The sequence below is a fragment of the Microbispora sitophila genome (assembly GCF_014892245.1).
Classification (GTDB): Bacteria; Actinomycetota; Actinomycetes; order Streptosporangiales; family Streptosporangiaceae; genus Microbispora; species Microbispora siamensis.
Window position 1 is genome coordinate 222,683 of the sequence record NZ_JADBGC010000002.1, and the last position, 56,491, is coordinate 279,173.

The following is a 56,491-nucleotide window of genomic DNA, read 5'->3' on the forward strand; positions in this document are numbered from 1 at the left end:
GTGGTCGGGCCGCGCAACCGGGTGGACAAGATCGTGGGAAAGCTGCCCCTGATGCCGTGACCCGGCTTCCCGGGACGGTCAGGAGTCGGGGGAGCGCAGATGGCGGGTGTCCACCCGGTGTCCCGCCTCCTCCAGGACGGTGATCGCCTCCTTGATCCTCGGCTCGGGCACGAGGACCAGGTCGGCATGGAAGGTGGAGGCGACGAACACCGAGATGGCCGCCTCGGCCAACGGGTTCACGATGGCCGCCAGCATGCCCGGGACGTCCAGTTCGTGTCCGGTGCCCCCGCCGTACAGGCCGATCCACCGGTCGCCGGACCCCGTCGGCCAGGCCTCGCGGACCACGGTGAGGCCCTCCGGGGCGCGGACGAGCGCGATCCAGTCGTCGTCTTCGGGGAATGTCGCCTGCGGCAGGTGCTGGACGGCGAACACGGACGGCACGATGCCGAGCTGCTGGGCGGCGGGTGAGGTCATGGAACGTGTGTAGCAGAGCCCCCCGACAAGACGCCTAGACCTGGGACCACTCGGTGATGGAGGCGACAAGCAGCGGCCCGTCGAAGGAGTCGGGGGTGAGGGGCACTCCGGTGATCCTGGCGGCGAGCGCGAACGCCTTCGGGAGCGCGTCGTCCCACCGTGTGTCCCAGGCCGCCTTGCCGGTCGTGGCGGTCCACGGGAGCCCGACCCTGCGCATCGGCTCCTTCAGCCGATCGGGGTCGCTGCCCCAGCGGTTGACCGACGCGTGCGGCGTGAAGGCGGTGACGATCTCGCCGTCCACGGCGTACAGGAAGCTGTGCTCTGCGTAGTCGTGGCGTCCGACGGCCACCGCCTCGCATCCCTGCGCGAGGCGCGCCAGGTTCTCACCCAGCGCCGTGTGCCAGCCACACGGTTCGACCACCACGCTCCACTCGCCGATCCGGGTGATGCCGACGTATCCGCCCCCGTCGCCGCCGTCGGTCTCCTCGATGAACTCCGCGACCTCGTCGTCGAGTTCGCCGAGGGTCATCGAGCGGACCGCCGCTCCACCGGGCTCGAAACGGGCCGCGACGTCTGCGGGCTCCAGACCGTGGAAGAACGACACGCTGAAGATGTCGCCCAGCGGATTGCGCACGTTTCCTGTCGTCGGGGCCGCCAGCCACCTGAAGGGGGCGAGAGGGTCGGGCACCTGGGCTCCCTTTGTCGTTTCGCGACATCGTGGCAGCCGCCGCCGACAAAACCGGGAGCCGAGGCCGTCCGTCGCGTTCCTGTCCTCCGACGGCGGACGCCGCCGATGTCAGGAGGATCGCGAAACGCTCCTGGAACCGACTTGGATCTTGCTGAAACCCGCGTCACGGGGTGGGCACGACGGCCTTCGAGACGAGCCGGTCGCGGGCGAAGCACAGCCGGTAGGCGCGGGCGGAATCGGTCTTCATCGTGTAATAGACGCAGTCCTGGCCCGGTGGTGGAGCCGGAGCGCCGTCCGGCGGGCTGTCCCTGGTGAACGCGGGAAGCCGGGACCGCACGTCGTCGCGTGGTTCGCCCACCTTCAGCCCCCCGTACGCCGCCGGGTCGAGGACCGAGAACGACGAGCTGACGAAGCTCAACGGGATCAGGAGCGCGAAGATCCCGGTCAGCACGGCCACGGGAATCCCGACCGCCTGCGCCAGCCGCCGCCGCACCCGCCGCCGGGCGAGGTCCAGCTCCCTGACCGCAGCGGTCACCGGCGCATCGAGGCCGGCTGTGGTCCGCACATGCTCGTGAGCCGCCTGGACGCCGGTGACGGGCAGTTCGGCGGCGACCTCGAAACCCCCGCCGGTAGCCGGGCCGGCCCGCAGGACGCCGCCCGCCAGGCGCACCCGTTCGGCCAGCCCGACGAGCCCGGACCCGCCAGACGCCACGCCCGGCGGGGCCGCCGCCGGTGCGCGGCCGTTGACCACGCGGAGCGTGACGGTGTCGTCGTCGGACGCGAGCCGCACGCGTACGGTCGCGCCGGGAGCGTGTTTGGCGGCGTTCGTCAGGGCCTCCTGGAGCACGCGGCGCACGGCGAGCGCGGTCATCGGGGGCAGGCCGTCCGTGTCGCCCAGGTGGCCGTCCAGGTGGCCGTCCACGTGCTCGACGACGATCGGCACGCCGGAGTCGCGGGCGCGCTCGACGAGCGTCTCGACGCTCTCCTCACGCGGCGGCACGGCGGCCCCTTCATCGTCGCCGCGCAGGACGCCGATGATCTCGCGCAGCCGTTCGGTCGCGGCCGCGGCGGCCTCGCGCAGTTCGCGCACGGCCGCCTGCTGCCTCGCGTCCAGGCCGGGGTCGAGTTCGAGGGCGCCGGCACGCACCGCGAGGAGCGTCAGGTCGTGGCCGAGCGAGTCGTGCATGTCGCCCGCGATGCGTGCCCTCTCCCGCAGGCGGGCGCGGTCGGCGACGGCCCGCTGCTCGCGCTCCAGCCGGTCGGCGAGCAGCCAGCCCGTTCGGACCAGTTCGGCGTACTGGCGGCGCCAGCGGCCGAGCAGCCAGGGCACCACCACGGCGAGCAGCAGCGTGACGAGCTGCGTGGGCCAGCCCCACAGGTCGCGCAGGACGAGCGCGGACAGCGGCAGCCCGGCGAGGGCGACGGCCGCGAAGAACCACAGCGCCGGCCGGGCGCTCGCCATCCGGTGCCCGGCCAGGTAGCCGAAGACCACCAGCGCCGCCCACGTCCAGGCCAGGGGGCCGAACATCTGCACGTCCAGGGCCAGGCTCACCGCCACCGGTACGGCGAGCGCCACCAGCGGCCACCTCCGGCTCACCGCCGTGGCGGCCCCGAACAGCGGCACGGCCACGGCCGCCGCCGCAACCCGCCGGGCGTCGCCGTCATCGATGGCCAGCGCGACCGGCGGCGCGCACACCGCCAGCCACAGCCCGAGGTCGAGCAGACGGGACGGCCGCACCACCTCACACCCCCCGGTCGAGCGGAGCCTCGGGCACGAGACCCGCCTCGTACGCCAGGATCGCGGCCTGGACGCGGTTGCGGAGGCCGAGACGGGTGAGGATCTGGCTGACGTATCCCTTGACCGTGCCCTCGACGAGATGCAGGCGCCGTGCGATCTCGGCGTTGGACAGGGCGGCCCCGACCAGCGCGAGCACCTCGCGCTCGCGGTCGCCGAGCTGGTCCACGCGGGCGCGGGCGGCGGCCTCCGTGCCGAGCGGGCGTGCCCTGAGGCGGGTGATGACCCGCCGGGTGACGGCGGGGGAGAGATAGGCGCCGCCGGCGGCGACGGCGCGGACCCCCGCGATCAGTTCGCGTGGGTCGCCCGATTTGAGGAGGAATCCGGACGCGCCGGAGCCGAGCGCGCTCGTCACGTAGTCGTCCTCGTTGAACGTCGTGAGCATCACGACGGAGACCTCGGGGAGGACCCGGCGCAGCTCGGCGGCGGCCCCGAGCCCGTCGAACCGCGGCATCCGGATGTCGAGCAGGCAGATGCCGGGACGGTGCCGCAGGGCGAGGTCGACCGCCTCGTGCCCGTCGGCCGCCTCGGCGACGACCTCGATGTCGCCGGCCGTGGCCAGGATGCTCGCGATGCCGGCGCGGATCAGCGCCTCGTCGTCCGCCAGCAGGACGCGGATCATCGCATTCTGTCCGGAATCCGGCTTATCGCGCTGTGCCTACCGATTCGCTCGCTCATGCCGGGACGCTATCAACGGTCCGTCGCCGGGAGCGTACGGCGTGGACGAGCCGGGCGGCCACGACGGCCATGGCGGCCAGCGCTCCGGTGGCCGCCCAGACATACAGCGCGAGCCAGACGTAGGTGAGCTGGTCCAGCGTGCCCACCCGGTTCAGCAGCACCCCGGCCAGCTCCGCCAGCCCGAAGTAGAAGGCGACCGGCAGCGCGTACGGGACCAGGCGGGCGATCACCCGCCAGGCGGGCCGGTGCGCGCGACGCCGGGCCCAGCGGCGGGAGCGCAGCACCCCGGCCACGCCGAGGCCCAGGGTGAGCAGCGACATGCCGCCCAGCCAGGGGTCCGCCTTCGTGGTGAAGGGCATGGCACCCGCGGCGGGCCGTCCCTCGATCATGTCGACCAGGCCGTCGCTGATGATCAGCGCATCGTCGCCGGAGATCATCCCGGTGTTGGTGACGACCGCGATGCCGTACCCGCCGGCGGGTAGCAGGGTCTGGGCGGAGTTGTGCGTGAGGAGCCAGCCGGTGTGCCGCAGCATCGGCGCCCCTCCGGCCGTGCGCTCGGCCGACCATCCCATGCCGTACGTGCTGCCGCCCACGCCGGACGGGGTCTGGGTGGCTTTGACGAGGCCTCGGGGGAGGGCGTCGCCGTGGCCGTTCTGCGTGATCAGCCATTCGGCCAGGTCGTGGGCGGTGCTGACGACCCCGTAGGAGCCGTTGACGAACCACTTCGGGTGCGCGCGCTCGATCACCCGGCCGTACGCGCGGATGTATCCGGCGCCCGCGCCGGGCAGTTCCTCCGTGGTGTCCACCGTCCGGGTGGACGTCATGCCGAGCGGCGTGAACACCGTGGCGGCCATCAGGTCGGCGAACGGCGTCCCCGACACGACCTCGGCCAGCCGCGCCGCGACCGCGTAGTTGGGGTTGTGATAGATCATCCTGGTGCCCGGCGCGGCGGCGAGCGGCGCGGTCCCGAGCATCGCGACGGCGCCCTTGAGGTCGTCCGGCGCGGGGAGCGTCAGCTCGGGGAAGGTCCGGTCGCTCATGCCCGAGGTCTGCTGGAGAAGCTGCCGCACGGTGATCTTCTCGGCCCGGGGATCGGCCATGGTGAACTCCGGCAGGTAACGCCGGACCGGCACGTCGAGGTCGATCCTGCCCTCGTCGGCCAGGCGCAGCACCGCCAGGGCCGTGAACGACTTCGACAGCGAGGCGAGCGGCATGGGGGTGTCCGCGGTGATCGCCTCGCCGCCGGCCGTGTGACCGTGCCCGGCGGCGTACACGACCCGGTCGCCCTTGACGACCGTCACCAGGGCGCCGGGCAGGTCCGTGCGCCGGATGTAGTCGCGTACGTACCGGTCGACGGACTCCGTGGTCAGGCCGGGCCGTCCGTCCGGGGGCGCCGCCCGCGTCGCGGCGTCCACCGCCGCGGTTCCCGTTGCGAGCAGCAACACACCGGCCAGACCGGCGATCGCGGCGATCCTGCGCATGCGCACCGTGTTTCCCCTCCGAGCTCTTTCCGTTCGCAGGTCACGTACGGTAGGAGCGGCCGGAGGGGCGGCACAGCGGGCGATCGGAAGGTCCTCACCTGACTTTCGTCAGGCCGGGGACCGGGCGGGTCAGCGGCGCCCGAACTGCCGGAGGAAGGAGCGCTTCGGGCGCTTCGGGGGAGGAGCCGCGGGAGCGGGCGTCTTCTCCGGGACCGGATGAAGTGCCCGCCACTCGGCGGCGACCTCGTCCACGTCGATGAGCGGCTGCACGACGGGCGGGCCGGACAGGGGCTTGCGGTAGCTGTCGCGGATCTTGACGTTCATCTCCTCGACGATCCTGCGCGCCTCGGCCTCCGTGCGCGCGCCCAGCGCCTCCGTCCTCGCCTCCTCGGCCTCCTTGCGCAGCGCCAGCGTCCCCGGCAGCGGGAACGACAGGTTCTCCGCGCGCATCTTCTGCTTGATCCACCACATCTCGTCGTACGGCTTGCCCTGGCCGGGGATGGGCTTGCCCGCACCCGGCAGGTCGTCGAACTCGCCACGCTCGGTGGCTTCGCGGATCTGCCGGTCGATCCACGACTCGAAGCTCACTCCGAGGGGCTTGCGTTCGGTCACGGCCTCACCTCGCAACGACGCGGTCGGCATCCTCCTGCGAGGATAACTTTCCGGCGCGCGCGGCCCGGGTCAGGGGACCCGGAGCAGGTCGATCACCCCCGTGGTGCCCTCGTCGGCGTGGCCGTCCGCGAGCCGCCGCTCCATCAGGGTCATGAACGGCGTGAGCAGCTCCGGGCTGACCTTCTGCTCCTCGGCCGTACGCAGCAGGGTCGCGTTGCCCCGGACCATCATCGCGAGGTTGGACGTGACGTTCCTCGTGTAGTCGCCGCTGTCCAGATGCTCCGCGATCCCGTAGGCGTACGGGGCCATCGCCCTCAGCCAGCCCACGACGAGGTCGGCGAAGCCCTTCGGGGGAATCTCCTCGCGGACGAGCGCGAAGGCGTGCGCCACCCCCGCGAACATGCCCGTCATCGCGCTCAGCAGCGCCACGTCGTGGAGGGCGGCGAGCCCGGGGTCCTCGCCGGTGTAGGCGGTGCCGGCGGGTACGGCCAGCGTGCCCGCGTGGGCCTCGAACACCGCGCGGGAGCCGCTGTAGAAGACGTACGCCCCGGAGTCCGGCACCCCGATCATGGGTGGGACCGCCATGATGCCGCCGTCGAGGAACCGGGCGCCGCGCTCCTCGACCCATCGGGCGCGGGCGCGGGCCTCCTCCGGGGTGCCGGTGGTGAGGTCGACCAGGTCCTTGCCGGACAGGTCGGCGTCGGCGAGGGCGTCGTCCACCGAGGCGTGGTCAAGCAGGCAGACGACCACCAGGTCGCTCGCGGCCACGGCCTCGGCGGCGGTCGTGGCGACGTGCGCGCCCTCGCGGGCGAGGGCCTCGGCCCGGTCGGCGGTGCGGTTCCAGACGGTCAGCGGATGCCCGGCGGCGAGCCAGGCACGGGCGAGCGCGCCGCCCATCGCGCCCAGCCCGAGAAGGGACAGTGGAGACTTCTCAGCGTTGTCGGTCATGCCGATTAGGCTGGTCACGAGCCCCGAGCCGATCAAGTACGCACTTCGAAGTGGGTGCTTACCCAGGGGTAAGCGAGCAGCCAGGAGGGGTGGACCATGCGGACCGCACGACGTCCGGGAGCGGTCGAATGCGGGATCGACGCGGCGATGGAGGTGATCGGCGGCAAGTGGAAGAGCTCGATCCTCTGGGTGCTGAACGAACGCCCATGCCGCTTCGGCGAGCTGCGCAGGATGCTCCCGGGCGTGACCGAGAAGGTGCTCGCCTCGCACCTGCGCGAGATGGAGGCCGACGGCATCGTGCACCGCGAGGTGTACGACGAGGTGCCGCCGCGCGTCGAATACTCGCTGACCCCGCTCGGCGTCACGCTGAACGAGGCGCTGGCGCCCCTCGGCGTCTGGGGACGGGAACACCTCCTCGGCGGACGGGACGATCACTGACCAGTGGAGTGTCCACGGATCTTGGCTGGGTCGGTCACTGCGCCGGAAGGAACCTCCGGTCCTCGCGAAGCCCGCTCCGCTCCACCCACGAAAATTCCTTCGCAAGCTCGGAATTTCCGCGGGGCCCGGGGTAGGCCTTCGCTCCGGTCCTCGCTCCCTTCCACTCCGCTCCCTCGCGCCCGCTGAACGTTCGTGGACTGCTGGACGACAATCCAGGCCTCAGGGGGTGGTCTCGTGGCCGGGCTGCCCGGGCGTGCGTCGCTGCTGCTTCAGTTCGGCCTCGTAGAGGTGGCGGCGCCCTCCGGCCAGCTCGTGGCGGGCCTGGCGTTCCAGCTCTTGGAAGGTCGCGTAGTAGCCGTCGTCGTACTCCTCGACGATCTGGAAAGTCCAGCGGCCCTGGATGACGTTGCGGCCGATCAGCTCGCGTTCGATGCGGTCGGCCCACTTGTCGTGCCCGGCCTCCCGCAGCAGCCGTACGGCGTTGTCCAGCTCGAAGTCGGCCGTACCGGTGAGCTGGTGGAAGGCGTACAGGTGGCCTCTGACCCGGTGGATCGTCTCCAGCGCCTTGCTCAGCCTGCCCAGCGCGTCGACGGTGACGTCGTCCAGCCCCTCGGGGCGGCGGTGCGCGGGATCGGGCAGGCCGACGGGTTCCTCGCGTTCGGTCATGTCCCACCGCTTACCCCTCGCGGCGGCACCTCTATCGGTGTGGGCAGCCGTGAGGACGCTCGACCGTGGGGTGCTCAACCCGCCGGCGTACCGGAGACGGACGGTTCGTCGGACGAGCGGATCGCGGCCAGCGCGCGGTTCAGGTCCCGCGACGACAGCAGGAGCTTGTACATGATGAGGGCCTCGAAGAGGAGCAGCAGGGCGGCCGCACCGATCGTGACCGGGATGACCGCGCCGAGCAGCGGGCCGACGACGAACACCGCCATCTGGAACTCGATGCCGCTGACCAGGTGCGTCCGGATCCGGTGCTCGCGCAGCCACTCGCGCATGCCGGGGTACCAGGAGAAGCGGCTGCGGAACTCCTTCTGCAGGTCCACGGCTTGCGTCAGGCGGACCCTGATCTCGTCGGGGTCGTTGTCGAGGTCCTCGTGTAACAGGGACGCCGGCAATGCGGCTGAACCAGCGGACACCGACTGCTCGTAGGCCTGCCGCAGCGTGCGGCGCATCTGGCGGCGGACCTTCGCGATCTGCAGGGCGTCGACGTAGCGCAGCATGTCGAGGAACACCACTCCGATGCCGAGGAACAGGTAGATGTCCTGTCCCGTCGCGCGGTATTGCCCCCACATGAGAGCGACGGTGCAGGCCAGCACCCGGATCCGGTCGAAGACGTAGTCGAGCCAGCCACCGAGGACCGTCCCCGTCCCCTTGAGCCGCGCGATCTTCCCGTCCATGCAGTCAAGGACGAAGCTCACGTGGTAGACGGCGGCCCCGGCGACCAGCCACGGCCACTCGGCCCGTAGGAAGCACCAGGCCGAGCCCAGGCCGAGCACGAAGGCGCCCCAGGTGATCTGGTTCGGGGTGATGGACGTGCGGTTGGCGGTGGTCACGACCAACCGGCCCGCCAGGGGATCCACCAGGAAAACGGTCCACCAGGCGTCGCGCGCCTTATATGTCCGAGAGCGTACGTCATGCAGCGTGAACGTCATTTGGGGGCTTTCTGAATTGTGGAGGGATTTCGGGGGAAACGTCAGAAATCGTCGTCCAGATCTTCCATTTCGTCCGCGTCGTCGTCCTGGTCGAGTGCATGCGTGTCATCGCCCAGGTGCAGGTCGTCGTCGGCGTCGAGCAGTGCCACCATTTGCTGGAGAAGCATCTTAAGCATCTTTGGCCTTCGGTCGGCGTTTCTTTCCCATCGCCCCTCATGAAAGCATCGGCCGGGGGTGTCTGCGAACTTTTTCCACAGGGCGCGCTCGATGCTTGGAATGACGGCGAGAAATCAAATCAGACTTTTTCCGTCTATATGTGCGCACTTCGCGTCGCCGTCCGCGATGTCGTCCACAGCCGCCCGAGGCCGTCCTCGCGAGGCCCCCTGTGCGTCAGTCGTGCCGATCGGGAAGGGCCGGCTTCTCGTCGGTCCAGTCGATTTCCCCGTACGCGGTGAAGGTGTCGACGGTCACCTTCCGGCCGTCGGCGCGCACGCCGTCAATCGGCGCCCGCTGGAACGCCTCCAGCCTCCGGCTCTCCCTTCTACCGTGCTGGGGCGACGGGGTTGGTGGCGATGCCGCCCTCACCGGCGGCGGGGTGGGGCGGCTCAGGCGGCGGCGTGGGCGAGATCCGAGAGCCACCGCTCGTGGTTGGCCCGGAGCATGGGCTCCCGGTAGAAGAGCGGCAGCAGTGGACCGGCGAGCGACTCTTCCACGGTGATCCTCGTACGCCCGCCCTCCAGCGGTTCCAGGACGTGCCGGTCCACGGCCCGGTAGCGGCCGAGGAAGGTGCCCGTCCAGGTGAGTTCCCGCTCAGGTTCGACCACGGCGAACCGCGACCGGAGGGGCACGCCGTTCAGTCGCCACCGGAAGGACGCGCCGGGACGTACGTCGCCGAGTTCGAGGATCCGGATGCGGGAGGCCCATGACGGCCACGTCCGCAGGTCGGCCATGACCGCCCAGACCCGGTCCACGGGCACGTCCACGACCAGCCGGGACGCGGAGATCAGCTGGGCGTCGGGATCCACGCGTCCCCGTGCGGCGTACTCCTCGTGCAGGACGGCCAGGGACGGACCCGAATAGAGCAGTGACATGGACATCTCCCAGCGAGAACGTTGCTCATCGTCGAGAGCGATGCTCTCGGCATGAGAGAGGCGTGTCAAGAGCAGTGCTCTCTCGATAGGGCTGTCGCCGGCCGCCTGCCTGGACAGGGGCCTCGACGCGCTGCTCCGCGTGGCGGCGCATCAGGCGGCACGAAACAAGCGCGGACAGGCGCGGACAGGCGCGGGGCGCGGCCGGGCTACGACATGGCGCCGCCGGCGGAGTACGCGGCGCTTCCGCGGGGCGTGATCCTCCGGGCTCTTCCGGGCCGGCTGGGTAGGGGACGACGGAAGCTTCGTGTCCGACGGGCATCCGGCAGCCGCGCTGGAGACCATCGCCGGCGCGACCGTGGAGTCCTGGAGTGACTCACGAAGAGAGGCTCCGGAAAGCAGAAGGCGCTCCCCGCCCGGGTCGTACGGACCGGGGCGGGAGCGCCGTGAAGAGCAGGCGGCCTATCCCTGCAGGGCGTCCTCGTCCGCGGACGGGGAGGCCGAGGCCGAGGGCGATGCGGAGGCCGAGCCTGCGGGCAGCGCGCTGCCGCGCTTCCACTGGTTCCAGCTCAGCTGCCAGTAGCTCCAGCCGTTGCGCCAGTCGAGCTTGCGCTTGGTCCCGGTGACCTCGATGACGTCACCGCGCTGGCTGATGCCGTAGAACCACTTGGCCCCCGCGGGCGTGGCGCGCACACATCCGTGACTCTGGTTCGACTTGCCCAGGAACTGGTAGTCGCCCGCGCTCTGGTGGACGTACTCGCCGCTGTCGGAGATCCGGACCGCCCAGGGGATCTCCAGCTTGTAGTAGAGCGGGTCCTTGGGGTCGGTGACGCCGAGCCAGGACGAGGTCATCGTCTCGACCCGCTTCTTGCCCATCGCGAGGTGCACGCCGGTGGTCGTGAGGTAGACGTCGACGCCGTTGCGCGGCAGGCCGCCGCGGCCCGCGCTGATGGGGATGGTCTTGGTGAGCTTCCCGTCGCGGCGCACCTTCATCACGTGCTTCTTGGTGTCGACCACCGAGATGTTGGCGGTGCCGACGGCGAAGCGGCGCGAGACGTCCTTGGCGGCCTCGTTGCCGGGGATCTGGCTCAGCCTGGCGGTGAACAGGACCTTCTGGTGCGGCTTCCAGTAGGTCTTGGTGCGGTAAATGACCTTGCGGTCGGAGACCCAGCGCCAGGCGCCCTCGACGGGCTTTTCCGCCTGGACCTGCAGCACCGCTTCCGCGGCCGCCCTGTCGCGTACCGTGCGGTCGAAGGTGACGATGATCGGGAAACCGACGCCGACCCGCTCGACCTTCTCGCCCATGGGCGTGATGTCGGCGATGCCGAGCTTCGGCTTTCCTGCCTTGCGTGCCGTCTTGGACGCCGCGCGCGGGGCGAGTGCCGCCGCCGCCTTGGCGTCCGGGGCCTGAGTGGCCGGAGCCTGAGTGGCCGTACCGGCCGCACCAGTGACTGATGCGGCGGGAGTCGTTGTGCCTCCCGCCGAGCAGGCCGTAGCGACGGCGATGGCGGCGACGGTGAGTGTGACGTGGGCCGCCCGCCGGAGGGTATTCACGGTCTACTCCTCATAGGGGGTGTTTCACAGCGATTTGCACTGACTTGGAACGTGCGAAACCGCTGTTTTGTGCGGCCCATTCCGTAACGATCAAGTAACGCTGGTTCGGGGGTACTGCCGGTGCATGCGTCCCCATCGAGGCAACCGTGGCTGACCGTGCGTACGGCAGGCCGGCCGGGTGCAAGCTCGTCGGCAGTATGTTCGACGGCTGCTCCTGCGACCTGATGAAGGTGGAGGGCGGCGACTGGTCGTTCACCGGGCTGCCGGGGGCCGACCTGCGCCGCGCCGCGTTCGCGGACGTGCGCATGCGGGAGGCCGACCTGACCGGCGCGCGGTGCGCGGGAGCGACGATGCGCGGGGTGGACCTGTCCGGCGCCTGGCTGCACCGCACCGACTTCTCCCGCTGTGACCTGCGCGGAAGCGACCTGTCCGCGCTCGACCCGCATACGGCCGAGGTCGCGGGCGCGATCATCGGCATGCGGCAGGCCGTCACGATCGCCACCGCGCTCGGCCTCGACGTGCGGTAACGGCCCCGCCGGGCCCGCGGACCCCGACGCGCCGCCCTGCCGTACGATCGGCCGGGTGCTGCTGATGACGCTCGACGCCCACCCCGGCGGCCCCGGGCTGTCCGCTCGCGACGACGAGGAGGCGCTGCGGATCGCCGCCGCGGCCTTCTCCGGCACGGACCCCGTCGTGGCGGTGGACGAGGACGACCCCGGCGCGCCCCTCCGCTTCCTGCGCCGCGATGTCACCGGCGCGTTCGTGGCGATCCAGGCGCGTCCCCCGGTCGCCGAGGCTCTCGGCCTGCTGCCGCACCCCGAGGGCGGGTGGTATCGCGAGACGTGGCGGGCGCCGGTCTCCGTCGAGCCTCCCGGGTACGGCGGCACGCGGGCGACGGCGACGGGCATCTACTTCCTGCTCGAGCCGGGCGAGGAGTCGGTCTGGCACGCCGTGCGGTCCGACGAGGTGTGGCTGTGGCATCGGGGCGGGCCGCTGACGCTCGTGCTCGGCGGCGCCGGCGAGCGGCCCGGCCGGGAGGACGTCGTCGTCCTCGGCCCGGACGTGGAGAACGGCCAGGTCCCGCAGGCGGTGGTGCCGGCGGGCACCTGGCAGGCGGCCCGACCGGCGGGGGCCGAGGGCGTGCTGGTGAGCTGCGTCGTCTCACCCGGCTTCGACTTCGCCGACTTCACCGCCCTCTGACCGGCCGCGCTTCACCGCGCTCTGAACCGGCCGCGCGGCTCTCCCGCCGGGCTCGGGCCGACGCCGAGACCTCAGGCGGTGACGCCGGGGAGGCCGACCCGGTCGGGCACCTGACGGGGCAGGTCGCGCAGCCATGCCTCCAGGTCGGCGGGCCACCAGCGGCCCGCGGACAGCCCGCGCAGCGTTTCCGCGACGGCGCCGGCCGAGGCGGGGCTCGGCACCACCCGGGTCGGCGCGGCCCCGGCAAGCACGCCGAGCCACCAGTGGCGCCGTGTGGGCGTCAGGCCGTCGGGGTCGAGGACGACGTAGTAGTCGGGCAGCAGCAGCCGTTCGGCGCGCAGCGCGCCGAGCGCGGCCTCGACGGCGACCTCCAGGCCGCCCACCGGCGTCGTCCCGTCGAAGAAGCCGGTCCACGCCTCGCCGACCTCGGCCAGCGGATCGGCGTCGTGCAGCACGTACGTCGCGCTCGCCCGCGTGACCACGTCGGTCATCTCGGCGGGGGTCCGCTCTCCCCGGGTGATCGCCCGCACGTTGTGCAGACCGTCGAGCCCCGAGATCACCTCGGCGGCCCGCTCCCCGGCCACCACGACCACTGTGCTGATCAGCCGTCGCATACGGGAAGTCTAAGAAGCCGGGTGATAACCGTACGCGCCGGGGGGTAGAGCGAGCACGGGTAGAGCGAGCACGGCTGTGTAGTAGCGGGAGGAGAACCGGGGTGCGGGACAGGGATCGCTGGGTGCTGACCGACGGCGAGTGGACGGCGAGCGCGAGCGAGCGGGACCGTACGGTCGCCGACCCGGCGACCGGGGAGCCGGTGGGCGACTTCCCCTCCGGGTGCACGGAGGACGTGGAGCGGGCGGTCGACTCGGCCCGCCGCGCCCAGCCCGGCTGGGCCCGTACGGCTCCCGCCGAGCGGGCCGCGTGCCTGCACCGGATGGCCGACCGGATCGAGGCCCGCGCGGACGAACTGGCCGAGCTGGTGACCAGGGAGATGGGCAAGCCGATCGGCGACAGCCGCGGCGGCGTGGCGGCGGGCGTGGGCACGCTCCGGCAGTACGCCGAGCTGGGGCCGCTGCACCGGGGCCGGAGCCTGCAGGGCGGCTGGGACGCCACCGACCTGATGGTGCACGAGCCGCGCGGTGTGGTCGCGGTGATCACGCCGTGGAACGACCCGGTCGCCATCGCCTGCGGGCTCGTCGGCGCGGCCGTGGTGACCGGCAACACGGTCGTGCACAAGCCGTCGGAGCGCACGCCGCACACCGGGGCGCTGCTCGCCGAGTTGATGGCGGCGGAGCTGCCGCCGGGCGTGCTGACCATGGTGCCGGGCGACCGGCACCCGGGCGAGGCCCTGGCCGCGCACCCGGGCGTCGATCTCGTGGCGCACGTCGGCTCGACCGCCGCGGGCCGGGCCATCGCCGCCGTGGCCGCGCGCAGCGGCGCCACGACCCTGCTGGAGAACGGCGGCAAGGACCCGCTGATCGTGGACGCGGGCGTGGACGTGAAGTGGGCCGCGGGACAGGCGGCGACCGGTTGCTTCGCCAACGCCGGGCAGATCTGCACCTCCGCCGAGCGCGTCTACGTCCACCGCGACCTCGCCGAGGAGTTCCTCGCCGCGCTCGTGCAGCGGGCCGAGGAACTGCGCATGGGGCCCGGCATGGACGAGGAGACGACGCTCGGGCCGCTCGTCGACCGGGCCCAGCGCGACGTCGTGGACCGGCACGTACGCGGCGCGATCGAGGCGGGGGCGCGGCTGCTGACCGGCGGACACGTGCCCGAGGGGCCGGGGGCGTTCTACCCGCCGACCGTCCTTGCCGACTGCACGGAGAACATGGACGTCATGCGCGAGGAGACGTTCGGTCCTGTCGCGGCGGTGCGGGTGGTCGACTCGTTCGACGAGGCGCTGGAGCTGGCCCGCGAGTCGCGGTACGGCCTGGCGGCCACCGTCCTCACCCCGTCGATGGCCAACGCCCAGCGCGCCTGGCGCGAGCTGCCGGTGGGCACGGTGAAGATCAACGCCGTCTTCGGCGGAGCGCCCGGCGGCGCGGCCCAGCCGTTGCGCGCGAGCGGGCACGGGTTCGGGTACGGCCCCGAGCTTCTCGACGAGATGACCCACACGAAGGTCGTCCACCTGGCCCCGCTGCCCTGAGGGATGCAGCCTTGACCCGACACTGGGCGCGAGGCGCGTGATTGGAGCTGACGCGCTGCCTACCGTCTTCCTCGTACGATCCGTGACCTCGGGGGAGACTCATGATCATCTGCTCGGCCGCCGCCGCCCTCGCCGCGACCCTGATCGCCGGACCGGTCGCGTCCGCGGACCCCGCGCCGCCCGCGGGCCCTTCCGCGGGCGCCGCGGCGCCGATCGCGGCGCCGCCCGACACGGCGGTCTACAACCCCTACTACGGTCCTTCCGGCCCCGACGACGGCTCGGCATACACGCCCGTGGCCATGCCGGTCGCCGCCGGCCCCGCGCCCCTCATGGGGCAGGCCAGCGAGCCGAAGCAGGCCGTCTACCACACGAAGGGCAAGGACGGCGTGCGGCACGACGTGTTCGTCGTCCCGATCTCGGACGACCCCTCGAAGCCGATCACGCTGCCCGACTTCGGCTTCCAGAAGTTCCAGGTGACGGACAAGCCGCGCGCCCACACCCCGCGCACGCACAAGTCGCACGACCAGGCAACGCGGCAGCATCGGGGGAAGAAGCACCGCCACGGCGGCAAGGGCCTGCGCCGCCACCGCTGACGATCAGGCCGGGACGGGCAGGTGGGCCGCGGTCCTGCGGCGTTCGGCCTCGGCGCGGGTCGTCGCCTCCCTGACCGGGCGCTGCACGAGCATCCCCACCAGAGTGGCGGCGGCCGCGCTGCCCAGCCCGATGACCCAGCCCGCGGGGCCGAGCGGGCGGCAGCCGAAGACCGCGCTGACCCCCGGCACCGTGACGATGAGCCACAGGACGGCCAGCGACGACAGCGACGCGAGCACGACGATCCTGTCCCGGCCGCCGCCCGCGAGCGTCTGCAGGAGCTGCGCGGACACGAGCGCGACCAGGCCGATGGTGTTGGCCCGCACGCGAGTGCCGGTCATGCGTCCCAGGATCCACGCGGCCGTCGCCGCCGCCGTCGTGACCGCCGCGCGCAGGTAGATGTCGCGGGTCAGCGACGCGCCCAGCGACGCCTCGGGGCCCTCGGCGAGCAGCTTGTCCGGATCGGTCGAGGCGGGCGGCCGTACGGCGACCGCCATGGCCGGCACCATGTCGGTGAGGAGGTTGACCAGCAGGAGCTGCCGGGCGTTGAGCGCGCTGCCGCCGGCCAGCAGGTTGGTCCCCACGGTGAACGCGATCTCGCCGACGTTGCCGCCGAGGAGGATGCTCAGCGAGTCGCGCACCGAGGTCCACATCGCCCTGCCCTCGACGATGGCGTCCACGATCGTCTCGATGCGGTCGTCGGTGACGACGAGGTCGGCGGCGGCCCGCGCGGCGGGCGTCGCGCGGGATCCCAGGGCGATGCCCACGTCGGCGGTGCGGATGGCGGGCGCGTCGTTGGCGCCGTCGCCGGTGACGGCGACGACCTCCCCGGCCCGGCGCAGGCACGTGACGATCCTGGCCTTGTGCGCGGGCGTGGTGCGGGCGAAGACCGCCACGTCGGGCAGCACCTTGGTCAGCGTCTCGTCGTCGAGCTCGTCAAGCTCGGGACCGGTCATGACGCGCTGGCCGTTCAGCGCGTTCAGCTCTACCGCGATCGCCTCGGCGGTGCTGGGGTGGTCGCCGGTGACCATGACGATCCGCACCCCGGCCCGGACGAGGCGCCTGACGCTCTCCGCCGCCGTCGACCTGACCGGGTCGGCCAGGCCGAGGAAGCCGAGGAAGCACAACTCCTCGATGCGCGACTCGTCGAGGTCGCGCCGGTCGGAGGCGGGCCGCTGCGCGACGGCGAGCACGCGGTAGCCCTGCCGGGCCAGCCGCTCCACCTCGCGCTCCAGCTCCATGCGTACGGTCTCGTCGCAGGCGACCGGGCCGGTGTCGCGGTGCACGGTGGTGCAGTGGGTGAGCACGATCTCGGGGGCGCCCTTCACGCTGAGCAGGTGCCCGTGCTCGGTGCGGCCGAGCACGGCGTGGTAGCCCCGGCCCGGCTCGAACGGCATCTCGTCCACACGCTCCCAGCTCTCGAACCCTTCCTGAGGCGTGACGCCCAGCCGGTGCGCGCCGTCCAGCACGGCGCGGTCGGTCGGGTGGGCGATCACCCGTCCCCCGCCGGACATGGGGCTGGCCCGGACGGCCGCGGCGAGGACGCGCCGCAGCGCGGTGTCCGCCTCCTCGACCGGGCGTCCCGCCCGCCCGTCCGACAGGTGCCGCAGGCTGATGCGGCCCTCGGTCAGCGTGCCCGTCTTGTCGAAGCACAGCACGTTGACCCGGCCCAGGGCCTCGATGGTGGACGGGTTGCGCACCAGGGCGGCGCGCCTGGACAGTCGCCGTGCGGCGGCCAGCTCCGCCACGGTGGCGACGAACGGAAGCCCCTCGGGCACGGCGGCGACCGTCAGGCTGACGGCGGGCGTGAGCGCCGCGGCCAGCGGCCGTCCGCGCAGGAGGTCGGTGAGGAGCAGCACGACACCCGAGGCGATCGACAGCGGCAGGATGCGGCGGCTCAGCTCGCGCAGGCGCAGCTCGACGCCGGTCGGCGGGCTCGGCTCGCCCGCGAGCCTGGCGCTGCGCCCCGACTCGGTCATGTCGCCGGTCGCGACGACCACCGCCCGGCCGCTGCCCGCCGCGATCGAGGTGCCCTGGTAGACCATCGAGCTGCGGTCGGCGATGGCCGCCGCCACGGTCGGCGCGGCCGTCTTGGCGACGAGCTGGGACTCGCCGGTGAGCGTGGACTCGTCCACCTCCAGCCCCACGGCCTTGATGACGCGGGCGTCCGCGGGCACGGCGTCCCCGGCGCGCAGCTCGATGACGTCGCCGGGCGCGAGCTCGTCCTTCGTCGTCTCGACGACGCCCTCGGGGCGGCGCAGCCGTACGAGGACCTCGGTGGACTCGGTAAGGCGGTGCAGTGCCCGGTCGGCCTTGAACCGCTGCACGCCGCCGAGGAACGCGTTGATGACCATGACACCGCTGATCAGCACGGCGTCGAGGGCCGAACCGACGAGGGCCGAGATGCCCGCGCCGGTGGCGAGGGCGGGCGTGAGCGGGTTGGCCAGTTCCTCCAGCGTGGCCCGGGCCAGTGAGTGCGGCCCCTCCGCCTCCTCGGGCACGGCCTCCGCGCGGCGCCTGCCCGCCTCCTGCTCGGCGATGCCCTCCGAGGAGGAGCGGAGCCGGGAGAGCACCTCGCGCGCGGACATGGCGTGCCACGGCGTGGTGTCGGCGCGGGGCGGGGTGGGGATGCGGCCGGCGTTCTGCCCGTCCCACTCGCCCAGCACGATGGCGGCCAGCGAGACGGCGGCGCTGGCGAGCTGCCCCCGGCGCAGGGCGGTGGCGCCCGGGCCCGCGACGGCCAGCAGGGTGCCGACGCACGCGCCTGCCGCGCCGAGCTTCACGCCGTTGCGGCTGTTGCCGCGCGCCCGGGGCAGGCAGCGCAGGAACAGGTGGACGCCGTGCAGCTCGCCGACGATGTCGGCGTCCCACGGCACCATGCGTCCGGGCTCGACGGCCTCGGGATCGACCACCCCGAGGCCGATGTCGGCCTGGGCGAGCGAGTGCCAGGCCCCCTTGGACACGACGACCACGCAGTGGCCCGCCGCCTGCAGGTCGTGCACGTGCCCGGCGAGCTCCGGGCCTCCGGGCAGCGTCCGGCCGATCGCGAGGCGCTGCGCCAAGCCCTCGTAGCCGCCCTCGTCGCCCCCCGCGAGCAGGACCGTGCCGGCCGCCTTGGCCGCGCCGACGACGGGTACGGCCAGGGCGTCGATCTCCGGGGCGAGACCGGCGACGGCGACCCGGGTGCCGCCTCTGGACACCTCCACCGCCCGCAGCCCGCGTGATCGCCAGAGGGCGGCGTCCGAGAGCAGGGAATCGGGGTCCGGCAGCGGGCGGACCGACCAGTCCTCCACGGTCCGGGTGCGGCCGGGTTCGGAGAAGTCGATGAGGGAGTAGAGCCGGGAGTACAGCTCGTCGGTGTCCTCCCCCGCACGCAGCGGCTCGACGCGGTCGATCGTCCACGAGCCGGTCGTCAGCGCGTCGGCGTGCAGGACGACGGTGTCGACCCGGTCCATCTTGCGCAGGCAGTCGGCGTCGAAGACGACCGTGTCGTGCTTGCCGAGCGCGCGGCTGATCGCGCCCGCGAACGCCTCCCGGCTGAGGTCGGCGACCCTCGGGGTGGCGGAGATGAGGATGGACACGGCCCGTTCGCCCCGCGTGAGCACCCGGGTCACGGCGTACGCGGCGGCGCTGATCGGGGCGACCACGTCGGCGTAGCGCTCGATCGGCCCGTGCGGCAGGTGGGTCGGCCGCCGCCGGGCCTCGGCCCTGATGTGGCGGTAGGCGCCCGGACGCGTGGCCAGCCGCTCCTCCAGCTCCTCCCAGGCGTACCGGCTGGCCCTGGTCTCGATGTAGCGCCCCACGTTCGCCACGGCCTGTACGAACAGCGCGGTGGGGCGGAGCGTGAGGGTCTGGGTGACGAGGTTGGCGGTGGTGAACAGGGCGTCGGTGGGACGGCGCCCCAGCCGGTGGTCGAGCTGTTCGCGGATCGCGGGCGTGGCGTTGGCCAGTTGCAGCAACGCGGGCACGACCGCCGGGAGCTGAGGGGCCCGGATCGCCTTGCCCAGGAAGATGAGCCCGATTCCGGTGACGCCGGCCGTCAGCCGCACGGTCGCCCGCAGGTGCTCCTCCACGAGGTGGACGGGGCTCTCGTGCGCGTGCTCCTCCTGCTCGTCGAGCTCCGCGGTGACGGCCAGCAGCTTGTCCTGGTCGACCCGGTCCGGGTCGCAGGCGACGAAGACGCCGCCGATGCGGCCGTTGACCTCCGCCCGCTCGACGCCGGGGACGGTCTCGAGCCGCTCCTCCAGCCGGCCGGCCGCCGCCTCGGAGCCGGGCCGGCCGATCCCGCGCAGGTCGATGCGCAGCCCCCCGGGGCAGAGGTGCACCTCGCGAGGGCTCGGAAGCAGGTCTCGGAACGGCTCGGGCAGCACGCCGCGCAGCAGGGCCGCGGACGTCGTGAGCACCTGGTTCAGGAACATTCGGCTCTCCCACGGACGGGAGCCCGGAAATATCTCATCACCCCTCCTCGCGAGAGTCGGGGGGAACTCACGGATGGATTTCGCCTGAACCCGAACGAAGGCTCAGGCGCTGGTCATAACGGTCGTTACGACCGTCCTCGGATACCTTTCCTCCATCCGGAGCAGGAGAAACGCGGGAGTCTGAGAAACGCGCCGCCCGCGATCGGCGCGGTGGGGGCCCGCGTCGGGCCGCGAAGTCACCCGATGGTGAAGGCGGGCCAGTCGAGCATGGTGAGCAGCTTGCGCAGGCCGGGCTTGACGTTGTGCAGCCGGATCGGCCGGCCCAGGGGGATGTCGGACAGCAGGGCCAGGGCGCGCAGGCCGTAGAGGTCGATGAACTGGAGCTCGGAGACGTCCACGGTTCCCGTCCCCGGCCTCGTCCACTCCCTGTGCAGGGTGTCGGCGAACGCGTCGCCGTTGGTGAGGTCGATCTGCCCGATCAGCCGCACGGAGCCGTCATCGGAGGCGCGTACGACCAGTTGCTTGTCGAGGTAGAGCAGGTTCTTCTTATTCAGAGCGGATTCGAACGACCCATTGACGGTCATCATGTCGGTGCCGCCTTCCTGTAGAGGGGCAGCCACCTCCGAGCATCACCGTCGCTGCTCGCCGATGTCAACCGATCGGCCGTCCGGGTGGCCGTACGGCCGATCGCCGCTCCGTCGTCGCATGGCCCGTTGCCTGCGACGACGCCCTCTCGGCCGTACGGCTGTGCAGTGACGTAACTCACGTTTATCGCACGAAGGGCGTTTCAGGGTTTGCGGGCCACGCCGCCGACGAACGTGTGGTAGGTGATGCCGCGTTCGACGAACTCGTCGGGGTCCGGCCGCCACTCGGCGAGCGGCACCAGGCCGGGTTCGAGAAGCGGCAGGTCGCCGAAGAAGGCCAGGATCTCGTCGCGGGTGCGCCACCGGCCGGTGCCCAGGTTCTCGTTGAACAGCTTCTCGGCCGAGGTCGCCTGCGCCGACACCTCGGGCATGCCCGGCCCCGGATTGTGGAAGTGGGACAGCGCCAGATAGCTGCCGGAGGGCAGGGCATCACGGAAGCGGGCGGCGATCCCCTGGGGGTCCTCGTGGTCGTTGAGGTGGTGGAGGATCGCGAACAGCAGCAGGGCTACCGGCTGATCGAAGTCGATGAGCGCGCGGATTCCGGGGTGCCCCAGGATCGACTCCGGGTCGCGGATGTCGGCCTCGACGACCGTGGTGCTCCCGTTCGTGGCGAGCAGAGCCCGGCCGTGCACGAGCACGATGGGATCGTTGTCGACGTAGACGACGCGCGCCTGCGGGGCGACCGCCTGGGCCACCTCGTGCACGTTGCCCTGCGTCGGCAGGCCCGAGCCGATGTCGAGAAACTGCCGGATGCCCGCCTCGGCCGCCAGGTGGCGGACGACGCGCCGGAGGAAGGCGCGGTTCGCCCGGCCCGCCGCGGGGGCGTCCGGCGCGATCCGCAGCGTCGCCTCGCCCACCTGCCGGTCGATGGCGAAGTTGTCCTTGCCGCCGAGGAAGAAGTCGTAGACACGGGCAATGCTCGGCTTGCTCGTGTCGATCCTGGTGTTCTCCCGGTCGTCCCCGGCGGGGGCGTCGCCCGCGTGCTGGTCGTTGTCGGCCATGATCCGTCCTGTCCCTCGCTGTACGGGTTCAGATCGCGATCATGGTAAGCCCACCGGGGGCCGAGAGAAGGACGTTTGCGATAAGTGGCCCGAACGGGTCGGTCAACGGATAAGACCGGTCGTGGTGGGCGGCCGCCCGAAGAGGGCCGCCCGCGAGTGCCGGATCAGACGCTGACGCCGACCCCGCCGCGTGTCTGCGCGCCGTACCGCTCCAGTTCCTTCGCGAGGTCGAGCGGCTTGACCTGGGCGCGTCCGTCCAGGACCTCGTCGGTGAGGAGGTCGGCGGGCACCAGCCAGGAGACCTCGAACTCCAGCCCGTCCGGATCCTTCGCGTAGAGGGCCTTGGTGGTGGAGTGGTCGGACGCGCCGACCAGGGCGTTCATCTCCGTCAGCGTGGTGGCGATCCGGTGCAGCTCGGCGAGCGTGTCGACCTCCCAGGCGAGGTGGTAGAGGCCGACCGTCGCGCGCCCGGCGGACGACGGCCCCGCCTGCGCCCCGATCTGGAACAGCCCGAGGTCGTGGTCGTTCGAGGAGCCCTCGGCCTGCAGGAACGCCGCCCCGGGGAACGCCTGTACGACGCGGAACCCCAGGGCCTCCTGGTAGAAGGCCACGCTGCGGGAGACGTCCCGCACGTAGAGCACGGCGTGGTTGAGTCGCTGGACCGGCATGAGCCCTCCCGAAAACTTGAACTCTCAAATAATTGTACCTCGGTGCGTTTCCCGGAATCTGTCGGTGGCAGGTCGTACGGTGGCCACCGGGCAGAGCCGCCAGGGGTGGCGCAGCCGCCCACCGGCGTTCCGTACGGCGCCGGAAGCGGGCGGTCCAGTAGCGGTGCCGGCGACGAGGCCGGCAGAGGGGGACGTCATGATCGTGGACAGGGCGACGCGGGAGCACGAGGACAACCTGGTCCTGTTCCGGGCGGTGCATGAGGTCGCGGTCCGTCATGCCGGCGCGCCATACCCCCAGGTGATCTCGGCGCTGGCCGCCGGCCTGCCCGGCACGCCCCGGCTGGCCGCCGACGAACTGCGGCGCATCGCCGAGGAGATCAGCCTTGGCCGCGACCCCTCGGGCCTGTGAGCCGCTGAGCGCCTGAGCATGACCGTCCCGGCCTCTCGGGACGCACGCGGTGGAAGCGGAAGCGGAGCGGGTCCCTGCCGGAACGGCGGAGCGCGGACGGGGGAAGTGTCAGTTCCTCCAGCGGATCGGCATGTTCTGTCCCATGGCGCAGGTAGTGGGCTGCGATCCGCAGAAGGCGGCCTGCAGGTCGAGCGAGCGGGTCTTGACGATCGGTTGCTGCGACTGTCCCATGACGAAGGCGGGGGCGACGGCCCCGTTGAGGCTCTGGTTGGACCGGCCCGCGCCGGACCTGCTCTGGCTGCCGCTCGCGCGTCCTCCTTCGATCACCTGACCTCCGCCTCCGCCCGGCCCGTGGACGCGGAAGGCCGCAAGCCGCTCCCGTACGGGCAGCGGGGCGACACGCCCCGTCGCCGGCTGCGCGGCGCAGATCCCCGTCGCCGGGATCACGAGCGCGGCCAGGGCCAGCCGCCGGGCCGTGAGGACCGCGGTGTCGCCGGGGGACCGCGTCCAGTAGCGGGACATCTCGGTACACGCCTTCCTGTTGGGCGGCCGACGTGACCGTCGCCCGTCCGGTTCTGTGGAACGGCGGCCTCATACCCCGCAGGAGCAGGGCCGTGACCTGAACTGGACAAGATCGGTGCAGGTCCTTACAGGTCCTTGGCGCCTGGCCGGGGCGCTCGCGTCGCGTTCGAGGTCACGCCGACATCGCCGGTGCGTACGCGGAACCGCGGGATCGGGACCCGGTGTGTCGGCCCCCACGATGGCCGGCCGTTGCGGCCATGGACGTCGGTGACAGCGGAGACGGCAACGGCACCCTCTACGTCCTGTACGGAGTTCGGTGCGCGGGGCCGAGCACCGGGCGGCTGTCGACGACCTGCTTCATGACGAGAGTGGATGTCAGCCGCTGGATGCCGGGGAGCGTGGCGAGGTGGTCGTCTTCCAGTCGTTGGTAGGCGGTGAGGTCCGCGGTGAGGACGCGCAGGAGGTAGTCGGGATCGCCGAACAGGCGTTGGGCCTGGACGACCTGGGGGATCTCGGCGACGGCCTCCTCGAAGCTCAGCAGGGTGTCGCGGTCTTCCTGTCGCATGGTCACGAAGACGAGGGCTTGGAAGGGCAGTCCGACGGCTTCGGGGTCGACGATGGCCCGATAGCCGCGGATGGTCTTGCTGCGCTCAAGCTCCCGGAGCCGACGGTGGCAGGGTGACACGCTCAGCCCGACGCGTGAGGCGAGCTCGGTGACCGTGAGGCGACCGTTTTCCTGCAGCAGGGCAAGAATCTTCCGGTCGATGGCGTCCATGCGGTGGATCCTTCTATTCACATGGCCGTACGGGCAAGAAGTCGGCACCATTTTCCGGCTGTTCGCAGGTACTTTCCTTGCGAGGATTCGCTCGCCGAGGAGAGACGCCATGCCCGTCGGCTCCATCGTCGCCTTCTGGGGTGTCGCCCTGCTGCTGATCGTCGTGCCGGGAGCGGACTGGGCGTTCACGCTCAGCGCGGGACTGCGCGACCGGTCCGTGATCCCGGCGGTGGGCGGGCTCGTGCTCGGCTACGCGGGCATGACCGTCGTCGTCGCGGCCGGTGTCGGTGCCTTCGTCGCGGAGAATCCCGCAGCGCTCACGACGCTGACCGTCCTCGGCGGCGGTTACCTCGTGTTGCACGGCGTACGGACACTCGCCTCGCCTTCCGTGCCCGTCACCGCGACCGGGGACACCACAGCCGAGGCGCAGGCGAGGACGGGCTGGGCGACCATCGCCCAAGGTGCCGGAGTCAGCGGACTCAACCCCAAGGGCCTGCTGATCTTTATCGCGCTGCTTCCGCAGTTCACCAGCCCTGACCGGGACTGGCCCTTACCCGTCCAGATGGGTGCCCTGGGCCTGGTCTTCACGTTCACCTGCGCCGCCTTCTACCTCGCCCTCGGCTCGGTGACGCGAACCGTCCTGAATTCCCGTCCCGCGGCGGCACGGACCGTGAGCCGCCTGGCGGGCGCCGGGATGATCGCCGTCGGCATCTCCTTGATCATCGAAAGGATCGGCGGCGGTGCGGCGCTTTGATTCGTGAGCCCGTGCGTCGCTAGCCGTGCAGGAGAGCGGCGGGGTCGGCCATGACCTGCTCGATCACCTGTCCGGCCGCGCCGAGGGCGGCCGCCTCGGCGCCGAGCCGTGACACGACCACGGGTGGCACGGCGCCGCGCATCTGGCCGAGGCGGGCCTTCAGTGTGTCGGCGACCGTGTCGCCGATCCAGGGGAAGAGCGGCGCGTAGATACCGCCGAGGACGATCGCGTCGGGATCCACGAGGTTGACCGCCGACGACAGGGCCACGCCGAGCGCCCAGGCCGCCCGCTCACAGGCGGCACGGGCGTTCTGGTCCCCCTCCCGCAGCCGGGAGAGCATCCACGACACACCCTGCTGCGCGGGCAGGAGCATCCCGGGAGAGGGCGGGCCCGCCGCGTCGCCCGCTTTGTGCGGCGGGCCGGCCGGCGCGTTCCCGCACGCTCCGGCCGGGGACGCGCCGGCGGCGGGGCGGACCGAGGCGGTGGCGCGGGCGGCGGTCAGGAGGGCGTCCTGGCCTGCGTACTGTTCGAGGCAGCCCCGCCCGCCGCAGCGGCACGGCGGGCCGGCGGGGGAGACGACGACGTGCCCGAGCTCTCCGGCGAAGCCGTGCGCGCCCCGGAAGAGCCGGCCGCGGACCACGAGGCCCGCCCCGATGCCGATCTCCCCCGACACGTGCAGGAAGTCGGGCAGTCCCGACCCGAACCACAGTTCGCCGAGCGCGGCCAGGTTGGCCTCGTTCTCCACGCGTACGGGGAAGGGGAACCGCAGGAGCGACGCCAGCGGCACGTCGCGCCAGCCGAGGTTCGGCGCGTTGTGGACGACCCCGCTGGTCATGTCCACAGGGCCGGGTACGGCCAGCACGCCGGCGACCACCCGCAGACCCTTCTCCACAGCTTCGTCCACAACCGAGGCGACCAAATCCCCAAGTCGCGCGATCACATCCACAGGGGGCGCGGCCCGGTTGTCCACAGCCTGTGTACGCCGCAGCCGTACCGTCCGGGCGAGGTCGACCACGCACACCGCGAGGTAATCGACGTTGATCTCCAGTCCGAGGGCGGCGACGTGCTGCCCGCTGATCCGGATCTCGACGCCGGGCCTGCCGCGCTCGCCGTCCCGGACGGCGCCGGTCTCCACCACGAGACCGCCCTCGATGAGGTCGCCGACGAGCTTGGACACGGTCGTCTTGGTCAGGCCGGTCATCTCGGCGAGGGCGGCCCGGGTCACCGATCCCCGAGCGCCGACCGCGCCGAGGACGAGCGCCAGGTTCCGGGCACGCATCGCGTCATGCCGCAGGGCCTGCGTCATCGCACCCTCCGCGCGAGTCCCGCCTCACGCCGAACGGCCCGCGTCATCCGCACCTCCACACGCCAGCCGCGTCACGCCGTACGGGCTGCGTCATCACATCCTCCACTGCCGGGCGTTGAGAATACGGACACACCCTCTTGACCCTGCGGCTCATCACGTCGGATATTTAGTCCACAACATAGACTAATTCGGAGGCGACTCATGTACACCCCCACTCCCGAGGACCGTTTCACGTTCGGGCTGTGGACCGTCGGCTGGCAGGCGCGCGACCAGTTCGGTGACGCGTCCCGGGCCCCGCTGGACCCGGTCGAGAGCGTCCATCGCCTGGCCGAGCTCGGCGCGTACGGTGTGACCTTCCACGACGACGACCTCCTCGCGGTGGAGCCGGACCGGGCCAAGGCGATCGAGAACCTCAAGAAGGCGCTGGCCGACACCGGCATGAAGGTGCCGATGGCCACCACCAACCTGTTCACCCACCCGATCTTCAAGGACGGCGGGTTCACGAGCAACGACCGTGAGGTCCGGCGGTACGCCCTGCGCAAGGTCATGCGCAACATCGACCTCGCCGCCGAGCTGGGCGCGAAGACGTACGTGTGCTGGGGCGGCCGTGAGGGCGCCGAGTCCGAGGCCGCCAAGGACGTGCGGGTCGCGCTCGATCGCTACAAGGAGGGCTTCGACCTCCTGTGCCAGTACGTGATCGACAAGGGCTACGACATCCGCTTCGCCGTCGAGCCCAAGCCGAACGAGCCGCGCGGCGACATCCTGCTGCCGACGATCGGGCACGCCCTGGCCTTCATCAACTCGCTGGAGCACCCCGAGATGGTGGGCCTCAACCCCGAGGTCGGCCACGAGCAGATGGCCGGGATGAACTTCGTGCACGGCATCGCCCAGGCGCTGTGGCACGGCAAGCTGTTCCACCTCGACCTCAACGGCCAGCACGGTCCGAGGTTCGACCAGGACCTCATCTTCGGCCACGGCGACGTGAAGAACGCGTTCTTCCTCGTCGACCTGCTGGAGAACGGCGGCTACGACGGCCCGCGCCACTTCGACTACAAGCCGCTGCGCACCGAGGACAAGGAGGACGTCTGGGACTCGGCCGCGGCCAACATGCGGACCTACCTCATCCTCAAGGAGAAGTCGAAGGCCTACCGCGCCGACCCCGAGGTGCAGGAGGCGCTGGAGGCCAGCAAGTGCAACGAGCTGGCGCAGCCGACCCTCGCCACGGGTGAGACGTACGAGGACATCCTGGCCGAGTCGATCGACGTGGACGAGGTGGCCGCCCGCGGCTTCCACTTCACCCGGCTCAACCAGCTCGCGCTGGAGCACCTCCTCGGCGTGCGCGGCTGACCGACCAGGAGAGAGTGGAGGATTCGGTGACGCTGGTCGCGGGGGTCGACTCGTCGACCCAGAGCTGCAAGGTCGTCATCCGGGACGCGGAGAGCGGGGCCCTCGTGCGCGAGGGCCGCGCCTCCCACCCCGATGGCACCGAGGTCCATCCCGAGCACTGGTGGATCGCGCTGCAGAGCGCGATCGAGCAGGCGGGAGGGCTGGCGGACGTCGCGGCGGTGAGCGTGGCGGCCCAGCAGCACGGCATGGTCTGCCTCGACGAGGACGGCGAGGTGGTCCGGCCGGCCCTGCTGTGGAACGACACCCGCTCGGCCGGGGCGGCGGCCGACCTGGTCGCCGAGCTGGGCGGCCCCAAGGCGTGGGCGGAGGCCGTCGGCAGCGTCCCGGTGGCCTCCTTCACGGTGACCAAGCTCCGGTGGCTCGCCCGCAACGAGCCGGACAACGCCCGCCGTACGCGGTCGGTCTGCCTGCCGCACGACTGGCTCACCTGGCGGCTCGCGGGCCGGCCCGGCGTGATCACGACCGACCGGGGCGACGCCTCCGGCACCGGTTACTGGTCGCCCGCCACCGGCGACTACCGCACGGACCTGCTCGAACTGGCCATGGGCAGGGTGCCGGACCTGCCCCGCGTCCTCGGCCCCGCCGAGCAGGCGGGAACGGCCGAGCAGGGCGGCGCGCTGCTCGCCCCCGGCACCGGGGACAACATGGCGGCGTCGCTCGGCGTCGGCATGCGGCCCGGTGACGTGGTGGTGTCCATCGGCACCTCGGGCACGGCGTTCGCCGTCTCCGACGCGCCGTCCGCCGACCCGTCCGGAGGGGTCGCCGGGTTCGCCGACGCCACCGGCCGCTACCTGCCGCTGGTCGCCACGCTCAACGCGGCACGGGTGCTGGACGCCGCCGCCCGGATGCTCGGGGTGAGCCCTCAGGGGCTGAGCGACCTCGCCCTGCGGGCGCCCGCGGGTGCGGACGGGCTGGTGCTCGTGCCCTACCTGGAGGGGGAGCGCACCCCGAACCGACCCGACGCCACGGGGTCGCTGCACGGCCTCAGGCTGGCCACGTCCACGCCCGAGCACCTGGCCAGGGCGGCGGTCGAGGGCATGCTCTGCGGTCTCGCCGACGCGCTGGACGCCCTCGGGGTGGAGCCGCAGCGGGTGCTGCTCATCGGCGGCGGCGCGCGCTCGGAGGCGGTGCGCCGCATCGCGCCGACCGTCTTCGGGCGCCCGGTGCTCGTGCCCACCCCCGGGGAGTACGTCGCGGACGGCGCGGCCAAGCAGGCCGCCTGGCTGCTGTCGGGGGAGCCGGAACCGCCGCTGTGGGACACGGGCGCGGCCGAGCGCTACGAGGCCGATCCCACCCCCGGCCTGCGTGAGCGCTACCAGGAGGCCGCGCAGGAGTGACGTCCGGGGTGGGGCCCGCGAACCGCGCCCCCGAAGGCGCGGCGTCCCCGACGGCCTGGGCCCCACCCTGAGACGACCCTGACCCCTTCTCGGGGGGATCTACGCGTTGTCCCGGATGTTAGGAACGGGTCATCCGCGGGATTCTCACCATATGGTCAAGAGGTTCTATCCCCTGCTCGCCGGCGGCGGCATCCTGCTCGCGGTCGTCACCGTGGTGGCGGCGCAGGTGGGCGGGGATGCCTCCCTGGACCCCGTCTCCATGACGATCAGCCAGTACGCCGCCCGCGACGGGGGCGGGGCCATCGAGACGGCCATGGCCGTCCTCGGCCTGGCCTCACTCGCGCTGCTGGCCGGGATGCGCGCACTCGGCGCGCCGGTGCACGGCTGGCCCGCCCGCCTGATCGGTGTGTGGAGCGTCTCGCTCATCGGCGCGGCCGTGGTCCCGTCGAGCACGGCCTGGCAGGGCGAGCTCCACGGTGTCCTGTCGGTGGCGGCCTTCGTGAGCGTGCCCGCCGCCGCCATCCAACTGGTCGGGCGCCTGGGACAGGACGAACGCTGGAAGGCCGCCGTCCGGCCGCTTGAGTGGCTGACGCTCGCCTCCGGTCTCGGCCTCGCGGCCATCACGTACGTCGCGCTGCCCGGCCACGGCGTCATGATCGGCCTGGTGGAACGGCTGCTGCTGACCGCCGAGGTGGCCGTCCTCGGAGTGCTGGCCGTACGGCTCGCGCAGCTCACCTGGGGGCCGTCGCTCAGGGAGCGGATCGGCCGGCACGCCGACTTCATGGTCCACCGCTGAGCCGCGTTCACCGGGGTCGATGTTCACCGGGGTCGATGTCCGGCGCAGGCCGGACGGAGGGGCGGCACGCCGGGTCGTGCGGGCGCGGGGGCGCCGCACGGCCCGGTGCGGCGTCATCGCCCGTGGCGGGCGACCGTCCCAAGGCGACGAGCATGCATGCCAACAGCTCCCGCCGATCCATGAATCGGAGCCGACCAGTCGTACTGGTAGCCCGCGCTGCCCGGCGTGAGGACCGATCCTTCCGGGCGCTCCGAGGATTCCCGACCTGAAAATTTCAGGTTCGGCGGGCCGTTCATACAGTTCGGCTCCTCGCGGGCCCGCCTCGGGCTTGACCCCTGCCGGGGGCGCAACAACACTCCGCTGGAGTATCGCCCCTTCGCGCGACCACCTGAGCGGTCCGCATTCCCCGTCGCACTCGTGTGCCGGTCCATATGGGGAGTTGTTAGCGCAAACATACACAGGAGTCGATCACGCCACGGCGTGTTAGCGATAACACGCTCGAGGTCCATTCCATGTGGCGACGCCGGAGACCGGCGCCGACGGGGCCAGTGGGACCGAGAATGCCCCGGATCGGCGCCGACCGCCAAGAGGAGGAGACATGACGCGAGATCAGAACGAGCCGGTGAGCGGCGAGCGGAGATTGCTGAGCCGGAGATCCGTCCTGGCGACGATGGGAGCTCTGCCGGTCATCACGGCCGCGACGTCGGTCCTGGGGGCCACGGAGGCCGCGGCGGCCACCGCGACCATCAATCCGTCGGCGCAGCGGCAGACGATCCGGGGCTTCGGCGGCATGACCCACGCGGCCTGGGCCGGCGACCTGACGGCCGCCCAGCGGGACACGGCGTTCGGCAACGGCGACGGCAGGCTGGGGTTCTCCGTGCTACGGATCCCCGTCGGCGAGAACCAGTCGGACTGGAGCCGTGACCTGGCGACGGCGAAGCGCGCTGTCGAGCTCGGAGCGACCGTCTTCGCCTCGCCGTGGAATCCCCCCGCCGGCATGGTCGAGACCTTCACCCGCGGCAGCCAGACCAACGCGAGACGCCTCAAGTACAGCTCGTACGCCGCCTACGCCCAGCACCTGAACGACTTCACCACCTACATGCGGAACAACGGGGTGAACCTGTACGCCATATCCGTGCAGAACGAGCCCGATTACGCACAAGACTGGACGTGGTGGACCTCCGCCGAAATCGTCCGGTTCCTGCGGGAGAACGCCGGCTCGATCGGCACCAGGATCATCGCGCCCGAGTCCTTCCAGTACGTCAAGAGCATGTCGGACCCGATCCTCAACGACTCCACGGCGCTCGCCAACGTGGACATCATCGGGGCGCACCTCTACGGCACGCCGTACTCGAACTTCCCCTACCCCCTTTTCCAGCAGAAGGGCGCGGGGAAAGAACTCTGGATGACCGAGGTCTACTACCCCAACAGCACCGACTCGGCGGACACCTGGCCCCAGGCGCTCGACGTGGGCGAGCACATGCACCGGGCCATGGTGGACGCCGAGTTCCAGACGTACGTCTGGTGGTACATCCGGCGTAGTTACGGCCCCATGCGGGAGGACGGCCAGATCAGCAAGCGCGGCGCCATCATGGCGCAGTTCGCCAGGTTCGTCCGCCCCGGATACGTGCGGATCGACGCGACGGCGAACCCCGCGCCGAACGTCTACGTCTCGGCGTACCGGAGTGGTAACACCGTCGTCATCGTCGCCATCAACAAGGGGACCTCCGCGGTGAGCCAGCAGTTCACCGTGGCGAACGCCGGCTCGGCCGGTGTCTCGTCCTGGCTGACCGACGCGAGCAGGAACGTCGCCCCCCAGGCGGCGACCAGCATGTCGAACGGCTCCCTCACCGTCACGCTTCCCGCTCGCAGCATGACGACCTTCGTGACCAGCCTGAGCGGCGGCTCCTCGCCCTCCCCGTCGCCCATCCTGTCGCCCTCCCCGTCGCCCACCCCCTCGCCCAGCGGCGGCACCGGGACCGGGCCCCGGGTCGCCTACACCATGAGCACCTGGAACAACGGCTTCACCGCCGGCATCAGCATCACCAACACCGGAACCTCGACGATCAACGGCTGGACGCTGGCCTTCACCCTGCCCTCCGGCCAGTCCATCACCTCGGGCTGGAACGTCACCTACTCACCCTCCAGCGGCCAGGTGAGCGCCAGCAACGTCAGCTACAACGCCACGCTCGCCCCCGGAGCCACCGTCGACATCGGCTTCCAGGCCACCCACACCGGCAACACCGCCGAACCCACCGCCTTCACCCTCAACGGCGTCCCCTGCACCGTGGTCTGAACCTGCACCGTGGTCTGAACCTCCCGAAGCCCCGACCGGCGAAGGGACAGGGGTCGCATCCGCGAACGGTGCGACCCCAGGGGCGCGGCGTGCGGAGCGCGGGGTCAGGGCTCGCCGAGCAGGCCGCGCAGGCGCTCGGCGTACGGCCGCCAGTCGAGGCCCCTGCCCGCCGCCCAGGCGTCGTCGTGGCAGGTGGCGAGATGGCGCTCGCCCGCGTCGCCGATCACGCTGACCACCTCGCCCCGTTCGCCCCGTTCGCGCATCCGGGTGATCAGTTCGAGGGCGGCCCACAGGTTCGTCCCCGTGGCGGCGCCGACCGCGAGCCCGGTCATCTGCCGTACGTGCCGGGCGGCGGCCACGCTCGCGGCGTCGGGCACGGGGACGATCAGGTCGACGACCGCGGAGTCGAAGGCCGGCTCCATCCGCGGCCGGCCGACGCCCTCGATTCGGCTGGGCATGCCCGTGGCGTAGTCGGGCGCGCCGGTGGCCCAGCCGGGGAAATAGGCGGAGTTCTCCGGATCGGCCACGGCCAGTTTTCCCGGGAGGCCGCCGGCCCGCAGGCGCCGGCCGATCGCGGCGGACGTCGCGCCGGTGCCCGCCCCGACCACGATCCAGCGGGGACACTCGCCGAGCTGCCCGAACAGCTCGTCGGCCAGGCTCCCGCCACGCCAGTCGACCTCCGCCGCCGTGCGGTAGTGGTCGAGGTAGTGGCCGCCGATCTCCTCGGACAGGCGGGCGGCCTCCTCGTACACGGCGAGCGGGGGATGGACGTACCGGCACGTGCCGCCCAGCCGCTCGACGCCGGCCCCGGAGGCCTTCTTCGGCATCACCGCGATGTACGGCAGGCCGAGCAGCCGGGCGAAGTAGGCCTCGGCGACGGCCATGGGACCACCGGTGGCGTCGACCACGGTCGTCCCCTCGGTGATCCGCCCGGAGGCGATCGCCTGGGCGAACAGGGCGCGGGCCAGCCGGTGCTTGAGACCACCGGTCGGCTGAGCCGACTCGTCCTTCAGCCGCAGACGGACACCCCACGCCCCGGGCAGCGGAAAGTCGCGAAGCGGTGTCGTGCCCGCGTCCGCGCGCTCCCGGTCCAGACGCGCGACGGCCTCGGCCGCCCACCCGCTGATCATCTGTGCCCCCTGTCCGCCTCGCGTGGTCGACCACCGTCGGCGGACCGGGGCGGCCGAGCCGGGCCCCGGTCCCCCGAGCCGAATCAGCGTGTGCAGGTCAGCGCTGGGCGGCGGTCAGCATCTTGAGCGCGTGCTCCACGAGCGTGACGAGCACGACCTTGGCCGAGGCGCGGCGCCGTACGTCGCAGAGCAGGACGGGGACGTCCGGGTCGAGGTCGAGGGCGATCCGCACGTCCTCGGGCTCGTGCCGGTCGGCACCGTCGAAGCAGTTGACCGCGACGATGAACGGCGTGCCGCGCTGCTCGAAGTAGTCGATCGACGGAAAGCAGTCGGTCAGCCTGCGGGTGTCGGCCAGCACGACGGCCCCGAGCGCGCCGTAGGACAGTTCGTCCCACATGAACCAGAAGCGCTCCTGTCCGGGGGTGCCGAACAGGTAGACCACGAGCCCTTCCCTGATGGTGATGCGGCCGAAGTCCATGGCCACCGTCGTGGTCGTCTTGCCTTCCACGCCGTCGGTGTCGTCGACGCCGACGCCGCGATCGGACAGCACCTCCTCGGTGCGCAGGGGGCGAATCTCGCTGATCGCGCCGACCAGCGTTGTCTTGCCGACGCCGAAGCCGCCGGCCACCAATATCTTGAGGGCGACCGGCTCCTCAGAGGGCGCGAAGGCCATTGATCACTTCCTTGAGAATGCGCTCGCTTGGCAGCGGCGCCACCTTGCCCGGAGCCCGTACGTCGACGAGCCCGAGGTCGTGCAGATCCCCGATCAGGACGCGGACCACGCCCAGCGGCAGGTCGATGTCGGACGCGATGTCCGCCACCGACGCGCCGCGGCGCGCGATCTCGAGGATCCGCCGCTGCTCGGGGCCAATGCCGGGGACGTCCCTCGGTGAGCCCGTTGTGGTCACCATGGTGATCAGGTCGAGCTTGGCCCCGGAGTGCCGTGCCCGGCCCCCCGTCAGCGCGTATGGCCGGACCAACGGCCCGGCCTCCTCGTCCATCCACTGGGGTCCCGTCATGTGGCCACCCATCTCATGGGGAGATCCGCCGCGGGTTGGTGGAGATGTGCTGGCCCACCCGCTTGACCAGCATCGCCATCTCGTACGCGATGTGCCCGACGTCGGCGTCGGAGGCGGCCAGGACGGCGAGGCAGGTGCCCTGGCCGGCGGCCGTGACGAACAGGAACGCGGCCTCCATCTCCACGATGGTCTGCCTGACCTCGCCCCCGCCGAAGTGCCGCCCCGCGCCCCGCGCCAGGCTCTGGAAACCGGCCGCGACCGCGGACAGGTGCTCCGCGTCCTCCCGGCTCAGCCCCTGGGAAGCCCCGACGACGAGGCCGTCGGTGGAGAGGATCACTGCCTGGCGGACGGCGGCGACCCTGCTGATGAGATCGTCGAGCAGCCAGTTCAGTTCGCCGGTCGACGTCGCTTTGCCGGTCATTCGTCACCCTTCTCGCCGTGCGTGTTGTGTACGTGGTCGCCGGGTGCGGCCCCACCCGGCTGATCGGAGTCCTCCCGGCCCCGCAGCGCGCCGCGCTGGAAGGCGCTGAACATCGCCCTGGCCTCCTCCGGCGACCGCTCTTCCACGGTCGGGGCGGACAGCGGCGGCGTCTGCGGCGCCGCCTCCGGGGACTGGGTGCGAAGCTGCGGAGCGATGTTGGCCTGGCGAACCCTGCGCGGCAGGCCGGCGTGGGTTCCGTTGGAGACGGGGCCCCTGGCCCGCTGTTTGCTCGTCCGCTGCGCCAGGCCGTTCGCCGTCACCCCCGCGGAGGCGGTCGCCGGCTCGGACGACGGCGCAGGGGAGGGCGCAACGGACGGCGAAGCGGAGGGTGAAGCGGAGGGCGCGGCGGCCGGGAGCGAGCTCTCGAAGCCGGAGCCGAGGGACCCCGAGGAGAGGTCGTCGCGCGTGGCGGAGGGCACGACCTCGGTCCGCAGGGCGGCCGGGGTGAAGAACGGGGACGGCTCGGACGCGCCCGCACGCTCCTCCCGGTCCTCCGTCTCCCCGGGAACCTCGCGGAGAACCTCCCCGGGAACGTGCTCGCGGACCTCCCTGGGAACGTCCCCGCGGACCTCCCGGGGAGCGGAGCCGGGAACGCCGCCGTAAACGCCGTCAGGAACGTCCCCGGCGACCTCCCCGGCGAGCGTACGGACCTCCCGGGGCCCACCGGCGGGGGCGGGGCCGCCCAGTCCGAGGTCGGCCTGGAGCGTTTCGCTGAGCGAGATGTCGGTGTCGTTGCCGGCGGCGGCCAGCGCGGGCTTCGCGTGGGCGCCGCGCGGGGCCGGGCCCGCGAGCGCCGCGGGCGAGCCTTCCTCCACCACCAGGGTCCGCGGGATGAGCACGATCGCGGTCGTCCCGCCGTACGGCGAGTTTCGCAGGACCACCCCGATCTCGTGCCGGGCGGCGAGCTGGCCGACGACGAAGAGCCCGAGCCGGTCGCTGTCCGCCAGGTCGAACTCCGGCGGGTCCGCCAGCCGCGCGTTGATCTCGTCGTACTCCTCGGGCGTGAGGCCGAGACCGCGGTCCTCGATCTCCACCGCGAGCCCGTTGGCGACGATCTCCCCGCGCACCGCCACCTTCGTCTGCGGAGGCGAGAAGATCGTGGCGTTCTCCACCAGCTCGGCGATCAGGTGCACCACGTCGGCCACGGTCGCGCCGACGATGGCGGCGTTCGGCATCGGGGCCATCGAGACGCGCGTGTAGTCCTCGACCTCGGAGATCGCCGCGCGGACCACGTCGATGAGCGGCACCGGCTTGCGCCACGACCGTCCGGGCGCGGAGCCGGACAGGATGATCAGGCTCTCCGCGTGGCGGCGCATGCGGGTGGTCAGGTGGTCGAGCCGGAACAGGTCCTCCAGGCTCTCCGGGTCCTCGGCGCGGCGCTGCATCGTGTCGAGCAGCGTGAGCTGACGGTGCAGCAGGGTCTGCTTGCGGCGGGCCAGGTTGAGGAAGACCTGGCTGACGCCGCGGCGGAGGGCGGCCTGGCCGACGGCGGCCTCCACGGCCGTGCGCTGGACGGAGCTGAACGCGTGCGCGACGTCCTCGACCTCGTTGGAGCCCGTCGCCTTGATCGGGGGCGCCTCGGCCTCGACGTCCACGTCCTCGCCCCGCCGCAGCTTCTCGACGACCTGCGGCAGCCGTACGTCGGCCAGTTCGAGCGCGGCGTCGCGCAATCCGGCGAGGTCGCGGGCGAGACGGCGGCCGAACCGGACGGAGAAGACGATCGTGGCGATGATCACCACGAGACCCAGGCCGCCCGCGACCAGGATGCGGAGCATGATGCCGGTGGCGACCGAGGTGGCGGAGACGCTCAGCGCGTCCGAGGCCTTCACCCGGGCCGAGTCGAGCCGGAGGATCAGCTGGTCGATGGTCGGCGACCACTTCTCGGCGTCCGCGGGGAGCGGGCCGCCGGAGCGCACCTGGTTGACGATCTGGTTCTCCAGCGCGGTGAACCGGTCGAACAGCGGTGAGGTGAGCACCTGCTCGTACGGCGTCCGCATCTCACCGCTGAGGATCGGCCGGTTCTTGCCGTAGAGGAACCGCCGGGTGGCGACCCACTCGCTGAAGGCGTTCTGCTCGTCGGCCGTCATCGTGCCGCTGGCCAGCGCTCCGCGCACGAGGGCGTCCTCACGAGTGATCATCTCGTGCGCGTTGCCCATCCCCTGCATGGCGCTGGCCTGCTGGAAGGTGGCCAGGTCGGGCACCGAGACGAGCCGCTCGTAGAGCGCGAACAGGTCGTCCATGATCGCGTTGTACGAGTTGATCGCGGTCAGCCGGTCGGACCTGCCGAGCGAGACGCCCTCCCGGATCGAGGGCAGGCGTTCGAGGGAGGACAGCAGGGACTCCAGGGGCGCCACGAGGTCGTCGCTCATGGCGTCGCGGGTCGCGTCGTCGTTGGCGGACTTCTTGAACCTGTCCGCGGCGGCGGTGGTCTTGGCCTGCTGGGCGGTGAGCGCGGCGGACGTGTTCTGGCCGCTGCTCAGGACGCCGGCGGTCAGCGCGCGTTCGGCCTGGATCTGGGTGCCCAGGTCGGTGGAGGTCACACCGATGGTGTCGTACAGCGTCTTGGAGCGCAGGAGGACGAGGCCGTCCCCGACCGTGAGTTTTAGGGCAAATCCCCACATAGCGCTCAACATGAGCAATGGTAGGAGCAGCAACAAGAAGATCTTGAACCGAATCGACCGGTTTCTCGAACCCATAGCCCACTCCTGCATTGCTGGAGGCTCGCGCCGCATTTATGGGGGAATGCACCTCCGGAAGATCGCACAGAAGGCTAGCACCGATACAGTTCTGGCGCAGTGGGAGGAACTGATGATTACAGTGATCACTGGGGCTGGTGCCGGAATCGGTGCAGCTTCTGCCCTTGATCTCGCCCGGCGAGGTCACCAAATCGTGCTCGTCGGACGTACCCCGGAGAAGCTGCGCGCCGTCGCGGACCGCGCGGAGCAGGCCGGTGGCAGCCGTCCGGACACGCTCCTCGCGGACTTCTCCTCCCTTGATCAGGTGCGCCGGCTGGCGGCGGAGTTGCTGGCGCGGTACGAGCGCATCGACGTGCTGATCAACAACGCCGGGGTGATGACGCCCGACCGCCGGACCACCGCGGACGGCAACGAGTGGATGATGCAGGTCAACCACCTGGCGCCGTTCCTGCTGACGAACCTGCTCCTCGACCGGCTCACGGCGTCGTCCGCACGGGTCGTCACCACCTCGTCCCGGGCGGGGAAGTCGGGCCGCCTCGACCCCGCCGACCTGTCCAGGGAGCGGCGGCGCTGGAACGGCTGGCTGCAGTACGGCGACTCCAAGCAGGCCAACGCGCTGTTCACCGTGTCACTCGCCGAGCGCGGCCTGGCCGCCACGTGCCTGCATCCCGGGGTGCTCAAGACCTCGTTCGCCGAGGGCACGTTCTTCATGAAGCTGGTGTGGCTCCTCCCCGGCATGGGCGAGCCGCCGGAGGCCGGGGCCGAGCGCATCGTCCACCTCGCCACCCACGCCGACGGGGTCGATCACCCGGGCCGGTACTTCGTCAAGAACGCTCCCGTTCGGGTGCCGGAGAGGATGTCCGATCCCGCCCTCGCCGCCGCCCTGTGGGACGCGAGCCTGGCCGCCACGGGTCTGTCCGCCTGAAGAAGCGCGGGCTGGTATCGCCAGTCCCAGGAAGACGGGTCATCTGGCTGCTCACCCGGTCGTCTCCGCACCCTGGAGTCACGGATGCGGAACACGGCGCGGCTCCCTGAGAGCCGCACCGGGCCATCACACCCGGCCGTCGCGGCCGGTTGAGGAAAGGGAACAGCAGCCATGAGCACGCTCGCACTCGTCACCGGCGCCACCTCCGGAATCGGCAGGGCCTTCGCCGAGCGCCTGGCCGCAGGCGGCCACGACCTGGTGATCGTGGGCCGGCGGAAGGAGCGCCTGGAGGAGTTCGCCGCCTCGCACCCCGAGGTCGGGGTGCGGACCGTGGCCGCCGACCTGTCGACCGACGAGGGCATCGACACGGTCGCCGAGATCTGCGCGGCCGAGCCGCTGACCATGCTCGTGAACAACGCCGGCGTGTCCCACTACATGCCGCTCGCCGAGCTTCCCGCCGCCAAGGCCAGGGAACTCGTGCACGTCAAGGTCGTCGCCCCGACGATGCTCACCCGCGCCGCCGTCGCGGGCATGCGGGAGCGGGGCGAGGGCACGATCGTCAACGTGGCCGGGATGATCGCCTTCAGCGGCCCAGCGCCGCACGCCCAGATGCCCCGCAGGGCCGTCTACGCCGGAACCCTGGCTCACCTCGTCGCGATGTCCCAGACACTGAGCGCGGAACTCGAGGGCACGGGAGTCGCCGTTCAGGTGCTGTGCCCCGGCGTGGTGGCCACCGAATTCCACGAGCGCCAGGGCCTCGACCTGAGCGCCGTGCCCCGCATGAGCGCCGACGACGTCGTCACGGCCAGCCTGCGCGGCCTCGAGCTGGGCGAGACCGTCTGCGCCCCGGGCGTCGAGGACGCCGGACTCCTGGACGCGGTCTTCCGTGCCGAACTCGCCGCTTTCGGAGCCCAGAGCCCCCGGCTCGCCACGCGCTACCGGGCCGTCTGAGCCGCCCGGCCTCCACGGGGTCCGGGAGGCGCGCCGGGCCGCCCGCGTACGCAGCGGTGCGACGGCGACGGCAGGGCCGGAACCGGGGGTGGGAAGAGTTCGGGCACTGTTCGCCCGCGGTTGCGCCGGTGCTCACGGACGGGTGACTAGGGTCCGGCCGCATGACCGTGACCGCTCCCGCCCGCCCGTCCGGCAGGGCCGTCGCCCGCGACCCGCTGCTGGACAACGCCAAGTTCCTGGCCATCGTGCTCGTCGTTTCCGGGCATCTCGTCGAGGACCTGCGGGACGTCCCCGCGGCGCATGCGCTCTACTTCTTCGTCTACCTCTTCCACATGCCGCTCTTCATCGTCGTCAGCGGCTATTTGTCCCGAAATTTCACATTTTCTCCGGGTAAGGCGCGCAAGCTCATCAGTGGTCTCGCGGTGCCGTACGTCATCTTCGAGGTGGCCTATTCGCTGCCCCGCTTCTTCCTGTACGGCAAGCTCGAAATCAGCCTGCTCGACCCGTACTACCTGACCTGGTTCCTGATGTCGCTGTTCCTGTGGCGGCTGTCCACGCCGGTATGGCAGCAGTTGCGCCATCCCCTGGTGATCGCGGTCGGGCTATGCCTGCTGTCGGGCACGAGCGCCCTGCCCGACGAGTTGTCGATGAACCGGACGTTCGGCCTGCTGCCGTTCTACGTGCTGGGCCTCATGCTCACGCCGGAGCACCTCGACCTCCTGCGCGGGCGCCGGGCGAGGATCGCGGGCGGGGCCGTCCTGGCGGCGGCGCTCGCCGCGGCGTTCGCCGTGCACACGCTCGTGCCGACGGAGTGGATCCGCTGGCGGCACTCCAACCACCAGATCGGCGTGGACGACCTGACCGGCACGCTGATCCGGCTCGCCATGCTGGCGGCCGGCGCCCTGCTGGTGGTGGCGTTCCTCTCGGTCACTCCGAGCCGCCGCACCTGGTTCACCGGCCTGGGCGCCGCCACCATGTACGCCTACCTGCTGCACGGGTTCGCCGTGAAGGTCGCCGAGCGCTTCCACGACGCCCTCGTCAACCCGCTCGGAGTGGCCGCCATGGCGGTCCTCGGAGCCGTACTCGCGGCCCTGCTCTGCACGTCCCCGGTGCGCAGAGCGTTTCGCTGGGCGGTGGAGCCCGACGTCTCCTGGGCCTTCACCAGACTCCGCCGGCCAGGGAAGAAGGAGCCCGCCGCGACGGCGCGATAGCGATACGCGCGCGGGGCCCAGCAGAAAGGACAACGATGAAAGCTTCGTCGGCAGCGGCGAGAAGCCTGATCCTGCTCGCCGCGTTGGTCGTAGGCGTGCTCGGGGTCGTGGCACCGCTCTGAACGTGAGCTGCCAGATCAACAACGGGGACCAGGTCGACGGACGGGTCCAGTACGACCGGCCGCTCCGCACCTGGGACCGGCTCGCGGACGGAACATGGGTGTACGACTGGTACATGGACACCCCGACGGTGGCCACCGACGGCTACTCACCGGGGATCCCGCACTGCGACTCGGGATCGCTGCCGGCGTTGGCGAGCGGCTGCGTGGACTGGCCGAGCTCGAAGTTTCTGCAGACCCCGCTGACCTCGGCGGCCAACGGGGGAACCGGATCCGTCGTCGCCGATCCGCACTACGGCACCGACTACCACGTCAACTGCAACACCACCGATCGCATGAACCAGTACTACGCGGTCGACCTGGGCAGGCGGGCGGGTGACCCGGTGCTGTCCCCCGGCGGCGCCGGCACGGTCAAGTACGCCGGGTGGGCGCCTTCCGAGTGGGAGACCTGCGGCCAGCACATCATCGTGGACCACGGCGGCGGGTGGTGGAGCGTCGTGTGTCACCTCAGCGCCGTCCACGTCAAGGCCGGCCAGCCCATCACGAACAACACGATCGGTGCGGCCGGGGCCACCGGCACATCCGAGGCCCACCTGCACTTCTCTCTGACGAAGAACGCCTCCATCACCACGGCGGGCGGGGTGTACGGCGGACAGAGCGCCCGCCCCCGGCACCTCTACCACCTGGGCTGCGGTGGCGGCTACTACGACTGGATCTCCCAGGGCATGCAGGTCTGCTACTGACCTCCGCCGCTCCGGGTTGCCGCCGGGCCGGGGCCCCGATTCGGCCCCGGCCCGGCGGTCGCGTGCGGATCGTCACGCGCAGGGCCATGCGGAATGCGGAACTTCCGTCATTACCGCGCCGTTCTGCAGGGTGATGGTGCAGAGTAGGGCGAATCGCGCGGCCGGCGGGGCTGGATACGGAAAACGGCTCTGTCACGGCAGGGTGATACGGGGTAACCTGCGCATTCGCGGTGCAGCCAGGAGCGGTGAAAACGACGGGGTGACGCGGGTGGTCGGCAGACAGGGCAGGGTCACGGGCAGGATCGGCCCGGGCCTTGTCGGCGAGGTGATGGTGCCCATCCGCGGGGGTGTCGAGGCGTTCTACGCCTATCCGAGCATTCCGGACGAGGAGATCCCGGTGGGGTCGATCGTCGTCGTCGTGGAGTATTCGCCCCCGCGCACCGTCTACGTCGCTCGCGCGGTCGTCTGACTCGCTCCGTCCTCCTTTCCCCCCACTACACGGAGGCTCCCATGTCCCCGGAGATCCTGGTCGTGGGCGGTGTGGCCGTTGTCGCCCTCATCGTCCTCATCCTCCTGTTCAAGGCCATCTGGCGGGTGGCCGAGCCCAATGAGGCGCTCATCATCTCGGGCCTCGGCGCCCACACGAAGAACGAGCTGGCCGACAGCCTCGGCTTCAAGATCGTGACCGGCAAGGGCACCGCCGTGCTGCCCGGCTTCCAGACCGCCCGGCGGCTGCGGCTCGACAGCCGGGCGACGAACCTGCAGGTCAACTGCGTGACCCAGCAGGGCATCCCGGTCCAGGTGCGCGGTGTGATCATCTACAAGGTGGGCGACGACTTCACCAGCATCGCGAACGCCGCCCGCCGCTTCCTCGACCAGCAGGACTCGATGAACGGCGCCATCCACGAGCTGTTCACCGGCCACCTGCGCTCGATTATCGGCAACCTGACCGTCGAGGACCTCATCCTCAACCGCGAGCGGCTCACCAGCGAGACCCGCAGCTCGGCGGCCGACGAGATGAGCAAGCTCGGCCTGGTGGTCGACTCTCTGCAGATCCAGGAGATCGAGGACGAGACCGGCTACATCACCAACCTCGGCAAGCCGCACGCCGCGAAGATCGCCGCAGCGGCCCGCATCGCCGAGGCGCAGCGCGACCAGGAGGCCACCGAGGCCGAGCAGGTCGCGGCCGCCAAGAAGGCCTCCGCCATCCGCGAGTCGCAGATTCAGCAGGCCGGCTACCAGGCGGAGGTGGACCAGGCGGCGGCCAAGGCCCGGCAGGCCGGCCCGCTGTCGGAGGCCACCGCGCGCCAGGAGGTCGTCGTCCAGGAGACCAGGGCCGCGGAGCTGGAGGCCCAGCTCGCCGAGCAGCGGCTCCAGTCGCAGGTTCGCAAGCCCGCCGACGCCAAGGCGTACGAGACCGTCACGCTGTCCCAGGCCGAGCGCGACGCGCGCATCGCGCAGGCCGAGGCGGAGGCCAAGGAGACCGAGCTGCGCGCCGCCGCCCAGGCGTCCCAGGTCAAGCAGGCGGCGGCGGCCGACGCCGAGTCGGTGCGGGTGCGCGGTGAGGCCGCCGCGGCGGCGACCAAGGCGACCGGTCTGGGCGAGGCCGAGGCGGCCAAGGCCAAGGGTCTCGCGGAGGCCGAGGCGGCCAAGGCGAAGGGTCTCGCGGAGGCCGAGGCGGCCAAGGCCAAGGGTCTGGCCGAGGCCGAGGCGATCAGGGCCCGCTCGGAGGCGCTGCGGGAGAACCAGGAGGCCGTCATCGCCCAGCAGCTCGCCGAGAACTGGCCGCAGATCGTGGAGGCCGGTTCCAAGGCGTTCGGCAACGTCGACCACATGGTGGTGCTCAACGGCGCTCAGGGCATCGAGGAGATGCTGGCGAAGGCGCTCACGCTGGGCGGCACCGGGCTGGGCCTGGCCCGTTCCCTGCTGGCCGGCGGCACCCCCGCCGCGGCCAAGGACGGCACGAGCGTCAACGGCGCCGAGCCCACCACGAAGAACGCCATCGACGCCGCCTCCTGACGGCCACCGGGTCGGCCCGCGCACACCGCCGGCCGGCCCGCGGCCCGTTCTACTCGGACAACAGCCGCCGCAGGTGGCCGGGAGGACGGCCGAGTTCCGCTCGCATGGTACGGGTGAGGTGGGCCTGGTCGGCGAAGCCGAGTGCGGTGGCCAGGCCCGCCAGATCCCGCTCCCCCTCCTCGATGCCGGCGAGGGCGCGGCTGACACGGACCCGGTTGCGGTAGCGGCTGACCGTCATGCCGACGTGCCGGCGGAAGGTCCGGCTCAGGTGGGAGGGTGAGACCCCCAGCGCCCGGGCCAGCCGTACGAGATCGACCGACTCGGGGTCGTCCGCCACGATGGCCTCCCGCGCCCGATCCGCCAGGCCGCCGCCGCGGTCCAGGTTCCGCCGGTCGGCTTGCGGGCGGACCGCCGCCGCGAGCGTGTGCACCAGCCGTTCGGCGGGGTCCGCCGAGTCGTGCGCGGTGCGCAGGAGAAGCCGGTGCGCGAGCTCGACCCGGCCGTCGACCGCCACCCGCGGGTGCGGCGGCTCGTCCCCCACCACGGCGTGCCACAGCGAGGGCCGCACCAGGACGAACGTGCAGACGTCCCCGCCGGCGGGATGCGCGAACGCGTACTCGCCGCCCGGCCTCTGCACATAGCCCATCGTGGGGTCGGCGACCACACGGTGGCCGTCACTACGCACACCGAACATTCCACGGCGTACGAGGACGACGCCGTACGACCCGCCTGGCTCCGGCGTCGACCACGTGCGATGCCGGGCCGTGCAGGAAACCAGGTGGACGGAGAAATCCGGCGTCTCGACCACTGTCCTCGATGTCCGCACCGGTCCACTGTACGAGCAAATATTTTCAAGACCTCGGGGCCCGTGATCGCGGAGCCTGAGAGCCATGTCTCCCTTGACGAGGCCGCGGCCGGGGACGGTGCTCGCCGTGCTCCTGACCGGGCAGACCATGGCGTCGATGGACGGTTCGATCGTCACGGTCGCCCTGCCGTCGGTACAGCACGATCTGGGCGGCGGCGGCGCCGTCCTGCAACTGGTCCCGTCGGCGTACCTGCTCACGCTCGGGCTGCTCAACGTGACCGGCGCCCGTACGGGCGATCTGATCGGCCACCGGCGGGCCTTCCTCGGAGGGCTGGCGGCCTTCACCCTGGCGTCGCTGCTGTGCGGGCTCGCTCCGGCCGCACCGGTGCTGGTGGCGGCCAGGGTGGCCCAGGCGGCGGCGGCCGCGCTGATGGTGCCGCAGGTCTTCTCGCTGATCCAGCTTCGCTTCGACGGTGCCGCCCGGAAGCAGGCCATCGGCCTGTACTCGATGGTGCTCGCCCTGGGCGTCGCCCTCGGTCAGGTGATCGGCGGTCTGGTGGTCGGGGCGGATCTGTTCGGGCTGACCTGGCGGCCGGTCTTCCTGGTCAACGTCCCGGTGGGGGCCGTGCTGGTGCTCGTCGGCCTGCGCGCTCTCCCGCAGAGCCCGCCGGTGGCGCGCAGGCTCGACCTGGGCGGGGTCGCGCTGCTGACCGCGGCGATGACCGCCCTGATCGTTCCGCTGATCTTCGGCAGGCAGTACGGCTGGCCGGAGTGGGCCTGGGCCTCACTGCTCGCCGGCCTGGTCCTGCTGGTGGTCTTCGTGCGATTCGAAGGCCGGGTCGTTCGCGGCGGCGGCCTGCCACTCCTCGATCTCGCCGTGTTGCGGCCGGCGGGCGTGCGCGCCGCCCTCGTCACCTGTGTCATGGTGATGGGCTGTTACACCGCGTTCCTGTTCGTGCTGACCCTGCATCTCCAGGGCGATCTCGGCTTCGGCCCGCTCGCCGCCGGGCTCGCCTTCGTGCCGTACGCGATCGGGTTCGCCACGCTGAGCCTGACCTGGGCCCGGCTGCCGGAGGGGGTCCAGTCGGCCCTCCCGGTCGCCGGACCTGCCGTCTTCGCCGCGGGAGCCCTGGTCGTGGCCGTGTTCTCCGGTGACGGATGGCCCCCGGCGCTCACGCTCCCGGTGTTGTTCCTGGCGGGCGCGGGGCACGCGGCCGGCTACAGCCCGCTGGTGGCGCAGGTGGCCGCCATCGTGGGTCCTGACCGCGCGTCGGCGTTGTCGGCGTTGAACTCGACCGGGCCCGTGCTGGCCTCCGTCAGCGCCGTCGCCGGACTCGGCGGTCTCTACCTGAGTACCGGTCCCGGCTTCACCCTGGCGGTCGTCGCCGCGCTGCTCGTGGCCGCGGCGCTGAGCGCCGCCGCCGCCCGTGCGGCATGGCGGCGCCGCACGCAAGCCGTCAGTCGAACGAGAGCTCGGTCGTACGGCGGGGCATGAGCAGCAGCGCGGCGACGCTGAGCACGGCCACGAGGAATGCCATCGACGCCGCCTCCTGACGGCCCGCGTTCGTCCCCGTCATCCGGACGAGGACGAACCCCGGCGATAGCGGCCGGGGGCGGTGCCATAGATGCGTTTGAAGGCGGCGCCGAAGGCGTACTCCGAGCTGTAGCCGACACGGGCGGCGATCTCGGCCAGGCCGGCGTCGGAGTCCCGCAGCAGCCGCGTCGCTGTGGTCATGCGCCACCAGGTCAGGTACGCCAGCGGCGGCTGGCCGACCAGGGCGGTGAAGCGGGCGGCGAAGGCGGCACGGGACATCCCGGCCTCCCGGCCCATCGACTCGACCGTCCACGGCCGGGCGGGGTCCCGGTGAACGGCGTGCAGGGCGGTGCCGACCGCCGGATCGGACAGCGCGGCCGCCCACCCGGTGGCCGCGCCCCGGGCGAGTTGCCCGTCGAACCAGGCCCGCAGGATGTAGAGCAGGAGCATGTCCAGCAGCGCGGGGACGACGGCGTCCGTGCCCGGGCGGGGAGAGGCGATCTCACGGCCGAGAAGGGCGACGAGCACCCCCAGCTCGACCTTCGCGTCCGTGTCGGCCTCCGGCCCGTCTCCGGTCGTCGAGGTGGCGCGGGTCGGGAGGTGGATGAGGCCGGGCAGGTCGTGCAGCAGCGGGTGGGCACGCCGAGGATCGAGGCGATACCCGCCGCACAAGGTCACCGTGGTCGCATCGCCGCCGTCAGGGCTGTCCGGTCCCACCGAGTCCCTCACGAACAACGCCAGGTCCTCGGCCGTCGGGTCGCAGGCGGTGATGGCGAGAGGCGTGACGGGCGAGTCGGCCAGGCCGTACGGGTGACCCTGTGCGAAGAAGACCACGTCTCCAGCGGACAACGGGATCGGCGCGGCGCCGGCATCGTCCTCCGGCGGGATGAGCCAGCACGAGCCCCGCAGGATCACCTGAAAACCCGCCGCCCCCGGTACCGCCGGGAACCGCTGTCCCCAGGCCCCGCTCCACTGGACGCGTGCCGCGTTCGGCCGCCCGGTACGCATGACGGCGATGACATCGCTGAGCACGTCCACGCGGTCACCCTACGGCGGATCAGACGATCGCGTATCAAATCCGGACTGTGCGGCATTGGGCGTCTTGGTCCGCCCTCCTACGGTGGCCCCCATGACACACAAGATCCTGGTCATGGGGGCCACCGGGACCGTCGGGCGTGCGGTCGTGGCCGAGCTGACGGCCCCGCCGCTCGGCCGTTCCCGGGCGATCGCCGAGGCTCCCGACCTCGCCTCCGCCACCCACGCCGGCACACCTACCACCGGCGTTCCCGAGGTGCTGGCGCTGGTTCGCGACCCGGCCGCCGCCGTGCTGCCCCCGGGCGTCGAGCCCGTACGCGGCGATCTCACCGAACCCGGCTCGTTCGCCGACGCCGTCGAGGGGATCACGGCCGCGTTCCTGGTCTGGCCGTTCGGCACCGCCGACGGGCTCACCGCGGTCCTCGACGTGGTGGCCCGGCACGCCCGCCGCATCGTGTACCTGTCCTCCGCCGCCCGCCGCCCCGGCGAGCGCGAGGCCGAAGAACTGATCAGGCGCACCGGCCGGGAATGGGTGTTCCTCCGCCCGCACGCCTTCGCGGCCGGCACGCTGCGCTGGGCCGCCGACGCCCGGTTCCACGCGGACGGCGTGGTCGCCGAACCCTATGGCGGTGCGGCCATGCCGCTGATCCACGAGCGGGACATCGCCGAGGTCGCCGCCCTCGCGCTCACGGGCCGCGGCCCCGCCGGGGTCGCGCACGAGCTGACCGGGCCGCAGACGCTGACCCAGGCCGAGCAGGCACGTGTCATCGGCGAGGCCATCGGCCGCCCGATCCGCTGGCAGGAGCTGCCGCCCTCCGAGGGACGGGAGCGGTTGATCGCCGCGGGGTCGCCGCCGGAGGTCGTGGACGCGATCCTGCGGGCGCGGGCCGAGCTGGTGGGCCGCCCGTGGCCGGTGACGCCCCGCGCCGGCGCGCGCGACTTCCGCACGTGGGCGGACGAGCACGCCCACCGCTTCCGCGCCACGACGCGGGCCGCCCGCATCCACGAGTACGGCGACGCGTCCGTGATCCGCCAGGAGGAGATCCCGATCCCCGCCCCGGGCCGAGGCGAGGTGCTGATCAAGGTGGCTGGCACTTCGTTCAACCCGTCCGAGATCGGGCTGCGCTCGGGGCTGCTGCGGACGCTGGTGCCGGAGATGGCAGACCTGCCGCTGCCGTACACGCTCGGGTGGGATGTCTCGGGCACGGTCGTGGCGACCGGAGCCGGGGTGTCCTGGCCGCGCCCGGGGGACAGGGTCATCGGCCTGCTGGAGGGCGGTGCGGCGGCCGAGTACGCCGTCGCGCCCGCACGGCTGCTGGCCCCGGCGCCGAGAGCCGTCCCGCTCGCCGACGCCGCCGCGATCCCGGTGGCCGGGCTGACGGCGTGGCAGACGGTGTACGAGCACGGCCGGATCGGTCCGGGGCAGCGCGTGCTGGTCAACGGTGCGGGGGGCGGGGTGGGGATGTTCACCGTGCAGTTCGCCGGAAGGGCCGGAGCGACGGTGATCGCCACGGCCGGGAACGCGCACAGCGCCGCGGCGGCCCGGGCCTACGGAGCCGACGAGGTGGTGGACTACCGGACGGATCCCCTGCCCGGTGACCTGGACGTGCTGCTCAACCTCGTTCCGCTCGCGCCCGGTGCCGGGGCGGACCTGGCCCGGCTGGTACGCCCCGGCGGCCGCCTCGTCTCGATCACCGTGCCCGTTCAGCCGCCCCCGGGGTCGCGGGTCACCGCCACGCGCTTTGTGGCCCGCAACGACGTCGACCAGCTGGCCCAGATGGCCGCCCTGGTGGACGCGAAGGAGATCGTCGTTGACGTCGCCGAGCGGCGCCCCCTGGCGGACCTGGCGGCCGTACACCGGATGGCCGAAGCCGGCCGGACCCGGGGCAAGGTCGTCATCGAGCTCTGATCCAGAGCGAGCGGTCAGTCGAACGAGAGCTCGGTCGTACGGCGGGGCATGAGCAGCAGCGCGGCGACGCTGAGCACGGCCACGACGACGAGCGCGATGAAGATGTGGTGGACGGCGTCGTACAGCGCGCCCCGGACGAAGGACGCGGTGGCCGAATGGGCCGCCGCGTCCTGGGAGTCCAGCACCAGGCTCGTGGCGTCGAGGCTGTCGGGCAGCCGTCCCGCGACGTCGGCGGGCGGGTGGGCGAAGCGGTCCGACAGCGTCGCGTTGGAGATGGCGCCGAGCACCGCGGCCCCGACCGTGCTGCCGATCGAGCGGCAGAACATGTTGGTCGCGGTGACCACGCCGCGGCGTTCCCAGCCGACGACCGACTGCACGGCGACCATCGTGGGGCTGGCCGACAGACCGAGGCCGACGCCGACGACGAAACAGGCGGCCGCGACCTGCCAGATCATCGCGTTCTGCCCAAGCAGCGCGCACAGCACGGTGCCGGCCACCACCACGACGATGCCGATCAGCGCGGTGTCACGGAACCCGATGCGCATGTAGAAGCGGCCGGAGAACGTCGCCGCGAGGGGCCAGCCGACGGTGAGGGCGGCCAGGGCGAAGCCCGCCACCAGCGCGCCGGTGCCCAGCACCCCCTGCGCGTACGTCGGGACGTACGAGGTGAGCCCGATGGTGAGGGCGCCGATGCCGAGAGAGGTCAGGTTGCCGCCGGTCAGCGTGCGGCGGCGGAACACCCACAGCGGCAGCACCGGCTCGGCCGCGCGGCGCTCCACGAGCACGAAGCCGACGATCAGGAGGAGGCCCGCCGCGAAGATCAGCAGGCTGGGCGCCGAGTTCCAGTCCCAGGCGACGCCGCCCTCCAGGAGGCCGAGGATGAGCAGCGAGGAGCCGGCGGTGAGCAGCACGGCCCCCGGGTAGTCGATCCGGTGGGAGCCCCGCCTCACCTGCTCCTTGAAGCGCCGCGCGAGCATCCAGGCGGCCACCGCGCCGAGCGGCAGGTTGATGAAGAAGATCCAGCGCCAGGAGACGTACTCGGAGAACACGCCGCCGAGCGTCGGGCCGACCACCGCCGAGATGCCCCACACGCTGGCGAGGTAGCCCTGGACGCGGGCCCGCTCCTCGACCGTGTAGAGGTCACCGGCCATCGTCATGCTGATCGGCTGCACCGCTCCGGCCCCGATGCCCTGGATCGCCCGGAAGGCGATCAGCGCGGGCATGCTCCAGGCCACCCCGCACAGCACCGACCCGAGCAGGAACGCCGCGATGCCGAAGAACATCACCGGCTTGCGCCCGAACACGTCGGCGAGCTTGCCGTAGATGGGCACGGTCACGGCCTGCGTGAGCAGGTAGATCGAGAACAGCCAGGGGAACTGGGAGAACCCGCCGAGGTCGGTGACGACGGACGGCACCGCGGTGGCGATGATCGTGCTGTCCAGCGCCACCAGAGCGGTGCAGAGCATGATGGCGGCGAGTACGGGACCGCGCTCCGACCGTAGCCCGATGCCTTTCGATGTCGTCGTCGTGGTCACGTGAAAGGCTCCCCTGCGCGTCCGGCGTGCACGTACACGGGACCCTCCCGCCCGTGGGCGAGAAGGTCCCGGAACAGGGCAACCATCGCAAACTCTCCGGCATTCCTTGTCGCCGTACGGCAGGAACACGCGCCCTGCCGGTCTCGGCGCCGGCGTCAGCCGCGGCGCTGGGTCTCTTCCAGGTAGCGCAGGACGGCCGTGACCCTCCGGTCCGCCCGGTCGGTGGGTGCCAGGTCGAGTTTGGCGAAGATGCTGCGGATGTGCTTGTGGACGGCGCCTTCGGTGACGAAGAGTCGTTCGGAGATGGCGGTGTTGCCCAGTCCCTCGGCCATCAGGGCGAGCACGTCGTGCTCCCGGGCGGTCAGCCGTTCCAGCCCGCTGTCGGTGCGGGTGCGCGTGAGCAGCTGTGCGACGACCTCGGGGTCGATGGCCGTGCCTCCCGCGGCTACCCGGTGCAGGGCGTCGAGGAACTGGTCGACGCGGCCGACTCTCTCCTTGAGCAGGTATCCGAGCCGGTCGGTTCCGCCGGCGAGCAGTTCGGTGGCGAACGCCTGCTCGACGTAGGCGGACAGCACGAGCACCGCCAGGCCGGGGTGAAGGCGCCTGGCCTCGACGGCCGCGGCGATGCCCTCGTCGGTGTGGGTCGGAGGCATCCGCACGTCGACGATGGCCACGTCGGGCCGGTGGGTGGCGACCGCCGCCAGGAAGGAATCCGGGGAGTCGGTCGTGGCCACCACGTCCAAGGACTCCGCGCGCAGCAGCAACGCGACCCCTTCGCGCAGCAGCGGGTCGTCCTCGGCTATCACGATCCGCATGGCAACTCCACGTCGAGAGCGGTCGGCCCGCCGGGCGGGCTGGTCAGGATGAGACGGCCGTCGTGCGCCTCGACCCGGCTGCGAATGCCGGTGAGCCCGGAGCCGTGCCGTTCGTCCGCGCCGCCGACGCCGTCATCTTCGATCCGCAGGGACAACCGGTCGCCTGCACGCCGTACGGTCACCGTGGCGTGCCGGGCCCGGCTGTGCTTGGAGATGTTGGTGAGTGCCTCGGCGGTCACGAAGTAGGCGGTGGCCTCGATGGAGGCGGGGCACCTGCCGAGCGCGTCGACGTCGACCCGGCAGGGCACACCGCACTGCGTCGCGAGCCCGGTGAGGGCACCGGCGAGCCCCCGGTCGGCCAGCACGGGCGGCAGGATGCCGCGGACGACCGTACGGAGCTCGGCCAGTGCCTGCTCGGCGGTCTCCTGGGCGCGTTCGAGCACGTCCTCCGCATCCGCCCGGTCACGGGCCAGCGCGCGGCGGGCCGCGCCGAGCAACACGGTGACCGCGACCAGCCGGTTCTGCGCCCCGTCGTGCAGCGAGCGTTCGATCCGCCGCAACTCCGCGGCGTGGGCGTCCAGCGCCGCCGCGCGGGTGGCCGACAGCTGCGCGATCCGCAGGGACAGGTCGACGTCGGCGGTGGGCGCCAGAAGCCGGCGTCCCGGCCATGCCTGCAACCGGGCCATTCCCGTCCCGAGTGCCAGGAAGCAGGCGGCCATCGCCACGCCGAGGATCGCGACCGCCAGGGCGCCGGCGTCGTCGTGCACGTCCCAGAACACCAGGGTCGGGGTGGGATCCTCCGCGGGCAGCGCCCGCCACCACAGCGGATACGTGATGTCCTGCACGGCGTCCGCCACCAGGGTCACCCCGGCCACGCCGAGGAACAGACCCAGCGTCGCGTGCACGAGGAGCCAGCACAGCTCCCGCCGGACGGCCGGATCGGCGAGCGCGGCGCGTGCGCCGGCCCGTGCGGGCCCCAAGCCGGCGATCTCCGGCCCCCAGCGGGACAATCGGCCACGCTCCCGGTCGGCGACGGACCGTACGACACGCGGCACGGTGGGCACCAGGAGCAGGCCCACACCGATCACGCAGGTGAGTCCGGCCACGACGATCCATAACAGAGCGGCGAACGCCAGCAGTGCCGTGCCGAGGCCGCCGACGAGGTGTTCGAATGTGCTGAAGACGCCACGGGCACGTGCGGCGATACCTCTCCGGCCGTCTCGCCGGGTGTCGGCCGGCTTCCGCTGGCGCGCCGCCATCATGCCCCCCTCGGGCCAACGAGCTTAGAACAAAGATCCCGGCGAGGTCTTTCCGCGCGATGGTTCAGCGCTGCGGGGTGAGCTGCGGCGCGGGTTCCTCGACCGGACGGTAGCCGAGGCGGCCGCGGGTCGCGACGAGCACCAGGACCGCCGCCGTGGTGGCCGCGAGCAGGGTGACATGGCTCGCCTGCTCCGGAGTGTCGATGGAGGGGAACATGTCCGAGTAGACGATCGACATGAAGTTGTTGACGCTGACGTGCAGCAGCATGATCAGCGGCAGGCTCTGGCCGGTCCGGTTGAACACCCAGGTGACGACCACGCTGAAGACGGAGGCGAAGGCGATGAACTCGCCGACCCTCATCCAGGTGACGTCCGGCCACCCGCCCCACTGGCTCAGGAACAGCGGCAGGTGCCAGACGCCCCACAGCGGGCCGAGGATGACGGTGGCGCCCAGCGGGCCGAACTTCCGCTGCATGCGGGGCAGGGCGAAGTCACGCCAGCCGGGCTCTTCGGCCAGGCCGGTGGTGACCATCTGGAGCAGCAGGCCGGGCACGTAGGCGACCAGCACGGCGACGGGGGGCATGCGGACGTCTTCGCCGGAGAGTGCGAAGCCGGTGGCGACGATGACGGCGGGGACGCCGAGGGCGGTCACGAGATACCAGACCCAGCCGACCCGCCACTTGGTCATCCGCCCGACCCACCGGCGGACGCCTTCCTCGCCGTCCGCGACCCTGGTCACGATGTACGCGGCGAAGATGGGGCCGAGGTAGGCGCCGGGGAGAACGCCGGCGAATTGGGTCGTACCGAGCAGCGAGGGGAAATCGAAGTCCCAGATCCCCAGGCCGTTGTTCGAGAGAACGTAGGGTAACCAGGCCGCCCAGCTCATGAGGTTGGCCAGGGCGAAGAAGCTGATCAGCGGACGGCGGCGGATGAAGCCCCGAATCCCGCTCTGACTCGTATAGCGCCCGGCCTCCGGCCGGCTGTCGACTGCCACTTCACTCTCTCCTGTGGGAGCGCTCGACTGACAGCGATCAGCACACCAGCCGCGGGCCCTCCCGGTCGCTCCCGCGTGCACCCCAATGGAGGTACAGCCAGGGGTACCAAGGAGAGAACGACCAGGTCAGAGCGTCGGCCAGGAGACGGCGAGAGGGCCGCGGAGCAGGCGGGAGGCGAACCGCGAGGACCACGACGGGTCCTCGACGGTCCTCCGCCCGAATAAGTACGTTCAGATGAGTACGTGCGGCTCGGGGTTGCCCGCGAAGCAGAACTGGGCGTTGCGGGTCAGCTTGTAGTCCGCCGCCTGCCAGGTGTGGGCGGTGGCGTCCGAGCCGCGCATGTAGATGAAGTTGTACCGGTCGGCCGAGTAGATCCGGACGCCCTCCTCCTTGCAGCGCCGCACGAGCCGGGTGTCCTCACCCGCGTTGACCGCCTCGAACGGGAACGCCCGCAGCAGGTCGGTCTTGGCCAGGATCGTCGCCCCCTGGATGAGGTGGGCGTAGCGGTGCTCCAGCCCGGGCAGGCGGAAGATCGTGACGTTCTGGTCCGGGAAGTACGTGTAGTGGGCGCCCTTGCCGACCATCTCGGCGTCGGCGTAGTCGAAGGCGCGGACCAGGTCCGACAGGTAGTGCTCGCCGTAGATGTTGTCGTCGTCCATCTTGGAGATCAGCTCGCCCTCGGCGTGGGCGATGCCGTGGTTGAGCACCTCGCCGAGCGTCCAGGACGGGTCGGCGGTCAGCACCTTCACGGCCGGGATGCCCGCCGCGAGGGCCTTGTCGCGCACGACCGCGGGGTCCTCCGAGAGGCCGTGCATGACCAGCACGAGCTCCAGGTTGCGGTGCCGCTGCCGCGCCACCTGGCTGATCGCGTGTTCGAGCTGGCCGGCCCGGTTGGTCGGCAGCACCACGGAGATCGACCGCGAGCGCGAGACGACCGGCAGGCCGAGGTCGGTGAGGATCTGGTCGACGCGGTGGGAGAACAGGTGCTTGTCGAACACCTCGCGCATCGCCAGGTGGCCCTGACGCGCCCGCAGCTCGGGGCTGTTGATCAGGTAGATCGCTCGGTTGTACGCCTCCTCCTGGGAGTGCGCGACCGGGATGAGCGGACCGAACGTCTCCTCGATGGCCCGCGACCACCCCGACAGCACGGTGGTCGAGCAGGCCGACAGCTCGAAGACCCGGCGCGCGCACATGGTCGGCGAGTCGATCACCGAGTTCACGTTCAGGAAGACCTTGTACATCTTGTACGCGGCCAGCATCTGCTCGTACGGCAGTTCGCCCACGATGTGGGGGCGGTACTCCTCCGGCCAGGCGTACTTGTCGGCCACCGAGGCGTTCCTGGCGTAGATGTGCAGGCCGAGCGGGCGTACGGGCGCGAGGATCGTCTCCATCTGCTCGCGCCGCTCGGGGTGCTTGTCGCGGAAGTACATGCCCGCGAAGACGACGTCGTACGGCCGGCCCTGCTTGGTCTGGATCGGGTTGTGGATCCGCGGCTGGGCGGCGAACTGCAGCACGCCGACACGGTCATGACCCAACATCTCGCGATATTTCGGGATCATGTCGCCGTCGCACGTGTACACGTAGTCGAACAGCTTGGCCGTGTCGATGAAGAAGTCGAAGTTGGGCGGGTCCTCCTTGTTCCAGAAGACCGTGGGGATGCCCTCCTCGCGGCACCAGGCGATCAGGTCGCGCAGCTCCTGCTTCGGCGCGTTGGTCCCGGTCATCTGGTAGCGCCAGCGACCCTGGTTGCCGTGCCAGGCCGACTCGCAGAACAGCATCTCGGGACGCTTCTCGGCGAAGACCTCGCGCCAGTCCTGCAGGCCGAACTCGATCTGGTCCCACTCGTACTTGAACGCCATGCGGGAGAAGTCGTCGAGGATCACCGCGACCCGCAGGTCCGGCCGTACGACCGGGCCGTCCGGCCACTTGAGGCTCGGGATCTTGACCTCGGGGCCCCGCGCCTCGGCGGCGGCGGCGACCTCGATCGCGGAGGGCGGCGCCTTGGGGGCCTTCTTGCCGTCCTTCATCGCCTTGCTGAGGTCACGTGGCAGCCGGACGATCTTCTTGGGCTTCGCCGCGTTCGTCAGGACCTGCGCGACCCGGTAGGGCTTCTGGGTCTGGGTGGCCTGGAGCCTCCAGAGGGCGTAGTCGGCCCGGGCCTCCTGGTAGGCGAGCCGGTTCTCCAGGTCGCGGATCCGCTGCTCGTACTGCTCGACGTGCTTGCGCTCCTCGGGCAGCCAGTTCACCGGCCCCAGCCGCTGGAAGCGGGGCTCTTCAGGAGTCTCTTCGGTCTCAGCCATACCTCTCCCCTTTACGGAAGGGTCATCGTACGGGGGTCAGCGCCGCCTTTATGCCTAAATAGGGGTTTCAGCCGCCGGTCGCTAGCGCGCCCGGTCTGTGTTTCCCGCTCACCATCGGGGCGCTCACACCCGCCGTCTTCCCTCGTCGCGCTTGGTCGCTTCGCTCCCGCGCGCTCCTCAGTCCAGACCGGCGGCGCGCCCCTCCGGATCGCTCGCCGGTCGCTAGCGCGCCCGGTCTGTGTTTCCCGCTCACCATCGGGGCGCTCACACCCGCCGTCTTCCCTCGTCACGCTTGGTCGCTTCGCTCCCGCGCGCTCCTCAGTCCAGACCGGCGGCGCGCCCCTCCGGATCGCTCGCCGGTCGCTAGCGCGCCCGGCCCTTGGCGGCGGGGGAGAGGTTGTCGTCGCGGAGCCAGGCTTCGATCACGCGGGCGATCCGCGGCCCGGCCGCGCCGTCCCACAGCGGCGGCAGTTCGCCGCTCGGTGTGGCCGCGCCGTCCGCGAGCGCCTTGGACGCCGCGGCGGGGAGCGAGGCGGGGGTGACGAGCCGGTTGGTGCCGTGGGTCACGGTGACCGGCCGCTCGGTGTTGGGCCGGACGGTCAGGCAGGGGACGCCCAGCATGGTCGTCTCCTCCTGGACGCCGCCGGAGTCGGTCACCACCAGGGCGGCGCCGCGCACCAGGGACAGGAAGTCCACGTAGCCGAGCGGGTCCACGATCTTCAGATGCGGCCGGTCCACGAGCCCGGCCTCCGCCAGCCGCTGCCGGCCGCGGGGGTGCAGGGGGACGACGACCGGCACCTGCTCGGCCACCCCGAGCACGGCGTCGACCAGTTCGCGAGCCGCCTCCGGGTCGTCCACGTTCGCCGGGCGGTGCAGCGTGGCCACCGCGTACCTGCCGTCGATGCCCAGGCGCTCCTGGACGGGCGCCGGGTCGAGCTTCGGCAGCGCGGCGAACAGGCTGTCGATCATCGGGTTGCCGACGAGGTGCACCTTCGCCGGGTCCACGCCCTCGTTGGCCAGGTGCGACAGCGCCTCGGGCGAGGTGGCGAACAGCAGGTCCGACAGCGCGTCGGTGACGACCCGGTTGACCTCCTCCGGCATCTCCCGGTCGAAGGAGCGCAGGCCCGCCTCGACGTGCGCGGTCGGCACGTGCAGCTTGGCGCAGACGAGGATCGCCGCGAGCGTCGAGTTCACGTCGCCGTACACCACCACGAGCGCCGGGCGGTGTTCGAGCACGACGTCCTCCAGCCCCGTGAGCAGGGCGGCCGTCTGCCGGGCGTGGGTGCCGCTGCCGACGCCGAGGTTCGCGACCGGCTCGGGCAGCCCCAGATC

General features: G+C 71.8%; 53 protein-coding genes (2 of these 53 cut by a window edge). 20 read left to right on the forward strand and 33 right to left on the reverse strand.

The genetic code is table 11. The features are described from left to right. Positions 1–60: the final stretch of a DUF2000 domain-containing protein gene (locus IL992_RS04320; protein WP_226872309.1), read on the forward strand. The gene continues 426 nt to the left of window position 1, outside the view; the window shows 60 of its 486 coding nt (coding positions 427–486); the start codon falls outside the window, past its left edge; the stop codon is at positions 58–60. Positions 61–78: 18 nt separating this feature from the next. On the opposite strand, the gene IL992_RS04325 is transcribed toward IL992_RS04320, so the two are convergent. The 7 genes from IL992_RS04325 to IL992_RS04355 form a co-directional block, all read right to left on the reverse strand. After that, complete coding sequence (locus tag IL992_RS04325; protein WP_193201993.1) at positions 79–474, reverse strand: ACT domain-containing protein; 396 nt, start codon at positions 472–474, stop codon at positions 79–81. Positions 475–508: 34 nt separating this feature from the next. Beyond that, positions 509–1,162 carry a DUF6461 domain-containing protein gene (locus tag IL992_RS04330; protein WP_193201994.1) on the reverse strand — a complete coding sequence of 218 codons (654 nt, stop codon included), beginning with the start codon at positions 1,160–1,162 and terminating at the stop codon, positions 509–511. A 163-nt stretch (positions 1,163–1,325) separates the two neighbouring features. Next, on the reverse strand, positions 1,326–2,900 hold the full coding sequence (locus IL992_RS04335; protein WP_319018333.1) for a sensor histidine kinase: 1,575 nt from the start codon (positions 2,898–2,900) through the stop codon (positions 1,326–1,328). A gap of 4 nt (positions 2,901–2,904) precedes the next feature. After that, entirely contained in the window at positions 2,905–3,579 is a 675-nt protein-coding gene (locus IL992_RS04340; RefSeq protein WP_193201996.1) for a response regulator, read from the reverse strand. A gap of 52 nt (positions 3,580–3,631) precedes the next feature. Beyond that, positions 3,632–5,116 (reverse strand): serine hydrolase domain-containing protein, encoded by a 1,485-nt coding sequence (locus tag IL992_RS04345; protein WP_193202276.1) that lies wholly within the window; start codon positions 5,114–5,116, stop codon positions 3,632–3,634. A 129-nt stretch (positions 5,117–5,245) separates the two neighbouring features. Then, a complete protein-coding gene (locus IL992_RS04350; protein WP_193201997.1) occupies positions 5,246–5,728 on the reverse strand; it encodes a DnaJ family domain-containing protein in 483 nt (160 codons plus the stop codon). 69 nt (positions 5,729–5,797) lie between these two features. After that, positions 5,798–6,676: an NAD(P)-dependent oxidoreductase gene (locus IL992_RS04355; protein WP_193201998.1), complete on the reverse strand. Its 879-nt coding sequence runs from the start codon at positions 6,674–6,676 to the stop codon at positions 5,798–5,800. 96 nt (positions 6,677–6,772) lie between these two features. Between IL992_RS04355 and IL992_RS04360 the strand changes: the two genes are divergently transcribed. Beyond that, positions 6,773–7,114 (forward strand): winged helix-turn-helix transcriptional regulator, encoded by a 342-nt coding sequence (locus tag IL992_RS04360; protein ID WP_193201999.1) that lies wholly within the window; start codon positions 6,773–6,775, stop codon positions 7,112–7,114. 219 nt (positions 7,115–7,333) lie between these two features. On the opposite strand, the gene IL992_RS04365 is transcribed toward IL992_RS04360, so the two are convergent. From IL992_RS04365 to IL992_RS04380, 5 genes are all read right to left on the reverse strand, one after another. Then, complete coding sequence (locus IL992_RS04365) at positions 7,334–7,780, reverse strand: hypothetical protein (RefSeq protein ID WP_193202000.1); 447 nt, start codon at positions 7,778–7,780, stop codon at positions 7,334–7,336. Between the two features lie 74 nt (positions 7,781–7,854). Then, entirely contained in the window at positions 7,855–8,694 is an 840-nt protein-coding gene (locus IL992_RS04370) for a CDP-alcohol phosphatidyltransferase family protein (RefSeq protein ID WP_319018334.1), read from the reverse strand. A 113-nt stretch (positions 8,695–8,807) separates the two neighbouring features. Next, positions 8,808–8,933: a hypothetical protein gene (locus tag IL992_RS47505; RefSeq protein WP_264294896.1), complete on the reverse strand. Its 126-nt coding sequence runs from the start codon at positions 8,931–8,933 to the stop codon at positions 8,808–8,810. A 438-nt stretch (positions 8,934–9,371) separates the two neighbouring features. Next, positions 9,372–9,857 (reverse strand): SRPBCC domain-containing protein, encoded by a 486-nt coding sequence (locus IL992_RS04375; protein WP_226872311.1) that lies wholly within the window; start codon positions 9,855–9,857, stop codon positions 9,372–9,374. 459 nt (positions 9,858–10,316) lie between these two features. Beyond that, complete coding sequence (locus IL992_RS04380) at positions 10,317–11,408, reverse strand: L,D-transpeptidase (protein WP_193202003.1); 1,092 nt, start codon at positions 11,406–11,408, stop codon at positions 10,317–10,319. Between the two features lie 146 nt (positions 11,409–11,554). Here IL992_RS04380 and IL992_RS04385 point away from each other — a divergent pair, with 146 nt between their 5' ends. Together IL992_RS04385 and IL992_RS04390 are read left to right on the forward strand one after the other, a co-directional pair. After that, positions 11,555–11,935, forward strand: coding sequence for a pentapeptide repeat-containing protein (locus tag IL992_RS04385; RefSeq protein WP_319018335.1), 381 nt, complete (start codon positions 11,555–11,557; stop codon positions 11,933–11,935). 64 nt (positions 11,936–11,999) lie between these two features. After that, entirely contained in the window at positions 12,000–12,608 is a 609-nt protein-coding gene (locus IL992_RS04390; RefSeq protein ID WP_193202278.1) for a cupin domain-containing protein, read from the forward strand. A gap of 71 nt (positions 12,609–12,679) precedes the next feature. Here the strand turns inward: IL992_RS04390 and IL992_RS04395 are convergent, their stop codons facing one another. Next, entirely contained in the window at positions 12,680–13,222 is a 543-nt protein-coding gene (locus IL992_RS04395) for a hypothetical protein (RefSeq protein WP_193202004.1), read from the reverse strand. A 101-nt stretch (positions 13,223–13,323) separates the two neighbouring features. Here IL992_RS04395 and IL992_RS04400 point away from each other — a divergent pair, with 101 nt between their 5' ends. Together IL992_RS04400 and IL992_RS04405 are read left to right on the forward strand one after the other, a co-directional pair. Next, positions 13,324–14,754, forward strand: coding sequence for an aldehyde dehydrogenase family protein (locus IL992_RS04400; RefSeq protein ID WP_319018336.1), 1,431 nt, complete (start codon positions 13,324–13,326; stop codon positions 14,752–14,754). A 101-nt stretch (positions 14,755–14,855) separates the two neighbouring features. Then, entirely contained in the window at positions 14,856–15,347 is a 492-nt protein-coding gene (locus tag IL992_RS04405) for a hypothetical protein (protein ID WP_193202005.1), read from the forward strand. 3 nt (positions 15,348–15,350) lie between these two features. Here the strand turns inward: IL992_RS04405 and IL992_RS04410 are convergent, their stop codons facing one another. The 4 genes from IL992_RS04410 to IL992_RS04425 all read right to left on the reverse strand — a co-directional run bounded on the left by IL992_RS04410 (position 15,351) and on the right by IL992_RS04425 (position 22,076). After that, positions 15,351–19,763 carry a cation-translocating P-type ATPase gene (locus IL992_RS04410; RefSeq protein ID WP_193202006.1) on the reverse strand — a complete coding sequence of 1,471 codons (4,413 nt, stop codon included), beginning with the start codon at positions 19,761–19,763 and terminating at the stop codon, positions 15,351–15,353. Between the two features lie 236 nt (positions 19,764–19,999). Then, positions 20,000–20,350, reverse strand: a complete 351-nt coding sequence (locus IL992_RS04415) for an STAS domain-containing protein (protein WP_193202007.1) — start codon at positions 20,348–20,350, stop codon at positions 20,000–20,002. 200 nt (positions 20,351–20,550) lie between these two features. Next, the gene (locus IL992_RS04420) at positions 20,551–21,408 is read right to left on the reverse strand and encodes an SAM-dependent methyltransferase (protein ID WP_193202008.1); all 858 of its coding nucleotides are present in this window, start codon (positions 21,406–21,408) and stop codon (positions 20,551–20,553) included. Between the two features lie 164 nt (positions 21,409–21,572). Then, on the reverse strand, positions 21,573–22,076 hold the full coding sequence (locus IL992_RS04425) for a VOC family protein (RefSeq protein WP_193202009.1): 504 nt from the start codon (positions 22,074–22,076) through the stop codon (positions 21,573–21,575). A 196-nt stretch (positions 22,077–22,272) separates the two neighbouring features. On the opposite strand from IL992_RS04425, the gene IL992_RS04430 reads away from it, so the two are divergent. Further along, positions 22,273–22,485, forward strand: a complete 213-nt coding sequence (locus IL992_RS04430) for a hypothetical protein (protein WP_193202010.1) — start codon at positions 22,273–22,275, stop codon at positions 22,483–22,485. A gap of 108 nt (positions 22,486–22,593) precedes the next feature. Here the strand turns inward: IL992_RS04430 and IL992_RS04435 are convergent, their stop codons facing one another. Beyond that, complete coding sequence (locus IL992_RS04435; protein WP_193202011.1) at positions 22,594–23,007, reverse strand: hypothetical protein; 414 nt, start codon at positions 23,005–23,007, stop codon at positions 22,594–22,596. Between the two features lie 295 nt (positions 23,008–23,302). Continuing rightward, positions 23,303–23,782 carry an Lrp/AsnC family transcriptional regulator gene (locus IL992_RS04440; RefSeq protein ID WP_193202012.1) on the reverse strand — a complete coding sequence of 160 codons (480 nt, stop codon included), beginning with the start codon at positions 23,780–23,782 and terminating at the stop codon, positions 23,303–23,305. Between the two features lie 109 nt (positions 23,783–23,891). Here IL992_RS04440 and IL992_RS04445 point away from each other — a divergent pair, with 109 nt between their 5' ends. Continuing rightward, the gene (locus IL992_RS04445) at positions 23,892–24,536 is read left to right on the forward strand and encodes a LysE family translocator (protein WP_193202013.1); all 645 of its coding nucleotides are present in this window, start codon (positions 23,892–23,894) and stop codon (positions 24,534–24,536) included. A 19-nt stretch (positions 24,537–24,555) separates the two neighbouring features. Here IL992_RS04445 and IL992_RS04450 read toward each other — a convergent pair whose 3' ends face one another. Next, positions 24,556–25,842, reverse strand: coding sequence for an ROK family transcriptional regulator (locus IL992_RS04450; protein ID WP_193202014.1), 1,287 nt, complete (start codon positions 25,840–25,842; stop codon positions 24,556–24,558). Between the two features lie 201 nt (positions 25,843–26,043). Between IL992_RS04450 and xylA the strand changes: the two genes are divergently transcribed. The 4 genes from xylA (at position 26,044) to IL992_RS04470 (ending at position 31,678) form a co-directional block, all read left to right on the forward strand. Next, positions 26,044–27,189 (forward strand): xylose isomerase, encoded by a 1,146-nt coding sequence (gene xylA, locus IL992_RS04455; RefSeq protein ID WP_193202015.1) that lies wholly within the window; start codon positions 26,044–26,046, stop codon positions 27,187–27,189. Positions 27,190–27,215: 26 nt separating this feature from the next. Beyond that, positions 27,216–28,586, forward strand: a complete 1,371-nt coding sequence (xylB, locus tag IL992_RS04460; protein ID WP_193202280.1) for a xylulokinase — start codon at positions 27,216–27,218, stop codon at positions 28,584–28,586. Between the two features lie 151 nt (positions 28,587–28,737). Continuing rightward, positions 28,738–29,382, forward strand: coding sequence for a DUF998 domain-containing protein (locus IL992_RS04465; RefSeq protein ID WP_193202016.1), 645 nt, complete (start codon positions 28,738–28,740; stop codon positions 29,380–29,382). 598 nt (positions 29,383–29,980) lie between these two features. Further along, entirely contained in the window at positions 29,981–31,678 is a 1,698-nt protein-coding gene (locus IL992_RS04470) for a cellulose binding domain-containing protein (protein ID WP_193202017.1), read from the forward strand. A 104-nt stretch (positions 31,679–31,782) separates the two neighbouring features. Here IL992_RS04470 and IL992_RS04475 read toward each other — a convergent pair whose 3' ends face one another. The 5 genes from IL992_RS04475 to IL992_RS04495 all read right to left on the reverse strand — a co-directional run bounded on the left by IL992_RS04475 (position 31,783) and on the right by IL992_RS04495 (position 36,929). Further along, positions 31,783–32,808, reverse strand: coding sequence for a PLP-dependent cysteine synthase family protein (locus IL992_RS04475; RefSeq protein WP_193202018.1), 1,026 nt, complete (start codon positions 32,806–32,808; stop codon positions 31,783–31,785). Between the two features lie 97 nt (positions 32,809–32,905). Further along, positions 32,906–33,481, reverse strand: a complete 576-nt coding sequence (locus IL992_RS04480; protein WP_079314623.1) for a GTP-binding protein — start codon at positions 33,479–33,481, stop codon at positions 32,906–32,908. Beyond that, positions 33,462–33,827, reverse strand: a complete 366-nt coding sequence (locus IL992_RS04485; protein ID WP_142561856.1) for a DUF742 domain-containing protein — start codon at positions 33,825–33,827, stop codon at positions 33,462–33,464. The genes IL992_RS04480 and IL992_RS04485 overlap by 20 nt, the downstream gene beginning before the upstream one ends. Before the next feature lie 13 nt (positions 33,828–33,840). Beyond that, positions 33,841–34,248, reverse strand: coding sequence for a roadblock/LC7 domain-containing protein (locus tag IL992_RS04490; RefSeq protein ID WP_030507694.1), 408 nt, complete (start codon positions 34,246–34,248; stop codon positions 33,841–33,843). After that, positions 34,245–36,929: a sensor histidine kinase gene (locus IL992_RS04495; RefSeq protein ID WP_193202019.1), complete on the reverse strand. Its 2,685-nt coding sequence runs from the start codon at positions 36,927–36,929 to the stop codon at positions 34,245–34,247. The genes IL992_RS04490 and IL992_RS04495 overlap by 4 nt, the downstream gene beginning before the upstream one ends. 187 nt (positions 36,930–37,116) lie before the next feature. On the opposite strand from IL992_RS04495, the gene IL992_RS04500 reads away from it, so the two are divergent. The 6 genes from IL992_RS04500 (at position 37,117) to IL992_RS04525 (ending at position 42,972) form a co-directional block, all read left to right on the forward strand. Continuing rightward, complete coding sequence (locus IL992_RS04500) at positions 37,117–37,929, forward strand: SDR family NAD(P)-dependent oxidoreductase (protein WP_193202020.1); 813 nt, start codon at positions 37,117–37,119, stop codon at positions 37,927–37,929. Positions 37,930–38,100: 171 nt separating this feature from the next. Continuing rightward, on the forward strand, positions 38,101–38,880 hold the full coding sequence (locus tag IL992_RS04505; RefSeq protein WP_193202021.1) for an SDR family NAD(P)-dependent oxidoreductase: 780 nt from the start codon (positions 38,101–38,103) through the stop codon (positions 38,878–38,880). 161 nt (positions 38,881–39,041) lie between these two features. After that, positions 39,042–40,091 carry an acyltransferase family protein gene (locus IL992_RS04510; RefSeq protein WP_193202022.1) on the forward strand — a complete coding sequence of 350 codons (1,050 nt, stop codon included), beginning with the start codon at positions 39,042–39,044 and terminating at the stop codon, positions 40,089–40,091. A gap of 124 nt (positions 40,092–40,215) precedes the next feature. After that, the gene (locus tag IL992_RS48215; RefSeq protein ID WP_193202023.1) at positions 40,216–40,953 is read left to right on the forward strand and encodes a M23 family metallopeptidase; all 738 of its coding nucleotides are present in this window, start codon (positions 40,216–40,218) and stop codon (positions 40,951–40,953) included. 268 nt (positions 40,954–41,221) lie between these two features. After that, positions 41,222–41,422, forward strand: coding sequence for a hypothetical protein (locus IL992_RS04520; RefSeq protein ID WP_030507699.1), 201 nt, complete (start codon positions 41,222–41,224; stop codon positions 41,420–41,422). 41 nt (positions 41,423–41,463) lie between these two features. Then, positions 41,464–42,972: an SPFH domain-containing protein gene (locus IL992_RS04525; protein WP_193202024.1), complete on the forward strand. Its 1,509-nt coding sequence runs from the start codon at positions 41,464–41,466 to the stop codon at positions 42,970–42,972. A 49-nt stretch (positions 42,973–43,021) separates the two neighbouring features. Here IL992_RS04525 and IL992_RS04530 read toward each other — a convergent pair whose 3' ends face one another. Then, positions 43,022–43,798 carry a helix-turn-helix domain-containing protein gene (locus IL992_RS04530; RefSeq protein ID WP_319018337.1) on the reverse strand — a complete coding sequence of 259 codons (777 nt, stop codon included), beginning with the start codon at positions 43,796–43,798 and terminating at the stop codon, positions 43,022–43,024. Positions 43,799–43,862: 64 nt separating this feature from the next. Between IL992_RS04530 and IL992_RS04535 the strand changes: the two genes are divergently transcribed. Further along, on the forward strand, positions 43,863–45,272 hold the full coding sequence (locus IL992_RS04535; RefSeq protein WP_193202026.1) for an MFS transporter: 1,410 nt from the start codon (positions 43,863–43,865) through the stop codon (positions 45,270–45,272). A 78-nt stretch (positions 45,273–45,350) separates the two neighbouring features. Here IL992_RS04535 and IL992_RS04540 read toward each other — a convergent pair whose 3' ends face one another. Then, positions 45,351–46,349, reverse strand: a complete 999-nt coding sequence (locus tag IL992_RS04540) for an AraC family transcriptional regulator (RefSeq protein WP_193202027.1) — start codon at positions 46,347–46,349, stop codon at positions 45,351–45,353. A 91-nt stretch (positions 46,350–46,440) separates the two neighbouring features. On the opposite strand from IL992_RS04540, the gene IL992_RS04545 reads away from it, so the two are divergent. Further along, positions 46,441–48,255, forward strand: coding sequence for a zinc-binding dehydrogenase (locus IL992_RS04545; protein ID WP_226872312.1), 1,815 nt, complete (start codon positions 46,441–46,443; stop codon positions 48,253–48,255). 14 nt (positions 48,256–48,269) lie between these two features. Here IL992_RS04545 and IL992_RS04550 read toward each other — a convergent pair whose 3' ends face one another. The 6 genes from IL992_RS04550 to wecB form a co-directional block, all read right to left on the reverse strand. Continuing rightward, entirely contained in the window at positions 48,270–49,790 is a 1,521-nt protein-coding gene (locus IL992_RS04550) for an MDR family MFS transporter (protein ID WP_319018338.1), read from the reverse strand. A 155-nt stretch (positions 49,791–49,945) separates the two neighbouring features. Continuing rightward, complete coding sequence (locus tag IL992_RS04555; protein ID WP_193202028.1) at positions 49,946–50,605, reverse strand: response regulator transcription factor; 660 nt, start codon at positions 50,603–50,605, stop codon at positions 49,946–49,948. Then, positions 50,593–51,867 (reverse strand): sensor histidine kinase, encoded by a 1,275-nt coding sequence (locus IL992_RS04560; protein WP_226872313.1) that lies wholly within the window; start codon positions 51,865–51,867, stop codon positions 50,593–50,595. The genes IL992_RS04555 and IL992_RS04560 overlap by 13 nt, the downstream gene beginning before the upstream one ends. 61 nt (positions 51,868–51,928) lie before the next feature. Next, positions 51,929–52,858 carry a CPBP family intramembrane glutamic endopeptidase gene (locus IL992_RS04565; protein ID WP_319018339.1) on the reverse strand — a complete coding sequence of 310 codons (930 nt, stop codon included), beginning with the start codon at positions 52,856–52,858 and terminating at the stop codon, positions 51,929–51,931. 231 nt (positions 52,859–53,089) lie between these two features. After that, positions 53,090–55,159, reverse strand: coding sequence for a glycosyltransferase family protein (locus IL992_RS04570; protein ID WP_193202029.1), 2,070 nt, complete (start codon positions 55,157–55,159; stop codon positions 53,090–53,092). A gap of 363 nt (positions 55,160–55,522) precedes the next feature. Beyond that, a protein-coding gene (gene wecB, locus IL992_RS04575; RefSeq protein ID WP_193202030.1) for a non-hydrolyzing UDP-N-acetylglucosamine 2-epimerase crosses the window boundary here: on the reverse strand, positions 55,523–56,491 show its 3' portion. The gene runs 159 nt beyond the window's last position; the window shows 969 of its 1,128 coding nt (coding positions 160–1,128); the start codon falls outside the window, past its right edge — the gene reads right to left on this strand; it ends in the stop codon at positions 55,523–55,525.

What these genes read in the sequence shown, in the direction of transcription:
- xylA (WP_193202015.1), top strand. Translation starts at nt 26,044, where the DNA reads ATGTACACCCCCACTCCCGAGGACCGTTTCACGTTCGGGCTGTGGACC.
- IL992_RS04435 (WP_193202011.1), bottom strand. Translation starts at nt 23,007, where the DNA reads ATGTCCCGCTACTGGACGCGGTCCCCCGGCGACACCGCGGTCCTCACG.
- IL992_RS04325 (WP_193201993.1), bottom strand. Translation starts at nt 474, where the DNA reads ATGACCTCACCCGCCGCCCAGCAGCTCGGCATCGTGCCGTCCGTGTTC.
- IL992_RS04500 (WP_193202020.1), top strand. Translation starts at nt 37,117, where the DNA reads ATGATTACAGTGATCACTGGGGCTGGTGCCGGAATCGGTGCAGCTTCT.
- IL992_RS04355 (WP_193201998.1), bottom strand. Translation starts at nt 6,676, where the DNA reads ATGACCGACAACGCTGAGAAGTCTCCACTGTCCCTTCTCGGGCTGGGC.
- IL992_RS04345 (WP_193202276.1), bottom strand. Translation starts at nt 5,116, where the DNA reads ATGCGCAGGATCGCCGCGATCGCCGGTCTGGCCGGTGTGTTGCTGCTC.
- IL992_RS04485 (WP_142561856.1), bottom strand. Translation starts at nt 33,827, where the DNA reads ATGACGGGACCCCAGTGGATGGACGAGGAGGCCGGGCCGTTGGTCCGG.
- IL992_RS04340 (WP_193201996.1), bottom strand. Translation starts at nt 3,579, where the DNA reads ATGATCCGCGTCCTGCTGGCGGACGACGAGGCGCTGATCCGCGCCGGC.
- IL992_RS04465 (WP_193202016.1), top strand. Translation starts at nt 28,738, where the DNA reads ATGGTCAAGAGGTTCTATCCCCTGCTCGCCGGCGGCGGCATCCTGCTC.
- IL992_RS04420 (WP_193202008.1), bottom strand. Translation starts at nt 21,408, where the DNA reads ATGGCCGACAACGACCAGCACGCGGGCGACGCCCCCGCCGGGGACGAC.
- IL992_RS47505 (WP_264294896.1), bottom strand. Translation starts at nt 8,933, where the DNA reads ATGCTTCTCCAGCAAATGGTGGCACTGCTCGACGCCGACGACGACCTG.
- IL992_RS04470 (WP_193202017.1), top strand. Translation starts at nt 29,981, where the DNA reads ATGACGCGAGATCAGAACGAGCCGGTGAGCGGCGAGCGGAGATTGCTG.
- IL992_RS04505 (WP_193202021.1), top strand. Translation starts at nt 38,101, where the DNA reads ATGAGCACGCTCGCACTCGTCACCGGCGCCACCTCCGGAATCGGCAGG.
- IL992_RS04510 (WP_193202022.1), top strand. Translation starts at nt 39,042, where the DNA reads ATGACCGTGACCGCTCCCGCCCGCCCGTCCGGCAGGGCCGTCGCCCGC.
- IL992_RS04560 (WP_226872313.1), bottom strand. Translation starts at nt 51,867, where the DNA reads ATGATGGCGGCGCGCCAGCGGAAGCCGGCCGACACCCGGCGAGACGGC.
- IL992_RS04480 (WP_079314623.1), bottom strand. Translation starts at nt 33,481, where the DNA reads ATGGCCTTCGCGCCCTCTGAGGAGCCGGTCGCCCTCAAGATATTGGTG.
- IL992_RS04535 (WP_193202026.1), top strand. Translation starts at nt 43,863, where the DNA reads ATGTCTCCCTTGACGAGGCCGCGGCCGGGGACGGTGCTCGCCGTGCTC.
- IL992_RS04360 (WP_193201999.1), top strand. Translation starts at nt 6,773, where the DNA reads ATGCGGACCGCACGACGTCCGGGAGCGGTCGAATGCGGGATCGACGCG.
- IL992_RS04525 (WP_193202024.1), top strand. Translation starts at nt 41,464, where the DNA reads ATGTCCCCGGAGATCCTGGTCGTGGGCGGTGTGGCCGTTGTCGCCCTC.
- IL992_RS04475 (WP_193202018.1), bottom strand. Translation starts at nt 32,808, where the DNA reads ATGATCAGCGGGTGGGCGGCCGAGGCCGTCGCGCGTCTGGACCGGGAG.
- IL992_RS04450 (WP_193202014.1), bottom strand. Translation starts at nt 25,842, where the DNA reads ATGACGCAGGCCCTGCGGCATGACGCGATGCGTGCCCGGAACCTGGCG.
- IL992_RS04415 (WP_193202007.1), bottom strand. Translation starts at nt 20,350, where the DNA reads ATGATGACCGTCAATGGGTCGTTCGAATCCGCTCTGAATAAGAAGAAC.
- IL992_RS04495 (WP_193202019.1), bottom strand. Translation starts at nt 36,929, where the DNA reads ATGTGGGGATTTGCCCTAAAACTCACGGTCGGGGACGGCCTCGTCCTC.
- IL992_RS04425 (WP_193202009.1), bottom strand. Translation starts at nt 22,076, where the DNA reads ATGCCGGTCCAGCGACTCAACCACGCCGTGCTCTACGTGCGGGACGTC.
- IL992_RS04395 (WP_193202004.1), bottom strand. Translation starts at nt 13,222, where the DNA reads ATGCGACGGCTGATCAGCACAGTGGTCGTGGTGGCCGGGGAGCGGGCC.
- IL992_RS04445 (WP_193202013.1), top strand. Translation starts at nt 23,892, where the DNA reads ATGCCCGTCGGCTCCATCGTCGCCTTCTGGGGTGTCGCCCTGCTGCTG.
- IL992_RS04555 (WP_193202028.1), bottom strand. Translation starts at nt 50,605, where the DNA reads ATGCGGATCGTGATAGCCGAGGACGACCCGCTGCTGCGCGAAGGGGTC.
- IL992_RS04410 (WP_193202006.1), bottom strand. Translation starts at nt 19,763, where the DNA reads ATGTTCCTGAACCAGGTGCTCACGACGTCCGCGGCCCTGCTGCGCGGC.
- IL992_RS04440 (WP_193202012.1), bottom strand. Translation starts at nt 23,782, where the DNA reads ATGGACGCCATCGACCGGAAGATTCTTGCCCTGCTGCAGGAAAACGGT.
- IL992_RS04405 (WP_193202005.1), top strand. Translation starts at nt 14,856, where the DNA reads ATGATCATCTGCTCGGCCGCCGCCGCCCTCGCCGCGACCCTGATCGCC.
- IL992_RS04490 (WP_030507694.1), bottom strand. Translation starts at nt 34,248, where the DNA reads ATGACCGGCAAAGCGACGTCGACCGGCGAACTGAACTGGCTGCTCGAC.
- IL992_RS04570 (WP_193202029.1), bottom strand. Translation starts at nt 55,159, where the DNA reads ATGGCTGAGACCGAAGAGACTCCTGAAGAGCCCCGCTTCCAGCGGCTG.
- IL992_RS04430 (WP_193202010.1), top strand. Translation starts at nt 22,273, where the DNA reads ATGATCGTGGACAGGGCGACGCGGGAGCACGAGGACAACCTGGTCCTG.
- IL992_RS04365 (WP_193202000.1), bottom strand. Translation starts at nt 7,780, where the DNA reads ATGACCGAACGCGAGGAACCCGTCGGCCTGCCCGATCCCGCGCACCGC.
- IL992_RS04545 (WP_226872312.1), top strand. Translation starts at nt 46,441, where the DNA reads ATGACACACAAGATCCTGGTCATGGGGGCCACCGGGACCGTCGGGCGT.
- IL992_RS04390 (WP_193202278.1), top strand. Translation starts at nt 12,000, where the DNA reads ATGACGCTCGACGCCCACCCCGGCGGCCCCGGGCTGTCCGCTCGCGAC.
- IL992_RS04375 (WP_226872311.1), bottom strand. Translation starts at nt 9,857, where the DNA reads ATGTCACTGCTCTATTCGGGTCCGTCCCTGGCCGTCCTGCACGAGGAG.